The organism is Paenibacillus amylolyticus (genome assembly GCF_003719335.1).
GTDB classification, from domain to species: Bacteria; Bacillota; Bacilli; order Paenibacillales; family Paenibacillaceae; genus Paenibacillus; species Paenibacillus amylolyticus_D.
Map to the genome: position 1 here is coordinate 115,344 of NZ_RIAS01000001.1, position 57,671 is coordinate 173,014.

26 protein-coding genes (1 of these 26 only partly in view) are annotated in these 57,671 nt (G+C 45.2%); 9 read left to right on the forward strand and 17 right to left on the reverse strand.

What is annotated here, in order from left to right; genetic code table 11:
- Window positions 1–74: 74 nt before the first annotated feature.
- Window positions 75–389: a hypothetical protein gene (locus EC604_RS00580; protein ID WP_123062290.1), complete on the reverse strand. Its 315-nt coding sequence runs from the start codon at window positions 387–389 to the stop codon at window positions 75–77.
- 91 nt (window positions 390–480) lie between these two features.
- Window positions 481–1,419 (reverse strand): Gfo/Idh/MocA family protein, encoded by a 939-nt coding sequence (locus tag EC604_RS00585; RefSeq protein WP_123062291.1) that lies wholly within the window; start codon window positions 1,417–1,419, stop codon window positions 481–483.
- A gap of 233 nt (window positions 1,420–1,652) precedes the next feature.
- On the opposite strand from EC604_RS00585, the gene EC604_RS00590 reads away from it, so the two are divergent.
- The gene (locus EC604_RS00590) at window positions 1,653–2,264 is read left to right on the forward strand and encodes a TVP38/TMEM64 family protein (protein WP_123062292.1); all 612 of its coding nucleotides are present in this window, start codon (window positions 1,653–1,655) and stop codon (window positions 2,262–2,264) included.
- A gap of 247 nt (window positions 2,265–2,511) precedes the next feature.
- Window positions 2,512–3,474 (forward strand): peptide-methionine (S)-S-oxide reductase MsrA, encoded by a 963-nt coding sequence (gene msrA / locus EC604_RS00595; protein WP_123062293.1) that lies wholly within the window; start codon window positions 2,512–2,514, stop codon window positions 3,472–3,474.
- A gap of 181 nt (window positions 3,475–3,655) precedes the next feature.
- Here the strand turns inward: msrA and EC604_RS00600 are convergent, their stop codons facing one another.
- The 11 genes from EC604_RS00600 to EC604_RS00645 all read right to left on the reverse strand — a co-directional run bounded on the left by EC604_RS00600 (window position 3,656) and on the right by EC604_RS00645 (window position 44,265).
- Window positions 3,656–4,366 (reverse strand): thioesterase II family protein, encoded by a 711-nt coding sequence (locus EC604_RS00600; protein WP_123062294.1) that lies wholly within the window; start codon window positions 4,364–4,366, stop codon window positions 3,656–3,658.
- Window positions 4,367–4,383: 17 nt separating this feature from the next.
- Entirely contained in the window at window positions 4,384–5,619 is a 1,236-nt protein-coding gene (locus EC604_RS00605) for an MFS transporter (protein ID WP_123062295.1), read from the reverse strand.
- Window positions 5,620–5,691: 72 nt separating this feature from the next.
- The gene (locus EC604_RS00610; RefSeq protein ID WP_123062821.1) at window positions 5,692–6,306 is read right to left on the reverse strand and encodes a TetR/AcrR family transcriptional regulator; all 615 of its coding nucleotides are present in this window, start codon (window positions 6,304–6,306) and stop codon (window positions 5,692–5,694) included.
- Window positions 6,307–6,450: 144 nt separating this feature from the next.
- On the reverse strand, window positions 6,451–6,600 hold the full coding sequence (locus EC604_RS29805) for a hypothetical protein (protein ID WP_161556823.1): 150 nt from the start codon (window positions 6,598–6,600) through the stop codon (window positions 6,451–6,453).
- A 28-nt stretch (window positions 6,601–6,628) separates the two neighbouring features.
- Window positions 6,629–20,605, reverse strand: a complete 13,977-nt coding sequence (locus tag EC604_RS00615; protein ID WP_123062296.1) for a non-ribosomal peptide synthetase — start codon at window positions 20,603–20,605, stop codon at window positions 6,629–6,631.
- Window positions 20,606–20,689: 84 nt separating this feature from the next.
- Window positions 20,690–34,213 (reverse strand): non-ribosomal peptide synthetase, encoded by a 13,524-nt coding sequence (locus tag EC604_RS00620; protein WP_151458027.1) that lies wholly within the window; start codon window positions 34,211–34,213, stop codon window positions 20,690–20,692.
- On the reverse strand, window positions 34,206–36,674 hold the full coding sequence (locus tag EC604_RS00625) for a non-ribosomal peptide synthetase (protein WP_161556824.1): 2,469 nt from the start codon (window positions 36,672–36,674) through the stop codon (window positions 34,206–34,208). Before EC604_RS00625 ends, EC604_RS00620 begins: the two co-directional genes overlap by 8 nt.
- On the reverse strand, window positions 36,664–40,434 hold the full coding sequence (locus EC604_RS00630; protein ID WP_123062299.1) for a condensation domain-containing protein: 3,771 nt from the start codon (window positions 40,432–40,434) through the stop codon (window positions 36,664–36,666). Before EC604_RS00630 ends, EC604_RS00625 begins: the two co-directional genes overlap by 11 nt.
- A gap of 17 nt (window positions 40,435–40,451) precedes the next feature.
- The gene (gene pabB / locus EC604_RS00635; RefSeq protein ID WP_123062300.1) at window positions 40,452–42,248 is read right to left on the reverse strand and encodes an aminodeoxychorismate synthase component I; all 1,797 of its coding nucleotides are present in this window, start codon (window positions 42,246–42,248) and stop codon (window positions 40,452–40,454) included.
- Between the two features lie 27 nt (window positions 42,249–42,275).
- Window positions 42,276–42,881 carry an anthranilate synthase component II gene (locus EC604_RS00640; RefSeq protein ID WP_123062301.1) on the reverse strand — a complete coding sequence of 202 codons (606 nt, stop codon included), beginning with the start codon at window positions 42,879–42,881 and terminating at the stop codon, window positions 42,276–42,278.
- A gap of 583 nt (window positions 42,882–43,464) precedes the next feature.
- Window positions 43,465–44,265: a lipid II flippase Amj family protein gene (locus EC604_RS00645; protein WP_123062302.1), complete on the reverse strand. Its 801-nt coding sequence runs from the start codon at window positions 44,263–44,265 to the stop codon at window positions 43,465–43,467.
- A 190-nt stretch (window positions 44,266–44,455) separates the two neighbouring features.
- Here EC604_RS00645 and EC604_RS00650 point away from each other — a divergent pair, with 190 nt between their 5' ends.
- Window positions 44,456–44,941: a DUF2188 domain-containing protein gene (locus tag EC604_RS00650; RefSeq protein ID WP_123062303.1), complete on the forward strand. Its 486-nt coding sequence runs from the start codon at window positions 44,456–44,458 to the stop codon at window positions 44,939–44,941.
- A 198-nt stretch (window positions 44,942–45,139) separates the two neighbouring features.
- On the opposite strand, the gene EC604_RS00655 is transcribed toward EC604_RS00650, so the two are convergent.
- Window positions 45,140–45,874, reverse strand: a complete 735-nt coding sequence (locus EC604_RS00655) for a YitT family protein (protein ID WP_123062304.1) — start codon at window positions 45,872–45,874, stop codon at window positions 45,140–45,142.
- A 902-nt stretch (window positions 45,875–46,776) separates the two neighbouring features.
- Here EC604_RS00655 and EC604_RS00660 point away from each other — a divergent pair.
- From EC604_RS00660 to cysK, 4 genes are all read left to right on the forward strand, one after another.
- A complete protein-coding gene (locus tag EC604_RS00660; protein ID WP_123062305.1) occupies window positions 46,777–47,814 on the forward strand; it encodes a nucleotide-binding protein in 1,038 nt (345 codons plus the stop codon).
- A complete protein-coding gene (locus tag EC604_RS00665; protein ID WP_123062306.1) occupies window positions 47,811–48,044 on the forward strand; it encodes a hypothetical protein in 234 nt (77 codons plus the stop codon). Before EC604_RS00660 ends, EC604_RS00665 begins: the two co-directional genes overlap by 4 nt.
- Before the next feature lie 618 nt (window positions 48,045–48,662).
- Window positions 48,663–49,049, forward strand: coding sequence for a hypothetical protein (locus EC604_RS00670; protein WP_123062307.1), 387 nt, complete (start codon window positions 48,663–48,665; stop codon window positions 49,047–49,049).
- Window positions 49,050–49,265: 216 nt separating this feature from the next.
- Window positions 49,266–50,240, forward strand: coding sequence for a cysteine synthase A (gene cysK, locus EC604_RS00675; RefSeq protein WP_240036588.1), 975 nt, complete (start codon window positions 49,266–49,268; stop codon window positions 50,238–50,240).
- Window positions 50,241–50,443: 203 nt separating this feature from the next.
- Here cysK and EC604_RS00680 read toward each other — a convergent pair whose 3' ends face one another.
- The gene (locus tag EC604_RS00680; RefSeq protein WP_240036589.1) at window positions 50,444–52,408 is read right to left on the reverse strand and encodes an ATP-dependent DNA helicase; all 1,965 of its coding nucleotides are present in this window, start codon (window positions 52,406–52,408) and stop codon (window positions 50,444–50,446) included.
- A 221-nt stretch (window positions 52,409–52,629) separates the two neighbouring features.
- Here EC604_RS00680 and EC604_RS00685 point away from each other — a divergent pair, with 221 nt between their 5' ends.
- Together EC604_RS00685 and EC604_RS00690 are read left to right on the forward strand one after the other, a co-directional pair.
- Window positions 52,630–54,222 carry a catalase gene (locus tag EC604_RS00685; RefSeq protein WP_123062309.1) on the forward strand — a complete coding sequence of 531 codons (1,593 nt, stop codon included), beginning with the start codon at window positions 52,630–52,632 and terminating at the stop codon, window positions 54,220–54,222.
- A gap of 701 nt (window positions 54,223–54,923) precedes the next feature.
- Window positions 54,924–56,153, forward strand: a complete 1,230-nt coding sequence (locus tag EC604_RS00690) for a right-handed parallel beta-helix repeat-containing protein (RefSeq protein WP_240036638.1) — start codon at window positions 54,924–54,926, stop codon at window positions 56,151–56,153.
- A gap of 133 nt (window positions 56,154–56,286) precedes the next feature.
- Here the strand turns inward: EC604_RS00690 and EC604_RS00695 are convergent, their stop codons facing one another.
- Entirely contained in the window at window positions 56,287–56,568 is a 282-nt protein-coding gene (locus EC604_RS00695; RefSeq protein WP_123062311.1) for a DUF6809 family protein, read from the reverse strand.
- Between the two features lie 154 nt (window positions 56,569–56,722).
- Window positions 56,723–57,671, reverse strand: partial view of an SIR2 family protein gene (locus tag EC604_RS00700; protein ID WP_123062312.1) — the final stretch only. 2,546 nt of this gene lie beyond the right edge of the window; 949 of the gene's 3,495 nt are visible here — the last part of the coding sequence; the start codon falls outside the window, past its right edge; it ends in the stop codon at window positions 56,723–56,725.

A 57,671-nucleotide genomic window follows, 5' to 3' on the forward strand; every position in this document is an offset into this window, starting at 1 on the left:
AGATTTCTAGATGCTTAAATACTGTTGAACATCGGATGTGTGCATATGTTAACAATAGTATACGTCTTATACACTTATTTGCGCGCGGCGATGGCCTCGGATACAACCATAGCGAGGTCTTCGTTGCCAAACATCGAGAGCACACCAAGCACAGTATCGTCTGGAATATCTCCAGCTTCCTCCTTGGATACAATCAGCTTCTGTACCTGCTGCAAACGCTCATTGCTCTGTTGCTCGGGATACGCTTGTCGATACATCTCTTCCGGGTCAAGCTCGTTATTTACGCACCACTGAGCAAAGACCAAGATCATCATCTCTTCTTCCTGCTTATAAGACTCAATGACTGCTTCTTCAATTTGTTTGTTTCGTTCCTTTTGATACTCATCCATGCTTTGCTAACGCTCCTTTACTTCATTCAACTGTATTTACTGCAATGATTTTGTATCCACTTTTGGATCGGCATGGATCAAATTCGATTACTTATCCCTTGATCAGCTGCTCAGCCAGCTCATGACTGTCCATAACATAACTCGCACTGATCTGGCAGTCATCGGGTGTATGCAGACAAGCAAGGAAATGATCTACAGCTCCGGCGAAACCTCTGCGTGCCAGTACGGTATCCCAGCTTCCAAACGTCTCTTTTGTCTCCAGTTCCCCCTGTTCCGCATAGTAAGCCGTATCCATATTCACGACTTCTACCGATCTTCCTCCGCCGTGCATCTCTACCTTCTCTAGGTCAGCCCCTGCGGCACGAATCATTTCGAACCGAGCGAGTCCCGTTTTACCTTGCTTGGCTGTTCCAGCCGCATGCAACAACCGCCCTTGATCATCTTGGCGAAGCCACTGATGTACAAGCTGCACATCGTTATCTGCGTACCATAACATCAGATCCAGCATATGAATGAGATCATCATAGATGGTCTCGGCGGCTGGGCGATCCTGTATGCCTGTGCGATGTTTGGTCAGAGTGAGTGTTTCGTACCCCTTTCCGCGCTGCATCCATTCTTTTGCCTTTAGATACATCGGTGCGAATCTGCGGTTGAATCCAACTGCGAGCAGCAAGCCCTGTGCTTCTGCGAATGCAGTCATCTCTTCGGACTCCCGCAGGGTATAGGACAATGGCTTGTCTACATAAACGGCCAGTCCCTTCTCCAGGCATGCCATCACAATCTCGAAATGGGATTCCGTTGCCGTATGTACAAATACCGCATCCAAATCCCAGGACAGCAGCTCTTTCAGATCTGTTGTTCCCCGCTCAATGCGATGCGCCTGTCCAATCTCCTTTACCGGTTCAGGTGACCGGTTCATGATGCCTACAATCTCTAATTGCGGACGGGCAGTGAGCAGTGGCAAATATACTTTACGTGCGATTCCTCCGAGTCCAATCATTGCAATTCGGGTACGCTTGGTCGTTTCCATGATAAGCATTCCACCTTCAGCTAAATTCCTTCGTCAGCCTTCATTTTATAATCCGGCCTATGACTTTCTCCGTCCTATAGTGTAACCTCTTCGCCTCCAACTTGCCAGTGATCGAAGTAATGGATGTCTACATTGTTCATAAGATGGCCTGTCGTGGTAAACTATGGAGGACAGCAGAACCGGATGAGACTCGGTGTCATCCAAGGGTCTGAACTGAAAGGAGCGTTTGGCTTTTGCGAAAATGGTTATGGCTCCTCGTTTATGTTTTACTTGCCGGAGTCACGTTTATTTACAGATATGAACTGCTGGCATGGGCCGATGACCATCAGTCCATCCCGCTTTTACTTTCCTTGGCAACACTGTTTGCCCTTGTACCTGTTATTCCCTACAAAATAGTTATTATTGCTTTTGGGTACAGCTACGGTATAACGATGGCAGCATGGATTTGCTGGCTCGGCACAACGCTTGCGGCAATTCTCGTCTATGCTGGAGCAAGAACTATTTTTCGGGAACAGGCTCGGGGTTATCTTGAACGTATCCGTGGATTGAATCGGTTCACGGCCTGGATGGAAGCACATCCGTTCATGGGCGTGATGACGATGCGTTTACTGCCCGTGGTTCCGCAGATGGCTGTTAATATCTATGCCGGCATTACGTATACCCCCTTCTGGGTGTTCTTGGCCGCGACAGCGATTGGCAAAATGCCTGCAATCTTTGTATTTGCCTACGCAGGGGCTCAGGCGGGTTCATCGATCTGGATGAGTTTGGGAATACTGGCGGGATATATGATCGTTATGGCTATGATTTTCATGTTGTTCCGCTATCGGTCACGTAAAAAGGCTTGAGGATTGGCTGAACTTTTCAGTCTGATTCACGCCTGCTTGCGCGCTCCCGCTTGGTTGACTTGACCATTCGGGATATAATAGAAGAGTAAGCCTAATATTCATATTTAGAAATTCAAATATACCGATGATTGCTGGAGCCTCTCTTTGAACTGGAGCGGATGTTTTCGGGGCATACGCATGCCAAGAAGCAGAGCAACTGTTCGAATGAGAGCGCCAGATTCTTCATCAGAAATGGAGTGAATATAGCATGGAACAACAGTCATTAGAAAAAGCAACATTTGCAGGCGGATGCTTCTGGTGTATGGTATCCCCTTTTGAAGAACTGCCTGGTATTCATAAGATCGTATCAGGCTATACAGGCGGACATACCGAGAATCCTACGTATGAGGAAGTATGCTCGGAAACAACAGGTCATGTGGAAGCGGTGCAGATCACGTTTGATCCGTCCATTTTCCCATATGAGAAGCTGGTTGAGCTCTTCTGGCAGCAGATTGATCCAACAGATGCCGGTGGACAGTTCCATGACCGCGGATCGTCTTATCAGACGGCTATCTTCTACCACAGTGAGGAGCAGCGCCAGATTGCTGAAGCTTCCAAAGCTGCGTTGGAACAAAGTGGGCGTTTTGACAAACCAATCTTCACCCCGATTCTGCCTGCGAAACCGTTCTATGAAGCAGAAGAACATCACCAGAACTATCATCGCAAAAACCCTGCTCACTACAAACGGTACAGCAAAGGCTCAGGCCGTCAGGACTTCATTGAGCGCAACTGGTCGGGTAATGTGGACAAAAGCGGATTGAAGGAGCGTCTGACCCCGCTTCAATATGAGGTAACACAGAATAATGCCACGGAGCCCGCGTTCCACAACGAATTCTGGGATCATCACGGGGACGGCATTTATGTGGATATTGTATCGGGAGAGCCGCTGTTCAGTTCTACCGACAAATACGATTCGGGTTGCGGCTGGCCAAGCTTCACTCGTCCACTTCGAGACTACAACGTGAAGGAAAAAACGGATCTTAGCCATTTCATGATCCGTACCGAAGTTCGTAGCCGTGAAGGGGATTCCCACCTGGGACACGTATTCCCGGATGGCCCTACGGAAGCAGGCGGATTGCGTTATTGCATCAACTCCGCGGCACTTCGTTTTGTACCGAAAGAGGATCTGCAAAAAGAAGGCTACGGCGAATACACCATCCTTTTTCAATAAGAGTAATTCAAAAAAGAGCAGCGGGATGATGTTCCCACTGCTCTTTTTACACACATCCTTATCTGAATGAAATATAGAGTTCCCATAGTCAAGACTTACGTTACGGAGTTCGGTTCCTGCATAATGAATTGGACTAAGATGCTTAATGCTGTAGCCTCCTCTACGCGAGACTTAGTTCTTGTTATACATTATAATCACTCATTACACGGGTGATCTGCTCCGTGATTCGGTTATACTGCTGATGAATGAAGAAATGGTCCCCTGGATAAACACTTAGCGTACAGTTCCCCTTCGTTACTTGCTTCCATGCATGCATGTGTTCCATGGGAATCGAGTCGTTAGCCCCCGCAAGAACAGTTATATCTGTATTTAACGGTTCTCTCGTCCCTGCCCAGTGGTAGCCCTCCACGATCTGTAGATCTGATCTGAGCAAAGGAACAAAGATCTCTGCTAATTCTTTATTTTCAAATACTTCTCGTGACATGCCGCCAAGTTGAAGCATTTCCTGTACAAACTTATCGTGAGGTAATGCATGGAGTGCTTTTTTATGTCTTGTTATATGCGGAGCCCTTCTCGCGGCCACAAAAAGATGCGCTGGATCTCTGCCCTGCTTTTCCTTGATATAGTGAGCCAGTTCATAAGCAATGAGACTCCCCATACTATATCCAAATAAAGCAAACTTCTCCTCGAACAAGTGGGATGGAATGGATAAATACGCATCCTCCACAGCCTGTTCCATGGATGTGTACAGAGGTTCATTCATTCTTCGGCCTCTCCCGGACAATTCAACCGGATGTAAGTGAATATGAGAAGGAAGGTTATTACGCCAGCGATAATACATCATGGAAGAACCCCCGGCATAAGGAAAGCAGATGAGATGTATACAATTCATGAACTTCCTCCAATTTTCTAGTCTACAGCCTGATGTGCGACTTCCGGATTCAATGTGTTCACAGGAGCGTTTTGTTTACCAAATTCAATTCTCATACCTGGAAGAATACTCAGTATCATCACGGTAACCGAGATGACATAGACGATAAATAAGGACGTGTTATTCATAATTACACCCGCCATGGAAGAACCGAGGAGCATGGCCCCCATAAATAATGGGGTGATGGTACCATTAACCCTCCCAATCAAGCGCTCATCAATCTGGGTAACTAAATATGTGGAGATAATGACGTTGATAAAAGCAAGACTAATGGAACTCAGGAAACTTATTACAAGAGTAAGCCAGAACCAACTGGATAATACCTCACCCATGGTGGTTACCACCAGACACATTACACCTACTATAAGTGTCAATGTTTGATTCATTTTGCCACTGAAAGCAGCAGCAATTCCTCCACCGATTAAAAGCCCCAATCCAGATACACCAGACAGAAACTGTAACGACGTCTGTTCCAATCCCAAACGTTCAGTGATCAGAAATATTTCTAGTGGGCTGATGAGACCCGAGGAGAGTCCTACACAAATGAATACTAAACTGAGCATTTTTAATGAACGGGATTGCCCGACATATTGCCAGCCCTCCTTGATATCCGCTAGTAATGAAGTTTCCGTTTCCTGCTGAGCTGAATCCTTCGGCAGGAACGTAAGAAGAATAGCAGACGCTATAAACAAAATAAGTAATGCATACATTGAGGTTTGAATCCCCATAACCGTATATATAAAAGTTCCGACGATAGGGCCGAGAATTAGGAAAAGTGATTGACCACTCTGTGTAATGGCAATTGCGGACTGCACATGCTCTTCCTCGACATTACGCTTTACAATTTTAACTGATGACGGCTGTGAAAACTGACTAACGATAGAGGACACAAAAGTGGCAACATATAAAATCTGCCAATAACCAGAAGATAAAACAGCAATGATCATAACAATCGATAATGCACTAAGGATATCACCTATTATCATGGTGCGTTTAGGATTCCAACGATCAGCAAGTGCACCGCCAATGATGGAGAAAACGAAAATCGGCGCATATTCAAGTACAGTAATTAGTGATACTGCTATCGGATTGCCCTGGGTTTGGTCCATAACATAATAAAGGATCGCCATATTCCGTATCCATATAGCCAGATTCTGCAGTAGATCAGACCCCGTGACAATAAGAAACGCTTTGTTCCTGAACAATGTGCTCATTCTCCATCTCCCTTTAAACCGACTGTCCGGTTTATTAATTTTCAAAAGAAAAACTGATTATACATCAGCTTTTCATGGTTGAAGTTGTTGGATGCCCACTAACATGCTGGCAATCCCTTTTTTGTAGAGACGTCTGATATCGGTCAGATCCTTCTCATAATAAAGGGTGCTTAATCCGTTAAAAAGACCGTTAATTATGTGCATTAAATCCTGTGGATCCTCGGGTTTCAATTCGCCATCCTCAATCCCTTTTGAAATGATCCGTTCATACGTCATATAAGGAATACGGATCAGGGACAGCATCTCATCAAGCATCTCTTGACTGACCACCTGACCTGAGACAAACTCGTTAATCGAATGATTGAGTGGATTCGCCAAATCGTCAACATAATGATCTGCAAGGCCATATAGTTTATCTACGGATGTCTCATACTGATGTTCCTTTTCGAGCCATGAATCCATCCACTCTTCGTTATTGAGTTTGATGAGATACATGAAAAGTTCTTCCTTACTTTTGAAATGATAATATATACTGCCTTTACTTCGATTGTTAATTGTACATATGTCCTCCATGGAGGTTGCGCCATATCCCTTTTGGGCAAATAACTCTTTTGTATTACGAGCAATATCTTTCTTGATCTGAGCGACATCTTTTCTCCGTTTGACTTCGATTGAAGATCCCTCCATAAAAAGACTGACCATTCAGTCTAATAGTATCACACCAAAAATTTCCCGTCAATGCACTTTATGTATGTCCCCTCTTACATATCTCATATTTTTCTGAGATTTGCAAGAGGGGACGTTAGGAAAAATAAAATTATTATTAATTCGTTATTTTTTACCCTCATCTTCTTCTTTGAAAGCGTCACTTAATTCCTGTCTAATCGTCTCAGGCAGTTTTTCTGTTTCTTCCACCAATTCATTGATCTCTTGAGGCACCTCTTCGTCCCTTACAACTCCGAATTTGAAAAATTTGCTCATCTTTTTCTCCTCCTATGAATGGTTTATATTAGTGTATCACAGAATCTCTCCAAAGATTTATTTGATTCAGTTCATCAATAAGAATATGAGGCTTCTCCAAAATATGTTCGAATAATTTACGATACTGGTTGGTAAATTGGTCCATTTCTTGCCGGCTGAAACTTTTCACACGATAGTCAAAGTGGATACTGAAATGTTCTTCCATTTTTTGAGCAGTAACATAGACCTCATACTCACTGAAATTCCATTCATACTTGAATGGAGTAATCTGAATTTCAGCAGTTTCTACAGATCGATCAACAAAATTATTCATGTTAAACATCGTGTCAAACAAGCACTGCTCATCGGGTGCAGAAGAGAAGCCTGCATCTTCCAGCATTCTTTCAAATGGATAATTCTGATGATCAAATGCCTGCAATTGGTTAGCCTGAATTTTAAGGAGATAATCGTAATACGTATCGCCTGTTGATATTATATTTCGCAAGGGAATTGAATTAATAAATAAACCAACCGTGTCCTGCAGTTCAGGTCTACTTCTGCCAAATGCATACGTTCCAACAATCATATCTGTCCTTTTCGTCTTCTGATGCAACGTAAGCAGATACACCGAAAATAAAATAGCATAATCCGTTAAACTTGAATCATGAAGTTTTTCTCTAAGTTGTACGAGATGGCTAGCAGGTAGTTTTACAACTATCTGATCTCCCTCATAAGAAGGGATAACCTCTTCATTTACAAGCTCGCCTCTTACCGTAAACGGATGGTAGCCTTGAAGTGTTTCTTTCCAAAAGATTTGAGATTCGGCATATCCTCCCTGATCAAGTCTCTCTTTTTGCCAAACAGCATAATCTTTATATTGTAACTGAACAAGAGGAAGTGTTATCCCCTCATAGAGCTGAAACAATTCATTCATCAAAATGCCCACGGATGTGCCGTCAGATATGGCGTGATGCATATCCATCAGAAGCACATGATCCTCTTCTCCCATATGAAGCAGCTTCGCACGAAGAAGTGGTGGTAGCTCTGTATTGAAGGGTTGAATGAAAGATTCCATAATACGTACTCTTTCCGAATCTGACTCAACCTTTTCCTGAATCAGATCAAAATGAGTGCTTTTGTGAATAGACTGGACAACTTGTCCTCCCTCTTTGTGCAATGAGGTACGCAGAGCTTCATGGCGTTCTATTAAAGCCCTAAAGCTATGCTCCAACCGCTCCGCCTGAAGTCTTCCGTTGATGCGAAATGCCATCGGCATATTCCAATGATTATTCCCCTCGCTTGCTTCGTAACCGTAAGCTTGATAAGGCGTTGCAGGATAGATGCGCTGTTCAGGTGCAGGTCGAATACGCTCATATTTATCATGGTAAAGATTTGCCCCTTGCTGCTGGATATAAGCGGCCAACATCTTAATTGTGGGATACTTAAATACATCCTGCAGATCTATTCGGATATGAAGCTGCTCTTGTACAAGCGTATTTAACATCATGGCTTTCAGTGAATGTCCACCGTGTTCAAAGAAATGATCCTCTGTACCTGCACGCTCAATACCCAGTACCTCTGCCCAGATTAATGCCAAATCCTGTTCAAGTGCATTCTGAGGCGCACAATAACCAGTTGTCAATTCACTGCTTGGTTCTGGCAGGGCTTTTCGATCTATTTTCCCATTGGAGTTGCGCGGCAAATTATTCAAAAATTCAAATCTAGATGGGATCATATACTGTGGCAGCATTGAACTTAACGCTTGCCTGATATGAGCCAATTGTTCCTTCCCAGCCTGTTGCTCCCGTTGCATTACAATGTAGGCCACAAGGTAGGAATGTCCTTGTGTATCCCGTTTGGGAACAACTACAGACTCCCGCACTTCAGGTAGTGATCTCAAGCGATCCTCGATTTCCGTAAGTTCAATGCGATTCCCACGAATTTTGACTTGCTGATCCAGACGATCCAGATATTCCAGATTTCCATCAGGCAACCATCTGACCAAATCACCAGTACGATAAATAATCTCTCCAGGTGTTATAACACTTTCAATAAATCGTTCTGATGTCAGCGCAGGCTGATTGAGATATCCCAAAGCCAGGCCATCCCCACCAATATAGAGTTCCCCCGGAACACCAATCGGCTGTCGTTGGCCCCAACGGTTAAGCACGTAAACTTTGGTATTGTGAACTGGGCGCCCAATAGGTACATTTCGTCTATCTCTTAGTGTTTCATCCACAGTATAGGTTGCAGCGAAGACAGTCGTTTCTGTAGGCCCGTATCCGTTAGCCAATCGGTGTGGACCCAGATAATCCAGAGCCTTTAGAACATGATTTCGTGAGGCTGCTTCGCCGCCAAAAAACAGTTTGCGAACATGTTTCAGACAAGTCACATCATAATCCACAATGGTATTGAACAGTGAAGCTGTCATAAAAGCAGAGGAAATCCGCTCTTTATTCAGCATTCTGCCAAGTTGGGCTGTGTGTACAACGTCCTCCATGGGAATAAGCACCAGGACAGCACCATTGAGCAAAGCACCGAATATTTCATAGGTAGATCCATCAAATGCATAGTTAGACAACTGCAATACCCGATCTTCCGGCCCCATATCCATGAAACCATTATTAATACTTGTTCTCAAGATATTCCGATGCGTAGTCACGACTCCTTTGGGTGCACCAGTCGACCCAGAGGTATACATGATATAGGCAGGCGAATCAGCCGTCCACGTCTCAACCTGATCAGACACTGCCTCTTCCTTAACTTCTTCACTCCATAAGCGTTCGTCAAGCATTATCGTTGGACCCTGGAAATCAGCTATGCCCAGATTAGTTCCAGCTATTAATAGTTGGGCTTGGCTATCTTTCAACATGTAGGCTAACCTATCTTCAGGAAATGTTGGATCAAGCGGTACATATGCGGCTCCCACCTTCATAATCCCCATAATGGAGACGATCATACCTATAGAACGATTAGCCAGTAATCCTACCACTTCACCCGGGACGATTCCCTTCAGTCTGAGTACCTTTGCAATCTGATTGGCCTTTATCTGCAACTCGTCATAGGTTATTACCTCTGAACCCATGACAACGGATGGACGATCCCCATATCGCAGCACTTGCTTCTCAAACCTTTGTGATATCGTTTCTTCCCTCGGGTAGTCTACTGTCTCTCCTTCGAAACTGGCTAAGTGCAGCCTTTCCTCTGGAGTACACATCTCAATTTTCATGACTTGCTCATAAGGACGAATCACCATTTGCTGAAGGATATGTTCATAATGATGCATCATCCGTTCAATCGTTTCTGAAGAGAACAAATTTTCATTATATTCAACAGTTAGGCTCATGCCTCCGGCGTGCTCAACACTTCCCCATGTTATATCGAACTTCGGCTCACTGGATCCAGAAGGTAACTGACGGACGGAGATCGAACTCGTTTCAGGTGATGAGTGCTCCATGTTCTGCAATACAAACATCGTATCAAATAGCGGATGCCGGTTCAGTTCTCTTGGCAATGCCAGCTGTTCAATCAGCTCCTCAAGAGCAAACATCCCGTGTTCGTAGCCCTGCATCAACTGGGCATGAACTTGTTGAATATAATTCTGAACTTCATTCTTTCCCACTGGCCTCAATCTCAATGCCAACGTATTCACAAACATGCCAACTATGGATGCAGTATCCGCATGCTCCCGCCCGGCTGTAGGGACACCGATAACGATATCCTCCTGTCCCGCATATTTGGATAACAGAATGGAATAGCCCGCCAACATTACCGTATACAACGTTGTTTTGTACTCTTCTGCCTGAATCCGCAGCTGCTTAGTCAGTTCTTCATTAAGCTGCATTTCTACTCGTGCCCCAGTAGCTTTACGAGTTCTGGCATTAAAATCATCATAAGGTAGATTTAACATCGAAAGTTCACCTTGGAATTGATTTAACCAGTATTCTCCACTACTTTGATAGCTTCCCGCCTTCTTATATTCCTGTTCCCAAACAGCATACTCCTTGTACTGAACAGAAAGCGGCTCCAACTTCTGTTGTTCATACAACTGAAACAGTTCAGTGAAGATGATACCAGTCGATATGCCATCAGAAACAATGTGGTGGGTATCTACAACCAGAATATGCCTTTCTGACGAAGTACTTAACAAGCCTGCACGAATAAGCGATTTGTGAGCTTTCAGGTTGAAGGGACGAACAAATGAATGAACGTACGTCTCTATATCAACTTTTCCCTTCCCTTTGACAAATATATGTTCCATCCCCCATTCCAGGTCTGCAGCAGGCCATATGCGCTGTCTCAGCTCACCTTGAACAAGTTCAAAAGACGTACGCAACGCTTCATGTCTATGGATCAGGGAAATAAATGCTTCCTCGAGTCGGTCAGCAAAGAGTCTACCTTCAATTTCAAATATCATTGGCATATTGTAACTGGTGCTCTGCTGATCCATATGTTGAATGAAAAATAATCTCTTCTGCGCTGACGATGCTGGATAGGTATCTTGAACCGCCACAGGTTGCAAAGATGCATAACGATGGGTCCCTCTGGCTTTCTGAATAAATTTGGCCTGATCCAACACGGAAGTGTAGGTAAACACATCTTGTACCGTCAACCTTACATCAAATGCTTTATGAATCTGGGCTATAAGGGACATTGCCTTAAGAGAATGCCCTCCAAGTTCAAAGAAGTGGTCGTGAATGCCTACTTTTGATAAACCCAGAACACTGCTCCAAATCTCAACTAATTCAGCTTCGAGCGAATTGGTTGGTGCAACATAACTTTCGGATACAAGGGGATGTGGCTTCGGAAGCATTCTTTTATCCACTTTGCCATTACTTGTGAGTGGAAAAGAGACAAGCAAGGTATATGTGGAAGGCACCATATAATCTGGAAGAACGTGAAGCAACTGTTCCCGAATGATGTACGGCAGCCTAGGCTCAGATATCGAATGAGGAACGATATACGCTGAAAGAAAGGAGTGCCCTTGCTCATCACGTCCAGATGTTACCATCGCTTCTTTAACTTCCGGCATAACCAGTAGTCTGCTTTCGACCTCTGTAAGCTCTACTCGATTGCCACGAATTTTGACCTGCTGATCCAAACGGTCCAGAAATTCTAGGTTTCCATCAGGTAGCCACTTCACCAAATCTCCTGTACGATAGAGTTTTGTTCCTGATTTCAGCGGATTCTCGCCAAACCGCTCTGCCGTCAACACGGGTTGGTTCAGATAACCCTGTGCCAATCCTTCTCCCCCGATATAAAGTTCTCCGGGTACCCCAACCGGCTGTCTCTTTCCCCACGGATTCAGCACATATACCTGTGTATTGTGAACTGGACAGCCTATTGGCACATTGCTTCTGTCCCGCATACTCTCATCCACCGAAAATGTTGTTGCAAAAACAGTCGTCTCCGTTGGACCGTAACAATTAATAATTCGATGGGGACCCAGATAATCCAATGCTTTCAGAACATGTTTTCTGGAGCCTGGCTCCCCACCGAAAAATAGTCGTCGTATATGTTTGAGACAACTCATGTCGTAGTCTACGAGTGTATTGAACAAGGCTGTCGTCATGAAGACCGTTGTAATTCGCTGTTCATCCAATGTACGAGCAAGTTCTGTAATATGCAGCATATCCTCTCTGGAAATCAAGATTAGTGCTGAACCATTCAATAAGGCTCCGAAAATGTCATAAGTCGATCCGTCAAAGGCATAATTGGACAATTGCAGAACCCGATCCGTAGGCATCATATCAATAAACCCGTTTTGGATACTGGTCTTCATAATGTTGCGATGTGTCGTTATGACTCCCTTGGGCTTCCCGGTTGAACCCGATGTATACATTATATAAGCTGCATGATCCGGCCGGGTTTCTCGATCTTCCCCAAGCTCTTCATTATGAGTTTCACTCCAGCACTGTTCATTTAACACCATCGTTTTCCCTGAGAATCCTGGGATAGTCCGGCCTTGCTCAGCTAGGAGCAATTCTACCTGGCTATCTTCAAGCATAAAGAGGAGGCGCTCTTGCGGAAAGCCCGGATCAAGTGGAACATACATGGCTCCGGATTTCAAAATACCGAGAATGGACACGATCATCCCCATAGAGCGATCCGTTAACAATCCGACTCTGTCTCCCGGACGAACCCCTTCGTGTTTTAACGCTTCAGCCATTCGTTTAACATTCATACCCAGCTCACTATAGGTCATGCTCAGGGAGCCCATAATCAACGCAGGACGATCTGCATACTGTCTCACTTGTTTTTCAAACCGCACGGGTATTGTTTCTTCTCTTGGATATTCGACAACTTGTCCTTCATACTTCTCAAAGTACACGGTTTCTTCCAATGTACACAATTCAATATCGTTTAGAGCCCGGTTGGTATCGTTGACCATCTGTTCGAGAATATACGCATAATGGGAAGACACTTGTTGAATCCTGGCATGGGAAAATAAATCGGTATTGTATTCAATCGTCATGGAAATGTCTTCTTTCAACTCGTGTCCAGCCCAAGTCATCTCAAACTTAGATCGCCCTGTTGTTGTCTCCAGCTGATCAATAGTAAGCTGATCCGCCTTTAGCTGAGTCATGTTCATGTTCTGTAGTACAAATATGGTTTCAAAAAGGGGATGACGACTCGGCTCCCTGACCATTTGCAGATGATCCAGCAGCTCTTCAAGCGGATACACCGTATAATCGGAGCAATCCAGCACACGTTGCTTCAATGAAGTAACGTATTCTGCAACCGTAAGTTCCGGCTTGATTTCGCTACGTAAAGGTAACGTTTTAACAAACATCCCCACCATGGAAGCCGTTTCGGCATGGTCTCTGCCTGCAATCGGTGTACCCACAATGATATCTTCCTGTCCGCTATATTTGGATAGCAGAATGTAATATGCAGCTAGCAGTAGCACATACAAGGTTGTATCGTGGTTTGACGCGAGCTCGGTCAGGCGCTTGGCAAGAACGTCACCCAGTAGGAATGTATGTTGTGCTCCTTCATAGCGCTGTACTCGTGGACGCACGTTTTCGAGAGGGAAGTCCAATATCGGCAGTTCTCCCTCATACATTCGATGCCAATAATCACGAGCAGCACTGTAGGCTTCCGTTGATTGCTGCAGCTGCTCATAGGCAGCGTAATCTTTATACTGTTTATGCAGAAGCGGTAGCTCTTCATCTTCATATAATTTGAATAACTCATCGTACATAATCGCTGTTGATATCCCATCCGAAACGATATGGTGAACATCCAGCAATAATAGATGCTCTGTATCCGATTGCTTGCGGATATAGGCTCTAAACAAGCTAGGAGCCGACAAATCAAAAGGAAAAATACATGATGCAACCCATGACGCCTCGTCATGATCTATAGACCCGTATTGTAATGTGCCCTTATTTACTTCTGTCAGATTAAGTTTCCAGTCCAGTTCGCCCAGCGCGTGTACCTGTTGTCTAACCTGATCATCTTCCAATACAAAAGAGGTTCGTAAGGACTCATGACGCTCAATCAACCGAAGCAACGCATTTTCGAGTCGCTCCATATTCAGACGGCCTTCGATTCGTAATACCATCGGCATATTATAACTGGTACCAATATTTTCATTTTGCTGAATAATATACAATCTTCTCTGGGCAGAAGTCACATTATAACTTGTATCCTGACCCACAGTAGGAAGGGAGACATACCTGTGAAGCTTGTCGTTCCCTTGAATAAGCATAGCCTGTTCCCGAATGGTAGGATGGCTGAAGATATCTTGAAGACTTAGCTTTACATCAAACATCTGATGTATTTTGGCCACCATAGTCATCGCTTTAAGCGAGTGTCCTCCAAGATCGAGAAATGATTCCAGCATGCCCGGATAATCCCTTCCCAGAACTTCGGACCAGATATGCTGCAACTGCTCTTCATACGGGTTTTCAGGTTGTATGACCTCCAGCGTATTCCATTTAGCCGAAGGCTTGGGAAGAGCAGCATAATCCACCTTACCATTGGTTGTCATCGGTATGGTGTCCACAATGAGAATAAATGAAGGAATCATATATTCCGGAAGTGACTGTCTCAATTCACTTTTCCACTTCGAAACCAGATCGGAACTATCCATCTTCTTCATCACAAGATTTTCGGGTACTACGTAGGCACAAAGAAGTGAACCTTCGCCACGCTCCTCTTTACGTGCCATTAACACTGCTTCATTTACGGAGGGGATTTCTTTCAATTTGGTTTCAATCTCGCCGAGCTCGATCCGATTGCCTCGAATTTTGATCTGATTATCCATTCTTGCCAGGTACTCCAGTTGGCCATCCTCTCTCCAAACTACCAAATCCCCTGTCCGATACATCGTTTCTCCAGGAACAAATGGATCTGGAACAAAGCGTTCTTCCGTTAAATCAGGCTGGTTCAGATATCCTTTTGATACACCTTCCCCACCAATGTATAATTCACCAGGAATCCCTATAGGCTGCAATTGGTTCCATCGATTAAGCACATATAGTCTTGTATTGTGTATCGGACGTCCGATAGGAACCCGAGAATATTGATACAAGCTGTTTTCAACCGAATACGTCGCTGCAAAAACCGTCGTTTCTGTGGGTCCATACGCATTCACAATACGATGTTCGCCCAAGTAGTCCAATGCTTTCAGTACATGCTTAATCGATGCGTTCTCGCCACCAAAGAACAATTTCCTTATATGCTTGAAGCATGTAACATCATAGTCGACCATCGTATTAAATAACGTCGTCGTCATAAAAGCAGATGTAATTTGTTCTTCATCCATCGTTCTCGCTAGCTCGGCAGCGTCGAGTAATGTATGTTTGGCAATCAATAGGAGTGTTGAACCATTTAATAGTGCCCCAAAAATCTCATAGGTTGAGCCATCGAATGCATAATTGGATACTTGGAGTACCCGATCGGCAGCGGACAGTTCACTGTAGCCATTGTGAATAGCCGTCTTCATAATATTTCGATGACTGGTCATCACCCCTTTGGGCTTACCTGTCGAGCCTGAAGTATACATCACATACGCTGTTGCTCCCGATGGGATCGTCGGCAACTTCCAATTTTCCCCATCCCACCTCGTCCTTGCTGCCTCTTGAAGTATTTCTTCAAGTACCAAATGCTGTGGAGTACTCCCGGTGATGGTTAACTCATTGGCTGTGATCAGCCAATTGGCATTGCTGTCTTCCACAATGAAGTGTTTACGCTCTTCAGGAAAAGAAGGGTCAATAGGAACATACATAGCACCTGTCTTGAGAATCCCGAAAATGGCTATGATCATTCCCATAGAACGGTCAGTCAATAGACCCACAACATCTCCTTGCTTCATTCCTTTTTCCATCAGTACCCGCGCATATTGGTTTGTTACTTCGTTAAATTCCTTGTACGTTAGACGCTGATCCTCATAAATAACCGCAATCTGATCAGGAGTTCGCGCTGCCTGCTCCTCCATTGCTGACGAAATGCTGGATTGACGCGGATATTCTGCCCGTGTTTCATTGCAAGTTAGCATGGCGGATTTCTCTTTGTTCGTTAACAAATGCATTTCTTTCAGCCTCAGGGAGCAGGTGTTCACCATTTGCACAAGGATGTTTTTGTAGTGATCAATCATCTTAAGTATCGTGGATTTTTTGTAGATGGAAGAAGCATACTCCACTGTCCAGTTCAAACCATGGCGATCCTCCCGACATCCCCACGTCATATCGAATTTGGCATAATTCCAGTCCCACTCCGCTGCAGTAAAGGTTGTTCCCGTTAGTTGAATTGGTGGAATATCCATATTTTGCAGTACAAAAAGGGTATCAAACAACGGATGTCGACTAAGATCTCTGGACAGTTGAAGATGCTCAAGGAGATCCTCGAGAGGGAACTCCCCATGCTCTTGTGCCTCAACAAAATTGGACTTCAGCCGACCTATGAATTCATCCACTGTGAGTTCACCTGACACCTCATTACGTAGGGCCAGCGTATTGACGAACATGCCAACCATAGGCTGAACATCTTCGTGATACCTTCCTGCAATTGGTGATCCGACCACAATATCCTCTTCTCCAGTATATTTGGATATCATGATATTATAGGCAGCCAGCAAGACCACATATAATGTGGTTTTGTGCTTAGCAGCAAGACTTTTTAACCGATTCGTGAGCTCCGTTTCAAGTTGAAATGAGATTGAATACCCCTCATAAGACCGAACCGAAGGTCTGACATAATCGGGTACAATCTCCGTAGTCGGAAGTTCACCTTCGAATTGGGCACACCAGTATTTTCGATTTTCCTCATATCGCTGACTCGTCCGCTCATTTTGTTCATATACGGAGTAATCCTTATAATGTAGGTTTACAGGTGACAGCGCTTCTCCCTCATATAATTGGGTCAGTTCCTTATAAATAATTCCGGTGGATACACCATCAGACACGATGTGATGCATATCAATGAACAAGAGACTATGATTAGATGTAACTTCAGCAAGAGCTGCACGGATTAGCGGACTGGTTGATAGATCAAATGGCTGTACAAATTTCTCAAGAAATGAAGCAATCATCGTTTTTTGTCTATTCAGAACATCAGTGCCGTAATACGTTGCCCCTTGTTGTTCTTGCATCCCATAGTTAATTAAACTCCAGCTTAGTTCCGTGGGTTCCAGAATTTGTTGCCGCAAGTGTTCACCAGACCAGATGAAACGCGTCCTGAGAATCTCGTGCCGCCGTATAAGCTGTATGAAGGCCTTTTCAAGCTTATCGCGGTTAAGCTTTCCTTCAATCTTCAGTACCATCGGCATATTATAGCTGGTCTCTAATGGAGCCAGCTGTTGTGCAATGTAGACTCTTTTTTGCGATGCGGACACTGGGTACGATTCTTGTACTTCCACCGCAGGAATAGCCTTATATACACTTTTCCGAGAATTTTCTATGCATAGTGACATTTCCCGCAGCAGTGCTGCACGGAATACTTCATGCAAAGAAAGTTTTACGTCCATCTCTTTATGTATTTTGGCTACCAGCATCATAGCTTTTAACGAATGGCCCCCAAGCTCAAAAAAGTGATCTCCGGCACCTGGTTTGATGCCCAATACATCTTCCCAGATCTGAGCCAGCTTCTGTTCGGTTTCTCCAGACAGTGGAAGATTTTTGTTTTGATCCATCACCTTAGGAAGCGGAAGGTTTTTGCGATCGATTTTGCCGTTAGAATTAAGCGGAAATACCCGAAGAATCTGGAATGTAGCAGGAATCATATACTCAGGTAAACGGTCTTTCAACGCCAACTTCCATTCCTGAATTTGCTGATTCTGCTCTGCTTGCCCCTCTGCATATTGAATAGGGACGATATATGCACTTAAGTTAGAGCTCCCCTGAGCATCCCGCCATGTCGTAACAAGAACATCTTCCACTCCGGAAAGAGCTCTCATCTTCTCCTGCACCTCTCCAAGCTCAATGCGGTGACCCCTGATTTTGACCTGATGATCGATCCGCCCTACAAATTCCAAATTCCCATCAGGCAGACGTATAACCAAATCCCCGGTTTTATACATTTTCTCACCGGGAGCATGCGGGTTATCAACAAAGCGTTCTCGCATCAACTCTGGAGCATTCAGGTAACTGGCCAAACCTTCACCGCCAATGTATAACTCTCCCGTCACACCGACAGGCATGGGATTATGTTTGGAGTTCATAACATAAGCAGTGGTATTATGAATCGGTTTGCCTATGGGTGCCACATCAGGCTGTGTAATCAGATAATATGTTGCATACACTGTCGTTTCTGTTGGTCCATACATGTGCAATAACCGTTCTGGGCCCAAAACATCTAATGCCTTGTTCAGATGCCGGATTGAAGCCTTCTCCCCCCCAAACAAAAGATGCCTTACCTTACTGAGACAGTTCGGGTCCCAATCTACCAGCGTATTGAATAGCGCAGTTGTCATAAAAGCAATCGAAATTTCTTCTTTGGTGAACGTATCAGCAAGCGCAGCTACGCTCTGCATCATTTCTTCAGTAGTAAGTACAAGCGTGGAGCCATTTAACAATGCTCCGTATATGTCGAAGGTTGCCCCATCAAAAGCATAATTCGAAATTTGCAAAATCCGATCTTTGGAGTTCAATTCCACATAGCCATTATTTCGCACGGTCTTGATAATATTTTGATGGGTTGCAACCACACCTTTAGGTTTTCCCGTCGAACCTGAAGTGTAGATAATGTAAGCAGCATCCCGTGGACCTGACAGGAAATTAACCTCTTGGTACTCGCTTGTGTTGAATGAACGTTCATGCATCATCAACATGTCCAAGGTTAAGATTTCTCCCTCATAATGGGGCAATTCTAACTCAGTGAACCGAAGCAGGAATTGTGCTTCACTATCTTGAAGCATATGGGTCAATCTTTCGGCCGGAAATGTGGGGTCAAGTGGAATATAGGCAGCACCAGCTCGAATAATAGCCAACATGCCTGCAATCATCTCCATGGATTTCCGCGCAACGAGTCCTACCCTGTCTCTTGGCTTTATGCCATGCCACTGCATAGCTTTGGCCCAATCTTCAACCAGAGCATGAAGTTCTGCATAAGTCCATGTTTGGTGTGCTAATTGAATTGCTGGATGATCAGGATATAACTCTACCTGTTGAATAAATAATTCTGAAATGGACTGATCCCTCGGATAGTCCGCAGTGGTCTCGTTTCCTTTCACCAGCATGCTGTTTTCTTCCGGGGTCAGGATCAGAATATCTGCAACACTTATTTGCGGTTCTTGCGCAATTAATAGACAGGCTTGCTTGAGGTGAACAAACAATCGTTTAATAAAAGAATCCGAATATGCCTGCTCGTTGTAATTGATCTTGACCCGGATCTCTTCACCTGGGCCTATGGAAATGTTCAGATCATAATTGGTATGTTCATACGCTTCAATGGAGGTAATATCAAATCCAAGTTCGAACTGTTTGGTATCAAACATACTGGTACTGGACGGGTAGTTTTCATACACCATGATATGGTTAAAAAGCTGACCACTCTGACCTGCCTCCGCTTGCACTTCAGCGAGAGATAGATAGCTAAACTCCTCAGACAAAATGGCGTTTTGATGTGTCTTTTTCAGTAATTGGGCAAACGATTGTTTCTCTTCCGACGTTATTCTTACGGGCACGGCGTTAATGAATAAACCTACAATTTTCTCCACATTTGGTATGGTAGCCGACCTTCCAGATACTACAGTCCCAAAAACCACATCGTCAGAATTGCTATAGTATTGAAGCACGACTCCCCACAACGTCTGAAAAAGACTGCTCATCGTGACCTGATATCTACGGCTAACATCCATTAATTGCTCAGTCAGCACTTTGCCCAAATTAAACGTTATCTCCTGAACCGAAGGTGATTCCGCCGAATCCGAAGTTATTTCCACTGGGAAGTCCGCTCCGTTCTCATAACCAGAGAGATAATTTTTCCAATAGGTTCTGGCTTCGACCTCCTGCTGCTCACCCAACCATTTAATATATCTTTTATAGGGAATGACACGATCTAGTTGTGCAGCTGTTCCGTGAATCTCCTGTTTGTAGAGGGAGAACCATTCCTGGAAAATGATCCCCAGGCACCATCCGTCAATCAGAATATGATGATTGCTCCAGATTAACGTATATGCCGCCGGGCCAGTTTGGATTATTTGCAGACGTAACAGAATATCTTTGGACAAGTCAAAAGACCGCTGGCGATCTTCCTCCGCTATCTGCCGAATTCTCTTCCTTTTCTCGATCGGATCAGACTCATTCAATTGAATGTATTCCAATTTAAGTTTTCTGTTTCGTAGCACGATTTGTCTCGGCTTGTTGATTTTGTCGTGAATAAAGATTGTCCGAAGCGTATCGTATCTCTCGATAACTTTGTTTATGGAGCGTTCCAAAGCTTCAATATCGACGAACCCATCAATCGTAAAAATCATTTGCTCGAAATAGATGTCTCCCTTGTCGTAAAGCGAATGAAACAGCAATGCCTCTTGCATTGGAGATAATGGATAAATATCAGCAATTTCCGGTTTGTTCATCATCCCTTAATGTCCTCCCCTTAAATCTATAGATAGCCGAATGAGCCCCGGAGATCCCCTTTTCGTGCTAAGAAATCTCCGGAATGCTCACAGCTTGTCAATGATATCCGTGATATCATCAAGTTCGTCCAACGTGAGGTCTGTATCGCTAAAGTCGCTTGGTGTAAATTCCTCGGCTTCACGAGTCATGCAATGTACAATCAATCTCTCCAGATTCGAACCGTAGCGGGCTACTTGCTCCATAGCTTCTCTCTCATCTATTCTTGAAGGATCATAACGAAGGATCAATTGGAATTTCCCCTGATCGACCACACAGTTCCACTCTTCGAAATGCGACATTCTGTTAAGTGGACTGATTAATTCTCCCATAGGCATGGATGATACGGCGAACGATTCGCCTTGGGAATCTCCTCCAAATTGCCCCAGATAATTAAAGACGATATCGGGATTATACGTCCCCCCCTCAAAAGTGAACCCGGTAGTCAGATATTTCAGGATTGAATACCCGCTCCCTTTGCCAGGGATACCACGAAGCATTTCTTTCGTATGACGCAGCGCTTCATTAAGTTCTTCATGAGCTGTACGGAGAAGCACAGGATAGATCGTGGTAAACCAGCCTACGGTCCTTGTGGTATCCACATGGTCCAGTATTCCTTCTCTCCCGTGTCCTTCAAGATCGATAACAACATCTTTTGCATACGTCATGGAGAGAGCCGTCAACAGAATATCCATGACTTCGGTGTGATACGCACGATGAACTTCAGTCAATAGCTGGCGTGTTCTATATGGTTCCAGTTCCATAGTCACTGTTTTGCTTTGTTTGAGCAAACCAGGTTTATCACGATGATCGCATAGTTGTAGTGCTTCCTGATTTAGCTTGTGCCAGTAGGCTTGTTGACGCTTCACCTCTTCCGCCGTGGCTATGTTTTGAAGTTCACGACTCCAGAAGGCATAGGAATCCGTCTTCTCAGGCAACTTCACCGTCTTGTCCCCTAGGAGAATAGCTTGATACATGCAGTGGAAATCTTCCAGCAGAATTCGCCACGACACACCGTCAATAATAAGATGGTGTATTGCAATAAGCAGATGGTCTCCTTCAGGTGTTCGGAACACACCAAGCCGAATTAAGTCATGTTCCAGGTTCACCCTGGATTGAATCGCTGTGGCAATACGTTCAAGGTGGGCATCGTCCCAGTGAGTTTCTACTTCATGTATTTCCACAGGGAAATCCTTATCTTTGTCTATTGATGAAACACGCTGTACCACGCCATCGGGTTGGATATCAAATCGGATACGTAATGCATCGTGGTGTTCATAAAGTTTATAGAACACCTCTTTTACCGCGTTCGCATCCCACCCTTCTGGGTTGTACAACATCATCGATTGATTCCAATGATTCAGGTTGCTGTACCCTTGTGCAAAGAACCATTGTTGAATCGGCGTGAGAGGGATGTCTCCTTCAATGATGTCTAGTTGCTCTTTCCTCATTTCCATAGGTTCCAAAAACTCGGCACACTCGGCAATCGTCGGATACAGCATTAAATACTTGACCTGTAGTCTGACTTGATAACGAGTGAGTCTTGATGCAATCTGTATGGATTTAATGGAGTCCCCTCCGAGGACAAAATAGTTGTCATCGATTCCCACACGTTCCACACCCAGTACTTCTGACCAGACTTGGGCCAAGATTTGTTCTTCTTGAGTTACAGGTGCGCGATAATCCCCTTTTATGCTATTCAGATCCGGTGCAGGGAGAGCTCCTCGATCCAATTTGCCGTTACGCGTTACCGGGAGCTTGGCAATCGGTACAAAATACGACGGAACCATGTATTCGGGCAAACTCTGCTGAACATACTTTCTGAGCTCTTGTTCTTGGAATCCTTCCGCTGAAACGATATATGCACACAGATAATGTCCTGTATTGTCCTGTCGGGGAACAACGACCACTTCCTGTACATCAGAATGTTGTATCAGCTTAGACTCAATCTCTCCTGGTTCAATTCGGTGCCCGCGAATTTTGACCTGATGATCGATCCGTGTAAGAAATTCAATACAGCCATCAGGCATCCATCGAACTCTGTCCCCTGTTCGATACATTCGTTCACCAGGACAAAATGGATCTTCCAAAAACCTGTTCTGCGTCAGCTCTGCATCCCCGACATATTTCTCTGCTACACCCTCACCGGAAATGTACAATTCGCCGGCTACACCGACAGGTAAAAGCTGGCCTTGCGCATTGAGTACATAGGCTTTCGTATTATGAATGGGTCTTCCTATAGGAACCGAACTAAGCTCTGTCAAATTAGGCCCGACATTATATGTCGTTGCAAAGACCGTTGTTTCAGTCGGACCATACCCATTCGCAATCCGGTCGTCTCCCAGATATTGATGAGCTTGCATAACATGCGATTTGGAAAGAGCCTCTCCTCCAACGAATAGTCGATGCACATATTGCAGACTAGTGACATCATGATCAACCAGCGCATTAAACAGTACACTGGTTACAAAGGCAGATGTGATCCTCTGACCCTTCATGATCGAGGAAAGCTTGCTGATATCCAGCATGTCTTCTCTGCTGATCAGTACAAGCGTAGCCCCGTTTAATAATGCGCCGAAAATCTCATAGGTTGATCCGTCAAACGCATAATTGGAGAGCTGTAACATCCGATCCTGTTCACGAATGTCGATAAATCCATTATTCATTGCTGTCTTTATGACATTTCGGTGTGTAGTGACCACACCTTTCGGCAATCCGGTCGATCCCGAAGTATACATAATGTACGCTGGAGTGTTCGCTTCATCTGGTAATGTGCTTGAACTACCCTCGTATTGAACAGATAATATATTTTGTTCTAATAACGTGCGACTGGATTCTTCTAACGGAACCACGAACCCTTTGAACCCAGGGAGAGGTCTTTCCGTTGGAGCAACGAGCATATTTGCATGACATTGTTCCAACATATAGATCATTCTCTCCGGTGGATGGGAAGGATCCAGCGGAACATATACGCCCCCTGCTTGCAAGATTCCCAAGATCGACACAATCATGTCAATTGAACGGTCTGCCAGCAATCCAACAGCATCTCCACGGCGCAAGCCACTCTGCTCAAGATAGGTTGCAAGCTGACAGGCTTTCCGGTAAAGCTCCTGATAGGTTAGCGTCTCCCCATAAAAGTCCAACGCCGTTTGATTGGGACGAAGCGACGTTTGGATTTCAAACAACTGACTAATCGTTTGATCACGCGGATACTCTGCATAAGTGTCATTAAACTGCCCCAATATCTTCTGCTCTTCCAAGTCAGTAATCAGCCTGATCTCGTCGAGTAATATGTCTGGAGAGCTAGACATTTGCCTTATCACATGCTCATAATGAAGCGCCATATTTTCCATCTGAGAATGTTCGTAAAGGTCTGTCGCATATTCTATGGTCAGTTTAAGAGATTCCTGATTCTCGTGAACTACCCACGTCATATCGAATTTAGAAGTGTTACTTGTCCAATCCAGAGGTTCAATTTGCAACTCTTGCAGTTCTACCGTTCGGGGTTTGGCATCCTGTAGAACAAACATGGTGTCAAATAAAGGATTGCGCTCTGGATCTCTTGCGATTTGCAGCTTCTCAATCAGTTCATTTAATGGGTACACTCCGTGCTCATAAGCCAGCAACGTGTTTCTGCGCACATGACCGATCCACTCACGAATTGGAAGATCACCACACAATTCTTGTCTTAGCGCCAAAGTGTTCACGAACATGCCTGTAACGGAAGAGATATCCGTATGGGTTCTTCCCGCAAAAGGAATGCCCACTACAATATCCTTTTCCCCGGTGTACTTGGACAAAAGAACGTTGTACGCTGCCAACATCACCATGAAAAGTGTGGCATCTGTCTGTTGCGCCAACTGTTTCACTGCACTACTCAGCTCAGTACTCAGTTCAAACGTATGGGAAGAACCTGTAAATTGTCTCCTGCTTGGACGACGTCCCTCTGTGAGGATGTCCAATACGGTGACGTCTTTCTCGTACCGCTTGAGCCAGTAATCTTCACTCGTCAGGTAGGAGGACTTTTTCTTTTGTTCATTCATCCACACCGTGTAATCCTTATATTGAACTGTCATCTCATCAAGAAAATGTCCCTGGTAGAGCTGAATCAGATCCTGATACAGAATTCCGGTCGTCACTCCGTCGGACACAATGTGATGCATGTCCATGACCAACACATATTCTCTGTCTGAAAGTGCGCATAAACCTGCTCTCATAAGCGGTGCACATCCAAGATCGAAGGGCCGGACAAATGTGCCAATATACCGAGCAATCTGTTCATCCCTCTCAAGAACTGCAAAAGTTTCAGGTTCGGCACTGTGTTCCAGTTTCCAATCCATGTCTTTCAATTCATGAATGAGCTGTCTCAGTTCACCGTCAACCATTCTGAAGGAGGTTCTTAGCGATTCATGCCGACGTATAAGTCCTTTAAGCGCAAGCTCTAACCGGATCACATCGGGTTTACCATTTATCTTCAGTACCATGGGCATGTTGTAACTTGTGCCGGTATCCTCGAACTGTTCAACCAAATATAATCTCTTCTGTGCCGACGATACGGGATAATCCTCTTGCTTATTGACACGCGGGATACGAGCATGATTCTGCTTATCTCCTTGGTCAATCGATGTAGCCATCTGTTTCAGCGTTGGAGCATCAAATAAATCCGGCATGCTTAGTTTGATGCCCCATTTCTCCTGCACTTTTGCTATGAGTACCATTGCTTTTAGGGAATGACCACCCACTTCAAAAAAATGATCATGCAAGCCCACTTGTGTATGGTCGAGAACCTCAGTCCATAATTGCGCCAGTTCCTTCTCCGTATGTGTTGAAGGAGCCACATAATGTGAAGACGATCTTGCAATGTCGGGTTTAGGCAACGCTTTTCGGTCCAGCTTCCCATTCCGTGTAAGCGGTAAAGATGAGAGCACGACGAATACGGATGGAATCATATACTCAGGAAGTGTTTCTTTTAAAATTTTTCTCCAGTTTTCGGCTTGATGTTCGTTTTTCATTTCATGTTGGGCAAGTACACTTGCAGAATCAATTACAACATACGCCACCAACATGGAATGCCCCTGGTCATCCCGATGTGCAGTGACTACAGTTTCGTTGACCTCTTGTAGAGCAAGAATGCGATCCTCGATCTCTGCCAGCTCAATCCGATTTCCACGAATTTTTACTTGCTGATCCAATCTTCCCAGATATTCTATGGTGCCATCCTTTAACCACCTTACGAGGTCCCCTGTGCGATAGACTCTATCTTCGCCTTCCACGTGCCGGGTTAAAAACCTCTCTTCCGTCAACTCCGGTTGATCCAAATATCCGGCAGCCAGACCCTCGCCTCCGATGTACAATTCTCCAGGAACCCCCACAGGTTGGGGCTGACCCCATGTATTCAATACATAGAGCCTTGTATTATGAATAGCTCGGCCAATGGGAACACGCCCGGTTTTCCTTACCCTCTCATCAATAGGGTACGTTGCTGCAAACACGGTCGTCTCGGTCGGGCCATACCCATTTACAATCCGATGTTCTCCCAACACATCCAGTGCTTTAATGACATGCTTCACCGAGGCTGCTTCGCCCCCGATAAACAGTTTCCTCATACCACGCAGGCTGTGTACGTCATAATCAACTACCGTGTTGAACAGAGAGGTTGTCATGAAGAGACTCGTGATCCTCTCTTGTCTTAATGTGCGTGTAAGATACGACACATCATAAACGTGTTGATTAGGCATCAGCACGAGCGTTGCTCCATTCAGAAGTGCTCCAAAGATTTCATATGTGGCGCCGTCAAATGCATAATTGGACAACTGTAACATCCGGTCCTCTCGCCCAATTTCAACAAATCCGTTATTGATACAGGTTTTCACTACATTGCGGTGACTCGTAACCACGCCCTTGGGCATTCCTGTAGAACCCGAAGTGTACATGATATAGACTGGCTGCTCTGCTGAATATGAGATGGATGTATAAATCGAACTCCCCTCTGCATAGACTTGTGGTTCGAGCAGCGGGATGATTGTTCCCGTGTAGGAATCCAGAGCCAGATCTTGCTCCATAATGAGCCATTGCGCTCCACTATCCCGTAAAATGTAAGTTAGTCGCTCTTCCGGGAATTGGGGATCGAGGGGGACATACGTTCCTCCTGCTTTTAATATCGCCAGAATGGCAATGATCATCTCCGGTTTACGATGTGTTAATAGTCCAACACAGTCACCAGACTTAATTCCACGTCGTTTAAGTAATGCCGCCATCCGGTTTACACGTTCGTTCAGTTCACCATAAGTCACCATCTCTGTACCGTACAAAAGCGCCTCGTGTTCAGGTTGCTCTGATACCATGAATTCAAATGCATCCGTCACAGTCCAGTCTCTTGGATATTCAGCATCGGTTTTATTAAGCTCTCTAAAATACTTTTTTTCTGACGGGGTAAGCAGCTCCAGCTCCCGAAGTTTCGTATCCATGCTATTCAATAGTTGTTCCAATAAATGAACATAATGACGAGTCATTTGTTCAATGGTAACCCGATCCCATAGATCTGAACTGTATTCAACCTCAGCCACGAGTTCATCCCCGTCTTCATGCCATACCCAGGACATATCGAATTTGGCCTGCTGTCCGTGCCAATCCATCTTGCGAACAGATATATCCTGAAGCGTTTTGACAGGAAGCGTCATATCCTGCAATACAAACAGTGTGTCAAATAAGGGATTTCGGTTGGGTTGAAAAGAAAAATGAAGTTTGTCCAGTAGATCACTGAGAGAACATATGCCTCGTTCATTGACTGCTAGCATATATTTTTTGACATGTTGGATATAATCACCGACCGTCAGATCAGAAGCCGGATTAAGCTTCAAAGGTAGCGTGTTTACAAACATCCCCACAATGGGCTCCACATCTACATGTTCTCGTCCGGCTATCGGTACCCCTACGGTGATGTCTTCTTCACCCGTATATTTAGATAACATCAGGCCATACACTGATAAAAGAAGGATGAATGGAGTAGCACCGTAACCGGCAGCTGTTCTTTTTAATTCCTGCACCTTTTTACTCGGCAAACCAAATGTATAGGATTCCCCCCGGTACGATCTAATGGCAGGACGGGCACGATCCATTGGAAGTTCTGCCGAACTCTCGAATTCTGAGTACTGATCCAACCAGAACTGTTGTGCTTCCTCATAGGTACTGCTCGTCTGCTGGTTCTGTTTCCACATTACATAATCCTTGTAATGGACACGTATCGGATCAAGTTCCCGTACCTGATAAAGATCAAACAGTTCATCGTATATCAGTTGAGTAGACACCCCGTCAGAAACAATATGATGTGTATCCAGCGCCAATACATACCGTTCCTTATCGATTCCAATTACACTTGCCCTGATCAGCGGTGCTTCTGCCAAATCAAACGGCTTAACAAAAGTGGACATTACGCCAGACATTGGATATGTTTCAGTTCCATCCAATTCCTTGATCGAGGACTCCAATGAATCCATAGTCCACCTTTCAAGCTTCCATTCCACTTCTTCTATTGAATGAATCCGTTGAACTAATTCGCTTTTCTCCATAACAAATGAGGTACGCAGGATTTCATGGCGTGCGATAAGCCGTCTAAAACAAGCTTCCAGACGAGCGGTGTCCAATGCTCCTGATATTTCAAATAACATCGGCATGTTATAACTTGTTCCACTGGTTTCATACTGCTGGGCGTAGTAGATTTGCTTCTGAACCGATGTAACAGGATAGGATTGCATCACTGGAGCCGGATTAATGGCTTTATATTGATTTCGAGCGGCCTTCTGAATCCATCCAGCCATGTCCCGAAGAATTGGGGTCTGGAATACATCCAGCAAGGTAAGTCTGACCTCAAGTTCCTGGTGGATCTTGCCTATTAGTAACATGGCTTTCAGAGAGTGTCCGCCCAATTCAAAGAAATGATCCTGTATGCCTATCTTCTTAATGCCTAGAACGCTTTCCCATATCTCTATCAAGCTCTGTTGGACTGGATTCTCTGCTGGAACATATTGCTGACCTCGTACAATTGTCGGCTTCGGAAGTTTCTTTCGGTCTATCTTTCCATTCGAAGTAAGCGGTATCTCATTCAAAATGGAGAAGACGGTTGGGACCATATATTCAGGCATTTGTTGCTTGAGTTCCTGCTTCCACATCGTTACCAGTTCTTGAAAAGACTGCTTCGCTTCTCCATCCTGAAGTACAATATACGCGCATAGATAGGAGTGACCCTGATCATCACGATCCGCCATCACTATCGCTTCATGGATACCTGACAGCTTGCGCAGGCGCCCCTCTATCTCCCCTAGTTCGATCCGATTGCCACGAATCTTCACTTGCTGGTCTATTCGATCAATGAATTCGAGATTTCCATCTGGCAACCATTTAACCCAATCTCCAGTCCGATATAGACGTTCTCCCGGAACAAATGGACTAATTATAAATTTGTCACGGGTGAGCTCCGGTTGTCCCAAATATCCTTGGGCAAGTCCTGGACCACCTATATGCAACTCGCCAGGAATACCAACAGGTAATTGCTTGCCTTCTTGGTTCAGCACATACACTTTTGTGTTATTCGTTGGCTGACCAATGGGAATGTATTCACCAGAAACGATGGAGTAGAATGTGGCAAATACCGTCGTTTCTGTCGGGCCATATACATGTATAAGTCTATGTTTGCCAAGCAAATCAACAACCTTTTTGACATGAGTTCCGGATACTTTCTCACCGCCAAAGAGAATTTTCCTAGTTTTGTTCAAGCATGCTGGATCCAGATCTACCAGCGTGTTAAATAGGGCCGTTGTCATGAAAGCAATCGTGATATGTTGTTCGCGAATGGCCTTGGCGAGAACATTCCCATCCAGCACCTCTTCCCGTTTCAACAACACAAGTCCAGCACCGTGTAACAGTGCACCATAGATGTCGAACGTCGATCCGTCAAACGCATAATTGGATATCTGTAGCAAACGGTCCTCAGGGGTAATATCTACGTAACCATTATGAATTACCGTCTTGATCACATTGCGGTGTGTCGTGATTACTCCTTTTGGAGTGCCGGTGGAACCAGAGGTGTACATGACATATAAGGGATCTTCCGGGCCAGGAGACCGGTCATCTCCGCTGTTATTCATATGATTTCGGTCAAGCACCGGATTCCGATTGGACTCTTGTGCCCAAACATTTTCATTGAAAATCAGAACTTCTCCCTCATAGTGAGGGATCTGATCAGGATGATCTGCAATCAACCACCTTGCCCCGCTATCCTTCAACATGAATGTTTTCCTATCCGCAGGGAAGCTCGGATCAATAGGGACGTACGCCCCTCCGCTCTTGACGATGGCGAGTATTGCAACAATGACTTCAATGGAGCGTTCCATAATTAGCCCGACACGTTGCCCAGCCTGAACGTCCTGTGAAATAAGATATCGTGCAAGACGATTCACTCGTTCATTTAGCTCCCCATACGTAATACGGTATCCATCCATCTCGACAGCCGTATTCTCGCTACCGAGCTCAACCTGCTGTTCAAACAGCTCAGCAACGGAAGCATCTTGAGGATAATCTGCAGCGCTGTTATTCCATACCTCTATCTGTGCCATGTCAGATTCGGTTACAAGCTCCAGTTCCCCGATTTTCAATTCCGGGAACGCCACAATCTGCTCCAGTAAATGTACATAATGCTTTAACATCTGTTTTATGGTATGTGATTCCCACAAATCCGTTCGGTATTCAACAGATAACGTCATATCATCTTTCGAATATGTGCAGACCCATGTCATGTCAAATTTTGATGTATGATGATCCCACTCGGCATACTGGACCTCAAGCCCTGATATATGCTTCTCTGCTGGTACCTGATCCTGTAGCATAAACATCGTATCGAACAATGGATGCCGGCTGGAATCAAACGGCAGGGACAGGCGATCTATCAGGTCTTCCAGTGGGTATCGGCCGAATTGATAAGCTGCCAGCGTAATTTCTCTCATTTTCTCCAGATATACGCTTACCGACAGTTCTGCCTTGGGTTCACTTCGAAGTGCCAGCGTATTGGCAAACATGCCTACCATTCGTTCATGCTGAATGGTATCTCTGCATGTGAAAGGAGTGCCCACTATAACATCTTCTGCCGCTGAATATTTGGACAACAGAATCTGATAGGATGCCATCATTAGCATAAATAAGGTCTGTTGATTGGTCTTAGCCGCTTCTTTTAATTGACTCACGAGTGCAGGATCTAACGTTACATTCACCCGACTTCCCTCGAATCTGCGGATCGGCGAGCGCAGATGGTCTGTCGGTATTTCAAGAACCGGGACTTCGGCCTGGTACAAGGACAACCAGTAATCCTGACTTATGCTGTATGCCTCTTGTTGAAGATATTTCTCCTGTTCCCATACAGCATAATCCTTGTACTGCACGCCCATGTCCGAAAGAGTCTGCCCCTGATATAATCGGACCCAGTCCGATATTAGAATCTCTATTGAGCGTGCATCCGAAATGATATGATGCAGGTCAAGCAATAGCACATGAGTCTCCTCATTCATCCGAAGTAAACCTCTTCGGAACAAAGGGGCTTCTCCCAGATCAAATGGCCGGATGAATTGTTCAGCAAACGACTGTATAGCCGCTTCTTCCGTCCCTGCTAATGCGGCTTCTTCGACGCGCAAAGATTCCAGAGATATCTGATCAGCTCTGTGAATACGCTGCCGCAGTTCACCATGGTGTAACTCAAATGAAGTTCTCAATGTCTCATGTCTCTGAATCAGCATCTGCATTGATTTCTCCAAAGCATTTACATCCAGCTTGCCGTTTAATCGGAGCAGAAAAGGCATGTTGTAGCTTACAGCTGCATTTTCCATTTGCTGAACAATGTACATCCGTTGTTGAATGGAAGACGCCGGATACGTGTCCCTGTAGGATGCAGGCACAAGCTCCTCATCAGGCTGGTCTGTCGAGCGTGCTGTCATGATCCACATGGCCATCTCTCGAATCGTAGGCATGATGAATACATCCTGTAGTGAAACCTTTACGCCGGTTTCCTTCTGCACTCTGGCCACAAGCATCATAGCTTTAAGTGAATGTCCTCCGATTTCGAAGAAATGCTCCTCTACTCCCACGCTTTGTATATCCAGAATCTCTTCCCAGATATGTGCTAATTTCTCTTCAAATACATTAGCCGGAGCGACAAAATGGTTGGTCTGTCTTCTCGTGGGCTTGGGAAGTGCCTTGCGATCGAGCTTACCGTTCAGTGTCATGGGGAAGCTTTCCAGTGTAACGAACGCATTGGGAACCATATATTCAGGCAGGGCCTGCCTCAGCTCTTTTTTCCAGTGCAATACAGGAGTTTTGTTGTCACTTGGGACGATATACGCGCATAAATAGGCATGTCCGTGCTCATCCTTCTCTGTCATGACCACAGCATCTTTGATCGATTCAATCCTGGATAGCCTGCTCTCAATTTCGCCAAGTTCAATTCGATTTCCACGAATTTTCACTTGCTGATCCAGTCTCCCCATGTACTCGAGATTTCCATCCGGCAACCAGCGAACGAGATCACCTGTTTTGTACATTCTTTTTCCAGAAGAACCGACTACAAAACTTTCTTCGGTTAACTCAGCCTGATGCTGATAACCTGACGCAAGTCCAGCACCGGAAATATACAACTCGCCGGGTACCCCAACAGGTTGAAGTTGTCCTTTTCGATTCATTACATGAGCCTGGGTATTGTGAACAGGTCTTCCGATGGGAACTGTGTTATAATGCAGCAATTGTTGATTGACGAGATAAGTCGCCGCAAAAACGGTCGTTTCTGTCGGGCCATATCCGTTAGCAATCCGGTCATTTCCCAGAACCTGCAGAGCCTTCTCCACATGCTTTTTGGATCCAGCCTCTCCGCCAAAGAAAAGCCTTCTCACATGTTTCAAACATTGAACATCCCACTCCACAACGGCATTAAACAGTACAGCAGTCATAAAAGCCGAAGTGATTCGTTCATGCTCCAACGTATCAGCAAGCTCCGATACGTTGAGAACTTTTTCTTTGGGAATCAGTACAAGGGTAGCACCGTTTAGTAAAGCACCGAATATTTCATATGTTGAACCATCGAATGCATAGTTGGAGAGTTGTAACATCCGATCCGTTTCATGAATATCCATAAAACCGTTATTGATTACGGTCTTCACAATATTACGATGTGTCGTTTGCACACCCTTCGGTTTACCTGTAGACCCCGATGTATACATGATATAAGCTACATCTTCAGCAGATCTGTGGCATTTCATGAACATGTCCGCAGCTTGCCGCTCACAGTCACTATGTAACTGTTCTTGGTGGATCAGATCGATCTGCTTGCCTTCATAGCCACTGATAAAGAGATCCTTTTCAGCGATAAGTACCGCCACATCACTATCTGCAAGCATCGTACGAATTCGCTCAGTCGGGAACTCCGGATCCAGCGGAACATAGGTACATCCCGCTTTCAAAATGCCAAAAATGGCCGTTATCATCTCTATGGACCGCCTTGAAATAAGGCCAATATTTTGTCCGGGTTCAACGCCAGACTCGAGTAACTGAATGGCAAACTGATCCACTCGTTTACCAAATTCCCGGTAGGATAACTTCTCCTCCCCCATGACAATTGCGGTTCGCTCAGATTGCTGTATGACCTGCTGCTCGAATAGCTCCACAACGGTTGCCTCATGAGGATATTCGGCTGTTGTGTCATTGTAAGTTTCGAGTAACTTGTGTTCTTCCTCCGTGATAATATCGGCTGTATCGATCTTCTGTTCCGGTTTGGTAAGCAAGCAATCAAGAACTCTCAGATATACCTCAAGCAGCCGATCTGTGAATGCTGCTGGATAAGATGACACCATTTTGACAGACAACTCGCCCAGCGTTACTGAAATACTGAAATCGAGGAGCGTATTTGTTTTCTCATAGCTGTAAGACTTAAATTCAAACGTTCCTTGTTTCAAAGTCTCATATACATGAAAATCGATATAGTTAAAGGCGATATCAAATAGCGGGTTTTCTCGGCTGCTTTGCTCCCCAATTGCATTTAGAATCTGAACAAGGGACAATCGGCCATATTTTTTGATTTCGGCTTGTTTACGATACACGTCTTGAGTAATGTCTCCCCAGTTCACTAGAGATTCAAATTGCGTGCGCAAAGGGACAGTATTCAGGAAACAGCCCAATATGCGGGCGCCATCCTCGTGAACAGGGCGTCCATTCTCGACAAGCCCGATCAGGATATCATCTTCATATGACAACATATATAATGAAGTGACGAATGCAGACAGACATAGGGATTTTACGGTAACACGCTGATTACGTGCAGCTTCTTTTAACTGGGCGTACAGTTCCGATGGAAGGAGAGTCACGCTTGAATTGGCTACTGAATTGCCATGATAAATCTCGGATTGTTCTGTCTGTTCTGTGAATGAGTATTTTCGATAATCCAGTAGCTCTTCACGCCAATACTCCATAATGGACGAATTTCTAGATTGGGCCATCTGATCTATAACATAATCTTTATAGCTCGTTTTTAACGGATCAGGCACTGACTTCCCCTCCTTTGAGAGCACCGTACAAATTCAGTAATTCCGACATAAAGACGGCAACGCTCCATCCATCCAGAATGGCATGATGAAAGATCCACCCCACATAAGACTCCTCCGTGGAATTGAAAATTACCAGACGCCAGAGTGGAGCATGTTCAATATCAAATGGTCGCTTCCGATCAAGCTCCATATAATTCCGAATTTCCTGTTCTATCGATTCAGTATCCCGATGTTCCAGCACGACCTCCTGAATTTCAAAATCTATACGTTCACAACTATATTGGACAGGTACGGGAAAATCAGAAATATTAAAACCAGTCCGCAGAATGGGATGCCTGCTTATGAGTTCATTCATAACCGTTTGAAAATTCAGCACCTGAATTCGATGCCCATGAATCTGATATATAAACTGATCGTGATATACACCCAGACCTTCATTTTTCATGTAATGGAACACCATTCCCTGCTGAATATCACTCATGGGATACACATCTTCCACATCGGAGGGTAACAAGGCTCGTAATGCCGGGTTCGCAAGCCACTCTGTGCGCATCTGCAATAACTCCATCTCTATCTCGTTCCGGACGTTATCGGGTGCATGAAGAGCACTTCGGTGTCTAGCCAATTTGCGAATCGTTGGATAATCATACATATCAGAAATTTGGATATGTAGTCCAAGCTCTCTGTTCATTCGGCTGATCAGTTCAATGACACGAATAGAGTCTCCGCCAAGCTCAAAGTAATCACACTCTACACCCAGATTGCGGTTATCCAGCATTTCCTGCCAGATGTTCAGCATCTGCCATTCCAGTTCATGGCTTGGCATAACCAAATCGGTAACATCTGTTGGAGTCACACTGTTGCTGGGAGCGGGAAGTGCTCTCGTATCGACTTTGTTGCTCAGTGTCATTGGCAGAGTCTTCATTTGAATATAATGAGCAGGCAGCATATACTGTGGCAGATGTTGAGACAGTCTTGTTCTTAAATCTTTGCTCTGCTGAAATCGATCAGAGACGTAATATGCACAGAGAACACTCTCTCCTGTATCCCCTTCCCTGACCGTTACAACCGCTTGCTGCACTCCATCGATTTCCAGAAGTCTGGATTCGATCTCACCAAGCTCGATTCGGAAACCTCTGATCTTCACTTGATGATCGATCCTTCCCAAATATTCAAGTTCGCCGTTCATCTGCCAGCGGGCGAGATCTCCAGTTCGATATAACCGCTGTGAGGCGGCAAAGGGATGGGGAACGAACCGTTCGGCGGTCAGTTCTTCTCGGTTCAGATATCCCCTGGCCAAGCCTTCACCACCAACATAAATCTCCCCTTCCACACCAATCGGAACCAATTCCCGCTGTTCATCGAGAATATAAATTTGAAGCGTAGGGATGGGTTTTCCAATGTTGCTTGTTTTGCCTTGGATATCACCCCATTCCATTTCCTTATATGTCACATGAACCGTTGTTTCCGTAATGCCATACATATTAATGAGTTGAGTTTGAGGATATTTCTTCTTCCATTCCAGTAGTTGTATAGGTTGAAGAGCTTCTCCCCCAAAAATCACCTTTCGAACAGCCAGCGGTGTATGCGAATCTGACTGTATTTCCAATTTAGCGATTCGGTAAAAGGCCGTCGGAGTTTGGTTCAAAATGGTGACCTGTTCCTTCTGCAGTAACGATAAGAACTGTGCTGGCTCTCTTGTTACATTCAGAGGAACTATAATCAATCTGGCACCGTACAATAACGCCCCATACATCTCCCACACCGAAAAATCAAAACAGAATGAATGAAACAGTGTCCACACATCTTCTTTGGTAAAGTCAAACAAGTTTCGGTCATTAAAAAGCAGCCTGACCACATTGGAATGTTCAATCATGACCCCTTTGGGTTTGCCCGTTGATCCTGAGGTGTAGATGATGTATGCCAAATCCGACGGCTGATTCACTAGTTTCGGATTAGTTGCGTAGATGCCTTCTATTCCATCGTCATCCAGTAGATCGGGAACGATTGCCTTAATTGACACTTCTTCAGGCAGAAGCTCCTGCTCTTCCGTGATACAGAATTGCGCTTTACTATCTTCAAGCATGTATTGAATACGCTCTTTGGGGTACTCGGGATCAATCGGCATATAAGCTCCACCTGCCTTAAGCACGGCAAGAATGCTGATAACCATTCCAGGTGAACGTGAAAACAAAATGCCTACAACCTGATTTGGTTTGACGCCTTCCTGTCGAAGAAATATCGCCAAACGGTTGGCCTTACTATTTAATGTGGCATACGTCATCTCTGTATGTTGATAACGTAAGGCAATTCGTGCACTGCAACGTTCCGCCTGTTCCTCAAACAAACTGACCAGTGTTGCTTCTAACGGGTATGTGGTCTTCGTATCATTGAATTGCTCCAGAAGCATACGCCTCTCGGTATCAGGCATTGTATTCAGACTCGACAGCTTAATGCTCAACAACCCCTTCCAGCATGGTGATATAGAATTCAAGAAGCCTCTCGATGGTCTCCATTCGGTACACATCCGTGTTGTATTCCATACGCAGCTTAAGAATATCTGACTCCTCATATACATGTAGAATCAAGTCATACTTGGATGTACTTCCTGCTTCGATCATCAACTGTACAGATAAGTTCTGAAGCTGATAGTGGTGTGTGAATTCATTTTGCAATGTAAACATGACTTGAAAACCCGGTGTTACTCCTGGTGCCATATGATACGAAAGGTCAGGTAGCAGCATTTCTAAAGGTACTTCCTGATGTTGATAAGCATCCAAGGATATATCTTTAACCTGTTGCAGCAGATCATCAAACGTCATATCTTCACTAAACTCGACGGGTAAAATAACGGTATTTGCTACAAAACCAATGAGCTTCTCCACCTCAGCACGGGTCCTGTTGGACATTACGGTACCAATGGGGATATAGGGCTGTCTGGTAAAACGATGAATTAGGTAGCCATACACCGCGAATAAAAGCATAAAGAGGGTAACCCCTGACCGGTTTGCCTTCGCTAATGTCCGGGAGGTTAATTGGGAGTCTACGATGCGTTCGAGCGTATTTCCTCTGTACGTTCTAACCTCAGAATATGGAAAATCATAGGGTACCTGTATGATGGGTAATGTTCTGTTTAGCTTACTGATCCAGTAATCTTTTAGTTCCCACAGGGCAGAATCACTGCCCTGCTCCATGGAGGATTGCCACAGCACATAATCGGAGTAGGATACAGAAGGTGGCGTCAACATTGGATGTGAATCTTCCAACCCCGAGACATATAATTGCACCAATTCGTTGGCGAAAATCTCTACTGACCAGCCATCAGAAATAATGTGATGCATGGATACAACCAGGATATGCTTGTCCGGGCCGCAATCAATCAGGCATAACCGAAGACATGCATCGTTCATCAGGTCAAACCGCAAGTTTGCTTCCTGATCAATCTCTGTCCTGATCCCAACATGTCTTTCATGTTCCTGTAGCTGGGTAAGATCTACCCGTCGAATTTCAATTTCAGATGCTGGCTTCTCGACATACTGATAAGGTTCCCCATCTTGAATACCATAGCGGACACGCAAAGCCTCATGCCGCATAATCAGTGCTTGTAGAGCATTCTGAAGTTTGTATATATGAAAAACACCCGTAAAGTGAATTGAAAATGTATTGGTATAAAAGGCGCTCTCTGGAGCAATCATGTGCAGGACCCATTGACTTTTTTGTTTCATGGTAAGCGGAAGCTTCTCCGTCCGTTGCTGCTGTACCGGGATAGGAGTATGGTTATTTAACGGTTCCGCATTCAGCAATTCCTGAAGAATTCCGTTGATGGTTGCTTGTCTGAAAAAACGCTGTGTTGAAATGCGCACCTTATACTCGGAAGCAATCATCGCGAGCAGACGAGTCATGCGGAGGGAGTCACCACCTAATTGAAAAAAATCATCATGGCTGGCCACCTCGGTCAATCCCAAGACGGATTGAAATGCTTTTTCAAGAAATGGATAATACTCCGAAGAAAGCGATGCCCCTTCACCTATATGAGGCTGTCTGTACACTTCAATTCGGTCAAGATGTACATTATGTTCCTTTACATATTCACGTACTTTGGTGTACACCAAAGCCTCATGGCAATGATCCTGCTCTGATGTGTAGTGAATAATGCAACACTTGTCCTGCTGGTTCGGCGCTTCTTCGGAATCCTCTTCTTCCGCCTGTCCACAAGCATCCTGTTCAACAGAAGTAGCTGCAACCTCCTCTTCCATCATCTTCTGAACCTGTTGACGTTCATGCAGCATACAATCTATTCGGTTGAGCGTTTCATCAAATTGGCCATCCAGTAGTAAATCTACAAGTTGTAGTCGCTGGATTTTACCTGTAGGTGTACGAGGGAATTCCCTTTTGCTTACGGGAACGATATACCTGGGATTTACGCCAAATTGTCTCGATATGTTGCCTCTCATTTCCTGAATGACGAACATATTTAAGGCTTCATCATCATTCAGAGGTGAATAAAATAACAACAGCTGGTCATTGCCCGACTCTCCACCAGAAATTCCTGCTACTGCCACGTAATCAGCATCAACACCGTATACTTTCTTCATCACTGCTTCAATTTCATAGTTGTAAAGATTTTTTCCGTTCATGATCAGTACATCTTTTTCTCTGCCGGTTAATGTCAACCTTCCACCTTTCACAAAACCGAGATCACCGGATTCGAACCACCCATCGTTAGTCAATACGTTGTTAGTTGCTTCCTTGTTCTTGAAGTATTCCGTTATGATTGAATCTCCCTTGAGCTGAACTCTCCCCACGTGAGCTTCGGGAAGCGGAACATTACAATCATTGACTATACGCAGACTTATTCCGGGAATGACCTCTCCAATCTCGGCAAAAGCTATTGTTTCTTCCGTATTGGAGGCGTCCGCAAAGATTAATTTCCCATCCAATGATCCCTTCACAATATGCTGAATTCCACCTGTCTCGGAATGGTCAAACGTTCTGCTGAAGCAGAGACTTCCCGAAAACTCAGTCATGCCATATGCAGGAACAATGCTATTAGCGTTAAGTCCAAATGGAGCTAACTGATGTAGGAATTCTTTGCCTGTGCGAGCTGAAATCGGTTGGCCTACATTCAATATGGTTCGAATGGATGACAAGTCCCATGGCCGGGCATGGACGGCTTTATGCTGATTCAGCTGCGCATAGGCAAAATTAGGAGCCCAGGTGAATGTGACTTGATGCTCCTCTATATCTTCTAGCCATGAAGTAGGAGAGTTCAAAAAACGCTCAACAGAACTTAACACTTGCTCACAGCCCAACACAACTCCGAGGATATGATTGGTTAACAATCCACCAGCATGATATAGAGGCATCCAATTCAAGGTAATCTCTTCAGAAGTCAAGCCCAAATGTTGTTTGATGCCTATAATGTTCGCAAGGATCTGGCGATTTTGATACCGGACACACTTCGGAGTACCTGTTGTTCCTGATGTGAAGAGGGTAAGGACAGGATCGTGTGGCTCACTACTGTGCCTATTCTGGCAACGGTTATGCTGTGATAGCTCGTTTATCGAAATTACCGCTCCTTCACGTTTACCCTCTTCCTCAAAAATTCCAGCGAAATCTCCTACAACGAGCGGATAATCCAATAACTTCCACACCTGCTTCAGCTTCTGGTGATCCACGTGATCGGTTGGCAAATGAAGAGCTGGCTTCAGTGGCGCCGGATTCATACCGCCAAGTATACAAGCCCAGATTGCAGCTACGAAGTGGTCTATCCGTTCAATTTGCAAAATGACAGAGTCTCCCGGCTCGACACCTTGTTGACTTAGCCCTTGAAGGATGCTCTCTGCGTGCTGTGACAAATCCAAATAATCTGATATTCGGACTTCTCCATTCTCCATCTTATAATGCAATTTCTTCTTTGGATGATTCCTAACAGTCAGATCAAAAGCCTCAGCAAGCGTCTGGGGATGTCCAGAATAGTCAAGTGCTTTCCCTACCAAGACTGCCGGCTCTCCAGCCAATAGATTTGATTCTGAATCCCACAATTTCGGTCTCTGACCATATTTGAAATGTTCCTGCGTATTTAATACAGCAGAAGCAGTGGCTGGGATATAACGTTTATTCCAAGTGCCGTAAGAGGTCGTTGCCCGCATGGATATTGAAAGTTGTTGAACCGGAAGCTCATTTCTAATATAACGTTGGAGATTAGTATGAAATGACATTCGAACGTTTTCTCCTTTCACTGCCCTGAGGTAACGGTGAGTTCCTGTAACGAACGGTCCAGACTTTCCTGTGAAATTTTAACGGAGACCCACCCTCGGACACTATTAATAAGCCATATATTTGTTGCTTCAATTATGTCTTTGTACGTTAATACCTTTTCTTCAAGAATTCCGTCATTCAAGAGCTGATTTCGGAATGTGCCCGCTAACAACCCGCTATCTCTTGGCGGTGTGTATTTTTTACCTTTTTGCTCAATGACAACATTTCCTGTTATGAATTCAGTAAGTTCCCTATGCTCATTCCACAGAAGAACATCATAAGCATCTCCACCTGCCATGCGATGGACATCGTACATGTCCCGATACGTTGTCTTGTGATATAAGAAGCGCTGATTGGACAAAATTGGTGATTTTGCGAGAGCTACCGTCTGTGTTTCTCTTCGATCTATAAACGGTGTGCTCTCAACCGAAATTTCTCCCAATGGAGATAACAGCACTCTGACCTTATGCAGACCGGTTGTATGTTTGCTGGCATAAACAGTCAGTTGGTTGTGGATAACCTCTCTATCCGCCACAAAGTTAAAATAGGATGCAGAATCCATCATTCGGTCAAGATGACGTTCCAAGAGCGAATACTGTCCCTTCTCCAATCGAAGCGATTCCAATAATTCAAAATACGGCTTTTGTTCCGTTAGCATCAACGCTTTAGTTTTGGCCTCTGCATATTCATCCGAAGCTGTCGAGTCCCAAGTGATCCCTCCGCCCACACCATATTCAGCCTGATTCCGCTGATGATCCATCCACACTGTCCGAATCGCTACGTTAAAAACGGATGAACCATCCGGACTTAACATACCAATCGATCCGCAATAGATCTCTCTTGGTGTATCTTCCAGTTCATAAATTAAATCCATTGTGCTGATTTTCGGCGCCCCAGTGATAGAACCACAGGGGAAAAGTGCTGTGAACACGTCCTCTAACTGGATATGGGACCTTGTATTTGCTGTAACCGTAGAGGTCATTTGGAACAAAGTATAATATTTCTCAATATCAAAAAGTCTCGGTACTTGTACACTTCCCGTCTCGGCAATAACACTAAGATCGTTCCGGAGCAAATCTGTAATCATCACATTTTCAGCCCGATTTTTCGGGGATTGATGCAACCACTTGGCCAATTCGTCGTCCTGTTCCTGGTAAAGCCCCCGTTTCACCGTTCCTTTCATTGGACGAGTCTCCAGCTGATTTCCATTCTTTTTGAAAAATAATTCAGGTGAAGCACTCAAAATACTGATATCACCGAGTTGCAGCATGGCTGAGTAATCCGCCTGCTGTGCATCACATAACTTTGTATAAAAAGCGTAGGGATCACCCTCATATTCTGATCGAAGGCGCATCGTATAATTGACCTGATAGGTGTCTCCCCGCGCGATGGCTTCGTGAATTTTATGTATATTTTGATGATAAGTATTCTCTGTAACCGTTGGTTCCCATCCTGAAATCTGATACTCGTTAGATGAGGATGCATAGCCTGTATCATACCCTTCAAAAATACCAAACCATATGAGCGGTAAAACCACATCTGAATGAACTCGAAAAGCGGGATCGAAAGCCGGCGCAGCTTCGTAAGATACATAACCTACTGCATAATATCCTTTATCAACAGCATCCTGAATTTCCCTCAAAGCCGGTTTTACCTCTTCAATAGATGTTGCCTTAATGACTTCAACAGGATTGGTGAAAATTTTACGCTGTTTACAACGATCCTCGCTTACAAAATCAAATAAGATGTACGGATTGGCATCGGATTGATTCATTCAAGAATACCTCCTTGAGAAGTGAGTTTAGAGCGTAACGTAACTTGAGTCGGATTCTGTCTTTGGGTAAGAGCAGTTCTGCAAAAAGTTAGCCAGAATCTGTTTGCCGGATGGCGTAATGATGGATTCCGGATGGAACTGCACTCCTTCTATACTCCATTTCTTATGGCGAAGTGCCATCACTTCCCCTTCGCTAGACCATGCCGTAACTTCCAATTCTTCAGGCAGGTCAGGATTGACAATAAGCGAATGGTATCTTGCCACATTCAGAACGACCGGCAGCCCTTCGAACAATGTTTTACCATCATGCGAGATATCCGAAGCCTTACCGTGCATCAGATGCCTGGCTGATTCCACTTTCCCTCCAAACGCCTGCGCGATCGCTTGATGGCCAAGACATACACCAAGAATGGGAATTTTTCCAGCAAAATATCGTATCACTTCAAGAGAAACTCCGGCATTAGACGGATTGGATGGACCTGGAGAAATCACGATATAATCTGGAGATATCTCGTCCAATTTTTTCACCGTAATCGCATTATTACGATACACGTTTACGGTCTCACCCAAATCAGCGAAGTACTGCACAAGGTTATACGTGAAAGAATCAAAATTATCAATCATGACGATCATGAGCAGGTCTCCCCCCAATATTAAATAAAAATTTTGTAAAGGATGACTCACGAGATAGAAGACTGACTATTCGGTCTGACAAGTGGCGTAAATAGCCGTTCTGATACAAGTTCCGTTCAAGAATGCTAGGCTTGGATTTTTTTAAAAAACAGACTGTTCGGTTTAATTAAGTTCATTGTTTTGTGTTATGCGCAAAATAGTATTCATTACAGCTTAATGAAATCTAATCAGAGGGTTGATACCTTGGAATAAGTGACTTGTAAAGGAGAAGCAAAGAGAACGACGTCTGGTTGCCTTTGGGTGGTAAAAAATAGGAGTTATCTGAAGCGTCACAGCATGTAGCAGGTAATTTTTATCATATGTTGGGAATTAAAGTGAAAACACATTCCTATTTCATAATAACCCATATTAAATAAGTATACCACCATTGTTTTAAATATTTTGCACTTTTATAACCTATTATGTAAATTTTCAATACAAAATAAGTTTTTTTGTCTTTTTTTCGATTCACTTTGAGCCGGAATTCCAAAAAACTGGCCTTCAGAATTGTATGGTTACATTCCTGATAATGCCAGTTCTATCATCACATCATACTTACAATCCAACCGATCCAATAAGCCAAAGGAATCAATAGAACTTGCGCTACAAGTGTGCCAAAAAGACGAGAGATCAGCATGCAGCCATAAATTTGGTTCATGCGATTCAGCCGGATTTCACCACGCAAAGATCGGTCACTCAGGAGTGAAATCCGCGGGTCGACCAGAATCGTAAGCAAAATGGTTGCCATACCGTTAATCAATCCTGTCGATTGAGAGGCAGCAACAGCCTGATCCGGGTATAGATACGCTGCGTATAAACTGGACAAAACACCTGTAGTATAGATGGCAGTTACGGCTACATTAAGCAGCATTAACCGTCTTGGCATGCCATGCTGCACCAAACGTTTGGCCATCTCCCAGGATGGTGCAGTAATGTAGTATGTTGCATTTCGGAGTTTACTGCGTTTCATCAATTGGCGCACCATGCCGGGGATGGAACCTGCCGCTTCAAAATGCACCACCATTCTGGATGAGAGTTTGACCATCGTCGGGAAACAGAGAATAGCTAACGCCGTTCCTATCGTTGCCGCCCCCATCAACCAATGGAGTTGGGTTGCAAAGTGCGGGTTAGCTCCACGGGTGGCGGCATCCACCAGACTACCAATCATGGGGCCCTGTGCCATATTGGATGTGCGGGAGACGAGCAGCAAAATGCCTGCGAGGGATATCGCAAGAGCAATCCGACGCGTACGTAAACCGCCAAGACGAAGTGCATAGGAGAGGCTATCTGTGGCATGGATCAGCATGGTGAATAACATCGGAAGAGCCAGACTTAAACTGAACATTATGTACGTTCTCCTTTATATTGGTTCTTATGTTTGATTTTATCCAATTTTTCTTCATCAACGTATTATACGCCCTATGCCCCCGGAAGTATAGAAAAGGGACGAGAACTGGTTTGGTATTTATCCTGATTTGCCTGTGGGCCTAAGGGTAATATACTACTAATCCATACTATTTCAGGAGGGATAACATATGCCATGGAACAAAAACGATTACCCGGTATCCATGAAAAATTTGAAGCCACGCATTCGGCATAAAGCGATCGACATTGCCAACGCTCTGCTTGATGACGGTTATGAAGAAGGACGGGCTATTGCCATTGCAACAGCCAAGGCGGAGGAATGGGATGAGAATCACCCTGATCATACGGCATCAGGCTCCGATTCGGCTTCTCATACATCATCCAAAAAACAGGATGAGTCGACTTCTTCAAAATCGTCCTCTCGGGATCGGCGCCACTCTGAACCTGTCTCCTCGTCCAAGAGTCATCACAACATTCATGTTGTACCGACCGAAACGGGCTGGGCCATTAAACAAGAAGGTACATCCGATTACTATTCCACCTACGATACCAAAGCGGAGGCTGTTGATGCCGCTAAAGCATGGAGCACCAAACATCATATTCGAGCCATCATTCATAATCAGGATGGACAAATTTCTCGTTCTCTTAAATCGTAATTATACATTTACCACACTAATGTCCAGGTCATCCATTTAAAAGCATTCCAAATGCAAACAAAAAATCCCTCTTGCTGCGAGTCTGCAGACAAAAGGGATTCCTCTCTAAATCAGAGCTTACTTCAATCCAGTCAGCGCTTAATAAAGCCCGAATACTTTTTATGCCGTATAAGCAATGGGTTATTCTGAATTGCCTGCTCAATGCGTTACACCTTGTGCCACGGAAGTCCGTGTTGTGGCTGTAGCCGCATTGACCGCTTTGGCAGCAACCGATGGAATCGGCAATTTCACAGCCGACGTTGTAACCACTGTACCGCGAGCCGGAATGCTGACCACATACGTAATCATTTTGCTGGCAATCCATACAGCCAGAATTGTATATAAAGTTTCTTTTACCGGAAGAAAGAAGAGTGACAATCCTAAAACGAACGCATCACTGACAAAGAAAACCGTTCCCAGCTTCCATCCCTTCCAGCGGCTGACGAGCACGGCGAGAATATCGTCTCCGCCTGTCGCTCCACCAAAGCGAAGCACAATTCCCGCACCAATTCCGGTCAATACACCGGATAGTACTGCAGGAATCCACAGGTTTCCGTTAAAATTCATCACCAGTGTGGAGTAACGCTCAAAGCCGTCATAGAATAGGGAAAATGCACCCACACCAAGCAACGCTTGGATCATGAATTTCCAGCCTTTGATGAACCAGGCCAAGATCATGACAGGAATGTCGAGCAGCAACATGCCGATCGCCGGCGATAAACCCGTTGCATATTTTCCGAGCAGGGCCAGACCGACAAATCCGCCCTCCGATAAATGATTCTGAAAGTTAATGTGATAATAAGCAAATGCCAAAATAAATGTACCAAGTAACATAATTGCAAACTTGATCGCTTCTGTCTTAACGTGTTGTACGGTTAACGATGTTCTCTTCATACAGGTTCCCTCGCAGTTTGTAGTTGGTTTTTTAGACCGACCGTACCCTGCAAAAGGCAAGCCTGGAAGAAATCATCGTGTACGTCCTTCGAATATTCATCCCAATCCCCTCTTTCGCAGAGTCAGCCGTTTTTTTGAAATACGGTTGGTTTACTCTACAAGGGGCGCTATGTGTATGAGAGATCGTAACGTTTCCAGATTGTCCTTGGGGAGATTGTCCTTCGGGGACTCATGGTATCCTGATCCTTTCTGTGTTTTGTGGTTAGCTGTGCTTGGTTAAATTGAAAAATAAATGATTCAGAAGGTTGAACAGGTCACTTTACACTTACCACTTCGATTGCAGTACCCTCTTTCGATCGCTGTTATCCCCGGATTTTTTTTGATTCCTTTTTTCAAAAGGAAAAATCCTGTGATAAACGCGAGCGCTTCGCTTCTACAGACGGGTTCTGCACTCTTCGTTAACGTGTGAAAGGGAGATTCAACTCACAGCATTTAAATTTAATTCAATTTAAACACCAAAGCTAACTTGCTTGTACTTCTATTATATAACACCAATGTAACTGGGTCTAAACAAGCAACCCATCAAAAACACGCGTAAAACAGCCTCTGGACTGCTCCAGCGGTCATACAGGCACACCGGGATCAGCAAAGCTTACGAATGGTGCTACCTGCTCCTTTATTCTATGACCGAAGCTTTCAAATATAACAGTGCAGTCACCCAACTGTGACAATTACGGGCTTTTTTTTATTTTCTGGTCGTTAGCTAAGGAATCCTTTTCCTTATGCACATACACTATATCGAACGGTATCATCCATACAATTCAAACGTTTCCAGACTTACTCTGCTTTTTATGGTATAATATAACAATTGAATCCCATTACCGTTTAAGCGAGGCGGAGTGATGAAAACGTTAAAGCCGAGAGTCTTTATTGGCTGCTCGCTGGAAGCGAAGCCGATTGCAGCCGCTGTACACGAAAACTTGCGTTTTTCAGCCGAAGTCACCCCGTGGTACTCGGGGGTATTTAATCCAAGCAGTTATACCATGGACGATCTGGAAACTGAGGTACGCACAACGGACTTTGCCATTTTTATCTTCCATCCGGATGACATATCCAAAATTCGCGGGAAGTACTACGCATCGGTTCGGGATAATACAATGCTTGAAATGGGTCTATTTATGGGCCGTCTGGGACGAAAGCGTATTTTTTTCATTCTTCCTGAAGATATTACGGACATCAAGGATGCTGCCAAAGTCGAAGGATTGCGGATGCCCACCGATCTGCTGGGATTGAATCCGCTGGTATATGAGATTCGTTCTGACGGAAAATGGGCTCCCGCCGTATCTGTAGCCTGCTCCAAGATCGCAGACAGCATTGAAGAGCAAGGACGCTGGAGTGATCCCGAAGCCGAGCGTATCATCGAGAATCATAAACGCTCCGAAGATCAGGCAAGACTGCAGCTATTCAAGCTGCTACGTTTCTTTAGGGAATTGCTGCGCACACGCAAAGCAGATGCCCAGATGCTCGAACGCATGAGTGATGCGTTGCGAAGTGCCTTTGTTTCACATCCACCATTCACTGTACGCGGCACTGCGATCTATCGTACAGATGGTAATGGTTATATTGAGCAATTATGTGGTAATGTTGGAGAACCCGGCAGAAAATACGACTTGTCCGCCAATGATGACAAACCGCCGGATGATCCTAAACGCATTCTTGTTGTCGATTCATATCAAGAAAACAAAATCAAAGTAAATCTGTACGACGATTACCTTGAGAAAGAGTATCTGCTGTGCTATCCTGTAGCCAAGAGGTATGTAATTACCGTTCACATTATTGGTCATATTGAAGCGGATGAGGCGGTGTTTCAGCACATTGACTTGCAAAATCGTCAACTGTTTAACGCCATCAACGATCTGTTAGGAGGCGAACCGGAATGAGACCGGAAATGAAAAAAATAAGCAAGCGCTGGGGCAGCGAGAAGAAAGTTCGCCTTAGTTCTGCGCCTGATTCATCACGACCGGTTCCGGAACCCAAGGAAGAGGATCGTTTCCACAAACCGGCCGTACCGCTCGTTACCATCGGCCCATCACTGAAGGGCAAGGAGCGGCCTTACAAGGTCATTTTAGAAAAAGATGCCTATTACGAGAAACCTCAATATCTTGCTTAATAAGGGATAAAAAATCTGTTGCAGACTTTTGTTCTAGTTGTTTGTTTACTAAGGAAGAAGCTTATATTTTATTGCTCTGCACATCTAACATTTAGACTGCCGCTGTATCGGCAGCATATACTCAAGGCCCTGCCGCCCAAGGCAGGGCTTTTTTGATGCTCGTTTTGCCAATTCTTCAATGTGTTCAATGTTATTTCTAATTACAATATCCGCATGCAAGGAACGTGAACTCCGAATATATCGTTTACCAAGTTGACGTTGCATCTGACCTTAGGTTTCCTGCAAAACCCATAAATTATACCTAAAATTTGGAGTAAGCTTGTCCGTTCTTGACAAGTATTCACCCATTTGAAAACCACAAACTTCTCAACTAACACATCACATATGTTGTAACGCAAATCATGTGCTCTTACTCGGCAATTAGACTTAAGTGAGATGAATGATGAGTTCGCCTTACTTCAACTTAAATTTCTATACAAACGATTAAAATCGAGAACAAACCCATTTCCATTATTTCTCGGTTGTATAACGGTTCTCTTTTGCATATATTGATTATAATATAGGAACACACGTTCTGTAAACATTAAATCCCAATTATAGGTTAAGGAAGTGAATTGCATGACATCCTCTTCTACTTCCGCCCCCTCCCCTTCCGATGAAGATCACCGCCTGATCAAAGGCATGGTTGTACGCACCCTTTTGCTCGATGTACTGGAACGGGATATTCGAGCACTGGATACGTTGCTTCTGAAAATGCCCGAGGTCTATATTCTGTCGCTCACCCGTATTCAGAATGAGGTACTTAAGGAGATGCTGGGACTGAGAAAACAGATGAGAACCCGTGGCGTGAAAGTTCTGGAGGAAACACGGGGAAAGGATGGCATTGAAACCGTTTATTTGTGCAGGGGATACATGCAACAGTTCTATATGCTCTGGACATTTGCACGTAATGAGGTCAAAAAAGAACTGAGCCGCCATCTGCAGATGGATCTGACGCAAACCTGAGTACGATTGGTTTTCGAGGTATGAGGTGCAATCCGTTTCCAAAACAATATGGTAAAGGGAAGCACTGCGAATCCCAGCGTTCCACTCGAATGATGATTTTTGAACAGCTTGACCATCGCCAGCGATGTTCATTAAGATGGAGAAGACATATCCAACCATTCCAATACGGGAAACGGATATATCTTACACGTCTTTTCAATCAAGGAGCTGTACTTTATGGATAGAAGTTCAAATTCGCATTTACCTTCATTTTCGAAAAATAATACAAAGCCACATCCGCTCGTAGCCGCAGATGTGACGGAACTGATCGGCCAGACCCCTGCGGTTCGACTCAGCAGGCTTACAGGCAGCGACTCCGCTGACGTATTCGTCAAGCTGGAGTATTTCAATCCAAGCGGCAGCGTCAAGGACCGTGCCGCCTACAACTTAATCGCCCAGGCTGAACGAGACGGTCTGCTGCAGCCTGGGGCAACCATTATTGAACCGACCAGCGGCAATACCGGGATTGGCCTCGCGATGAATGCCGCAGCCAAAGGCTACAAAGCAATTCTCATCATGCCGGACAACATGTCCAAGGAACGCATCAACATTTTGAAGGCATATGGCGCAGAAGTTGTACTTACGCCTGCCGCGGAGCGGATGCCTGGTGCCATTCGCAAGGCGAAGGAGCTTCAGGCCGAGCTGCCGGGCAGCTTCATTCCCCAGCAGTTTGAGAATCAGGCGAATCCGGATATCCACCGGATCACGACAGCGCCCGAGATTCTGGAGCAGATGGATGGCAGGCTGGATGCCTTCATCGCTACAGCCGGAACCGGCGGCACGATCACCGGAACGGGCGAAGAGCTGCGCAAGCAGCTTCCCGCCCTCCGCATCTATGCGGTGGAGCCGCAGGGTTCCCCGGTGCTGTCCGGCGGCGAGCCCGGACCGCACAAGCTCGTCGGTACAAGTCCGGGCTTCATCCCGGACATCTTGAATACCGACGTATGGGATGCCATCATCCAGGTGTCCGATGAGGACGCACTGGATACGATGCGGCAGCTTGCTGCCCGGGAAGGGCTGCTGCTCGGCCCTTCCTCTGGCGCTTCGGTGTGGGCCGCCCTTCGCATCGCGAAGGAACTGGGGCCGGGGCACCGGGTGCTCTGCATTGCGCCGGATACCGGGGAACGGTATTTGAGCATGGGTATTTTTTAACAAGGCCAAAGGCAGCGATCCTTAACCCCACAATCTTTACACAACAAGCTCTACGTTCATATCGCATAACAAAATCGAGAACCAAATGAATAACCGAATAGCTAATCAAAATAAATAAGCCCCTGCTCACCTCGGATCATGTATCCAAGGGAACAGGAGCTTATTTTTATTTTCGTATGAAACCTATATGTGAGCTACACCGCTTAATGTGCCAAGGTTGTCCATTCCACACCTTCGGGAAGTAGAGCGGCAATGCGGTCTTTGGCTTCCTTCTGGGTATAGAGTGACTCATCCAGAATCGCCGCCGAACCGGAGTCACTGCTTGTGCGAATGAGACGACCAAGACCTTGCTTCACCCGCAGCAGCATATACGGAAGATCGATCTCTTCATATGGCGAAGCTGACGCATTTCGTTTGGCATTAAATACCGGGTCCTGCGGTGGATACGGAAGTGACCAGATCATCACGTTGGATAACGATGGTCCTGGAACGTCAAGACCTTCCCACAGATTGACAGAGCACAGCACACTTTCCTCATCCTGCTGGAACGCTGCAATCAGGTCACTGATCTCTCTGTCTCCCTCGTACATAAAGCGTAATCCTTCTGCTTCAGGGACATGAACGATGTCCTGCTTGAATGCGCGCAGTTCCTCCATTGTACGGAACAGGATCAATGCCCGACCGCCGCTCTCTTGGAGCAAAGCCGCCGCATCACGCAAACGGTTTTCGTTCTCTGCATGGCCTGGAACCGCTTGTTCGGCAATTTTCATCTGCATTTTATCTGCGTAATCATAAGGAGAAGCGACGGAGAACGATACAAAATCGTCAATCCCCAGACTATCCGCCACATAACGGAATGAGTTGTCCACAGACAGCGTAGCCGACGAAAACACAATCGGAATACCCGTGTTGAACACACGCTCGTTCAGGATTTCTTTTACGGTACGCGGCATGATCGACAATGTCGTCTCATCCTCGCTCTCTTCCGCCCAGCAGATGTAACCATCCTCCTTGCGGAACAGGGACAAAGCCGTCTGGATCATATCCAAATGCTCTTCCACGACACGCATCTGATACCCATCCAGCGAGAACAAACCGCTTTCGAATACCAGCTCTTCTCCAATCGCATCCAGCACGCCGTTTAATCGTTCAATCTCACGCACCAGCGGAGCCTCTACCCGCACTTCTTTCCGTTCCGAGCCGGGAATCGCCACCGTATACGTATCCAGCAAGCGGAACAATCGCTCACTGCTTTCAATCGCCTCATCTACTCGCTCTGCAAGGGTTTCACGAATCTCGCCTTCAAGCAGACGTGTAACCAGTTCCTCGAAAATGCGGTGCTTCAGCTTGTAACTCAGGGCGTTCAGTGCCGCTTCTTCCAGCAAATGGCCTTCATCAAATACAACCGAGCTATGGTCAGGCAATAAAGGCAATTGTCCTTCGCGTTTGCGCGCTTCATAGGTCCACACATGCTCCATATAGTAATCATGGGAACAGATTATGATATCTTTGGAACGACGGTAATGATCACGCGACAGCGTCAGGCCGCAGCGTTGTCTTTTCGGACACACGAAACAATCCTGAAACGGGTCCCAGTTAATCTTGTTCCACTGGCGGTCGTTCAGATGCGGATACTGCTTGCGGTCACCATACGGATGGAAAGCCTGAAGTGTTCCCGGCGTGTTCACGAATTCCGGCAGGCTCTCGTACACCTCTTCAATCACTGGTGCATCCTCATCCGCGAATCGGACGGCACTCAGCTTGTTCAGGCAGACGTACTGATCTGGCGACTTGCCAAGACGCGCGTCCACTTGCAAATCCAGATGTTCAGCGAGCTTCGCAATATCTCCGCCCGGCTTCACCAGCTGTTCAATCAAAGACTCATCGGCACAGGCGATCACCGCCGGTTTGCCCGTATAACGTGCATAACAAACCGCGTAGAGCAGATAAACGAGTGTTTTACCTGTTCCTACGCCGGCCTCGGCCATAATCGTCTTTTTATCTCCATAGGCCCGTTCGAGCTGGTACGCCATAAAAATCTGTTCGTCCCGTACCTCGAAGCCGGACTCTGGCAAAATATCATAAAACACATCGGCAACCCACTCTCCCAGACGGGATACAAAAGGTTCAGCCGGATCATATGCAAAAGGGTAACGTTGTGTAGACAATCCTGGGTCAGCCTCCATTCTTAGACAAAGCGGTCCGATTTCTATTTTTCCGTTTCAAAAAAGGCCGCTGGGCAAAAGTTAATTATCTCACGTGATGGGTCAGGAGACAAGTTTTTTTTCACTTGGTTAACGGAAAAGACTGGATAGGGTTAGGTATAGATGTTGACCACAGGGAAAATATATACAGGAATCCAACTTTAGGAAAGGTGGTATACCGCTCCATGGATAAACATTCTTCACCATCCGGGCACTCCTCAGACCCATCAAAAGAGACGTTGACGGATCGGCAGGGCCATTCCATTACCGACAATCAGAACGTACGAACCGTGGGCAGCCGTGGCCCAACCACACTGGAGAACTATCATTTTCTCGAAAAAATTACACACTTCGACCGCGAACGTATCCCGGAACGGGTCGTGCATGCCCGCGGGGCTGGCGCTCATGGCGTATTTGAAGCGTATGGAACGGCTGGAAATGAACCCGTATCGAAGTATACGAGAGCACGTCTTTTTCAGGAAAAAGGCAAACAAACGCCCGTGTTCGTACGCTTCTCGACCGTCATCCATGGCGGGCATTCCCCGGAGACGCTGCGGGACCCGCGCGGATTTGCCGTTAAATTTTATACCGAAGACGGGAACTGGGATCTAGTCGGCAACAATCTGAAAATCTTTTTCATCCGCGACCCGCTCAAATTCCCGGATATGGTGCATGCCTTCAAGCCCGACCCGCTGACCAACGCACAGGATATGGAGCGATTTTTCGATTTTGTCTCCCTCAGTCCTGAAGCGACACATATGGTGACCTTTCTCTTCTCTCCATGGGGCATTCCGGCGAATTATCGTCAGATGCAGGGGTCAGGCGTAAATACATATAAATGGGTGAACCAGGACGGCAAAGGTGTGCTCATCAAATACCACTGGGAACCGTTGAAACAAGGCATTCGCAACCTGCTGCAAAAGGACGCCAGTGAGATTCAAGGTCAGAACTTCAACCACGCTACACTGGATCTGTATCACGCGATTGAACAGGGTGACTTTCCCGAATGGGAGCTGTGCGTTCAGGTAATGGAGGATGGCGAGCATCCCGAGCTGGATTTTGACCCGCTCGACCCGACCAAGCTGTGGCCGCAGGATCAGTTTCCGTTTCTGCCTGTAGGCAAAATGACGTTAAATCGCAATCCCGAGGATTATTTTAATGAAGTGGAACAAGCCGCATTCGGGACGGGGGTGCTGGTGGACGGGCTTGATTTCTCGGATGACAAGCTGCTGCAAGGACGTACCTTCTCCTATTCGGATACCCAGCGTCACCGGGTGGGCGCGAACTATCTGCAACTGCCCGTGAATGCGCCTAAGAACCGGGTAGCTACCAATCAAAGCGGTGGGCAAATGCAATATAAAGTGGACCGGGCACCGGGTCAGAATCCACATGTGAACTACGAGCCTTCTTCGCTCGGGGGCTTAACGGAGGCTCAGTCGCGCGGCAAGGAGCATGAACCGCTGGTGGAGGGTCATCTTGTGCGGGAGAAGATTGAGCGTACGAATGATTTTGGACAAGCCGGGGATACGTACCGGGCATTTGAGGACTGGGAGCGAGATGAGTTAATCAGCAACATGGTCGACGCATTGGCCCAATGCAAACCGGATATCCGGGAGCGCATGATCTCTCATTTTACCCAAGCGGATGCGGATTACGGGCGACGAGTGGCGGAAGGACTGGCTACTGTATCCACAGACGATAGTACAACAGTACAGCCGAAACATGATCCAGCCGTTGAGCAGGCCGAAAAGCGTAGTCGGGAAACGGATGGGTATTAATTGGCGTTAGATGAGCCGAACGAGTATTGTCCGTAATTGAATGAGTATTGTCGTATAAAAAGTTAGATGAGAGTATCGCCCCATGAGTCTGGATGCCTGTGTTGGCAGCCGCTTATGGGGCTTTTTGTGTGGTGACAGCTGTTGATTTGGAGAAAAGTGAAGTTCAAAGCGATGGATTAGGGATAAGTCTCGTGTGATCAGCCTGGGAAAAACAGGCATATTCACGTTCATTTCAGACGATGGTTCGTTAAAAAAAGGCGATCAGCCAATGATCGGATTACATTTCCCCTGTGGATGGGATGGGATTTGGAGCAGTTAACCCTGCCCCGCCTGCCTTAAACGCGACCTGATCAAATGATTATTGATGATAACGTTTACAACATTTACCATGAAGCTGTGTTCTGGTGGATACCTTTTAGTTAGCTGGACGGTAGGACGAAGCACGTAACGCAGTATGTTCTGCTCTCATTAAAGGTACGCTCTGCTCTGCTTTGTTCAGTCCATACCCGTTTACCAGCTAGCTCGATATTTTATTCCAATTAACCAAGGAGGCTTGCATCATGAAATTATTCCCTACCACATCTACTCATGCATCTGCACGATCCCAGCGTTCCCTGAAATCCAAAATGACCAACATCTGTCTTAGTGCCGCATTCCCTCTATTACTGTTAAGCGGTGGTTCGGTGGGTGCCGCAGAACTGATGGAAGGTGGATTGCCTAATACCTCAGAATCAGAGTCAGTGGTGAACAGTTCCAATATCACGCTGGCTGCGGGCGATTTATACGTGTCCCCTAACGGCTCTGCCAGCAATCCGGGAACGATCAACAGTCCGACTTCACTCGCTAACGCTCTGACCCAAATCGCTCCAGGCAAAACGATCTATCTGCGCGGCGGAACCTACAGCTTCTCGCAAACGATTACCATTGAACGCGGTAACAGCGGCACCGCCTCACAGCGCAAAAATCTGGTCGCTTACGGATCGGAAAAACCCGTCTTCGATTTCTCGGCTCAAGCCTTCGCTTCCACGAATCGGGGATTGCAAATGTTCGGAGACTACTGGTTCGTCAAGGGTCTTGAAGTCAAAGGTGCGGGCGATAACGGTATCTTCATCGGTGGCAGCTACAACCGTCTGGAGCAAATCGAAGCCCACCATAACCGCGATACGGGCATTCAGATGGGACGTTATGCTTCTACCGCCGCCAAGAGTGAATGGCCTTCGTATAACGAAGTCATTCGTTCTTACTCCCACAACAACTACGACCCGGATGACGGCGAGGATGCGGACGGTTTTGCCGCCAAGCTGACGGTCGGTCCGGGGAACGTCTTTGACGGCTGTATTGCCGCTTATAACGTAGACGATGGCTGGGATCTCTATAGTAAAACAGACACAGGTGCCATCGGTGCCGTCACGATCCGCAACAGTATCGCATACGGCAACGGCGCAACTGCTGACGGAACGTCCACTTCGAACAGCGATGGTAACGGCTTTAAGCTGGGCGGCGAGAAAATTGCCGTTAACCATATTGTCGAGAACAATATTGCGTTTAATAACAAAAAACATGGCTTTACCTATAACAGCAATCCGGGTTCCATACAGATGACTAACAACACCTCCTGGAACAACGGACAAAGCAACTTTGCCTTTGACAAAGGTACCCACATCTTCACTAACAACTTGTCCTTCCAGGGCGGCGCCAGCGACAAAACCAGCGGAACCGATGTCAGCAGCACTAACGTCTGGTGGAAAAACAAAAAAAGCGTCAACGACAAAGGCCTGCTCGCCAGCGCAGCCGACTTTGTCTCCCTCGTACCTTCGGTAACGCGTGCGGCAGACGGCACGCCTGTATTGGGTAATTTCCTGAAGCTTGCAGGTGGCAGTGACCTGATTGGATCGGGGACGCCAGCGGGGAAGAATATTGGAGCGCGGTAGTGATAGATTGGTAAGATAAAAAATAAATCATAAAGCAAAGTCCCCTCCCCCATGCCAGCCTAGTCGGTGGTAATGGAGAAGGGGATTTTGAATTGCTGTGTATTGTCTGCTGGCTCATAAGGTAGATAGATACTCACGGTTTGGCTAAAACCTCAATAATGAGTCTGCCGCCTGTGCGAAAACCCTGCTCAAACGCTGCTTCTACATACATAGATGTAGATTGTCCAATCAAGTCGATCAGTCGCTCCAAGGCATCATATTCTGTATCTGGGAGCTTTGTTTTGTAGTTTTGCATGATGTCCGATATTTGGCTGTTAATTTCGTAATACTCGGCCTGTTCAGGATGAATCAACTCGTCCAATCTTAGGTTACCGTGAAACAAATCTTCGATCAGGTTTGACATATTATCCTTCATGGTAAGGTCACCTCAGAGAAGATTGTACATGAAGGAATGAGGTGAAATGCGAATTTAGCGGGAAATGCGCTAAGGTATTTAATAAAATTATTTGTTAGTTTTTTAATTTCAAGAAAAACTTAATCAACGAACATTATTGCTACCTTTAACTATTTCAATTTTTATCTAAGTCAATAATACTATCAAGTTGGTAAACCCCAGACAAAATATACTGAGATTCATCATAGGGTAATTCAAGACCTCTACGCATACAATTAAATTTATGATGAAGAAAGCTATACTGGTTCTCTTTTGCCAACAAAAAGCCTTTATCAAACCAAAGTGAGTAATTGTCCAAGCTGTTATTTAGCAAGAATTTAGTATAGTGATAGATTGCTTCAGTATAATAGTAACGAATTGGTTGTAAATCATGAATTGCCTTCTCATAAAAATTAATAGATTTCTTTCTATCAGTCTCTATCAGAGCTAGCATTAAAGATTTCAAACCAGAGGTATATCTATTCGTAACGACTAGTCTATTTATAGTTTTTTTATCTATCTTGCCCATTTTAGCTTTAACGTAAGTTGTTTGCATCAATTGTGTGTATTCTTTTCTATAAAAACTACTACTTATAACTATTTCCAACTCATTATATTCTAACTTATCCAGGTTATATTTCATCTCCATTAATGTAAATGGTGGAATTCCTTTCCCTGATGAAGTTGTTAATTCCTCAATCTTCCCATATTCACCTGAGGAGAATAATAAACTAACTGTAAGTAAATAATTATCAAAATCTCTTTCTTTCACAAACTTTCTAACTTCAATCACATTACTATATATATATATTTCGAGCGCTGAGTTAAGAATATCTCTCTCTAATTCAACAGAATGATCAAGTTTATACATATCAGCAATTGGAAGTGATTTCTTTATCCTATCATATCCTTCCTCAAAATTACCTTCATTATATTTTGCATTAGCTAACATAGTCTCAAATAATAAATTTGACTTTGGCAGGTCGAAATGCTGTTGAATTTTTTCGAGTTTTCCACTAATTTGTTGAGTTTGATGGATTAAATCAAACATTAAAAAGGTTGTCGTTATATACTCTAACTTATTC

Coding starts and splice junctions, on each gene's coding strand:
- EC604_RS00665 (WP_123062306.1), top strand. CDS start 47,811: ATGAGACCGGAAATGAAAAAAATAAGCAAGCGCTGGGGCAGCGAGAAG.
- EC604_RS29805 (WP_161556823.1), bottom strand. CDS start 6,600: ATGAGCAAATTTTTCAAATTCGGAGTTGTAAGGGACGAAGAGGTGCCT.
- EC604_RS00605 (WP_123062295.1), bottom strand. CDS start 5,619: ATGAGCACATTGTTCAGGAACAAAGCGTTTCTTATTGTCACGGGGTCT.
- EC604_RS00655 (WP_123062304.1), bottom strand. CDS start 45,874: ATGAAGAGAACATCGTTAACCGTACAACACGTTAAGACAGAAGCGATC.
- EC604_RS00695 (WP_123062311.1), bottom strand. CDS start 56,568: ATGAAGGATAATATGTCAAACCTGATCGAAGATTTGTTTCACGGTAAC.
- EC604_RS00640 (WP_123062301.1), bottom strand. CDS start 42,881: ATGATCGTCATGATTGATAATTTTGATTCTTTCACGTATAACCTTGTG.
- EC604_RS00600 (WP_123062294.1), bottom strand. CDS start 4,366: ATGAATTGTATACATCTCATCTGCTTTCCTTATGCCGGGGGTTCTTCC.
- cysK (WP_240036588.1), top strand. CDS start 49,266: ATGGATAGAAGTTCAAATTCGCATTTACCTTCATTTTCGAAAAATAAT.
- EC604_RS00690 (WP_240036638.1), top strand. CDS start 54,924: ATGGAAGGTGGATTGCCTAATACCTCAGAATCAGAGTCAGTGGTGAAC.
- EC604_RS00610 (WP_123062821.1), bottom strand. CDS start 6,306: ATGGAGGGATCTTCAATCGAAGTCAAACGGAGAAAAGATGTCGCTCAG.
- msrA (WP_123062293.1), top strand. CDS start 2,512: ATGGAACAACAGTCATTAGAAAAAGCAACATTTGCAGGCGGATGCTTC.
- EC604_RS00650 (WP_123062303.1), top strand. CDS start 44,456: ATGCCATGGAACAAAAACGATTACCCGGTATCCATGAAAAATTTGAAG.
- EC604_RS00645 (WP_123062302.1), bottom strand. CDS start 44,265: ATGTTCAGTTTAAGTCTGGCTCTTCCGATGTTATTCACCATGCTGATC.
- EC604_RS00615 (WP_123062296.1), bottom strand. CDS start 20,605: ATGATGAACAAACCGGAAATTGCTGATATTTATCCATTATCTCCAATG.
- EC604_RS00685 (WP_123062309.1), top strand. CDS start 52,630: ATGGATAAACATTCTTCACCATCCGGGCACTCCTCAGACCCATCAAAA.
- pabB (WP_123062300.1), bottom strand. CDS start 42,248: ATGAATCAATCCGATGCCAATCCGTACATCTTATTTGATTTTGTAAGC.
- EC604_RS00580 (WP_123062290.1), bottom strand. CDS start 389: ATGGATGAGTATCAAAAGGAACGAAACAAACAAATTGAAGAAGCAGTC.
- EC604_RS00660 (WP_123062305.1), top strand. CDS start 46,777: ATGAAAACGTTAAAGCCGAGAGTCTTTATTGGCTGCTCGCTGGAAGCG.
- EC604_RS00585 (WP_123062291.1), bottom strand. CDS start 1,419: ATGGAAACGACCAAGCGTACCCGAATTGCAATGATTGGACTCGGAGGA.
- EC604_RS00670 (WP_123062307.1), top strand. CDS start 48,663: ATGACATCCTCTTCTACTTCCGCCCCCTCCCCTTCCGATGAAGATCAC.
- EC604_RS00630 (WP_123062299.1), bottom strand. CDS start 40,434: ATGTCATTTCATACTAATCTCCAACGTTATATTAGAAATGAGCTTCCG.